Below are 56681 nucleotides of genomic sequence, written 5' to 3' on the forward strand. Positions count from 1 at the left end.
TCTGGTTCAGGGTTTCCATGATGTCCTCCCACAGCCCTGCCAGTGTCCAGCGCCGGAACTGCCGGTAGACGCTGGACCATTTACCGAACTCTTCGGGAAGATCGCGCCACGGCGCTCCCGTGCGGGCGATCCAGAAAATCCCATCAAGAACAAGGCGGTGATTGGTCGGTTTGCGCCCGTTAGGCGCACGGACTGCCAGAATGAACCGTTCAAAGAACGCCCATTCTTCGTCCGACATAAGATTTCGTGCCAAGCTGGTCTCCATCGTAGACACCAGCTTGAATCATGCCTGTAGCACGATGTGAATCCCTTTTGTCAACACGGCCTATACGCATGAGCTGAAATCCGACAACCTTCGTCTGGAAGAATTGGCGACCAGACTTCGCACCACACAAAGGCTGCTGTCGACCGGAACATGGGATTACAGCATTCCTCGGGACCACATTCAGTGGTCCGACAGCGTCTATGACATGTACGATACGACGCCGGATAAATTCGGGCATGACTTCGAAGCCTATGCCGCGCTGATACATCCGGAAGACCGCGCAGAGTTGCGGGAAAAATTCACGGATTTCATGGCGTCTGAAGTTGCTCATCTTTCCTTTGTCCACCGCGTCCTGCATCCAGATGGAAAGATCGCGCATATCGCGGGTGACTCCGAAAAGGTGGAGACCCCGACGGGCGTCGTGCTTCGTGGAGTCGTTCGCGACGTCACCGAAAGTGTGGGAGCCGAAGCGGCCCTGTCCCAAGCCACCCGCATGCTGGAAATTGCTGGAAATCTGGCGAAATTCGGGGCGTGGCGTTATGATGTGAAGGCCGATCTTCTTGAATGGTCCCGTGAAACCGCCCGTATTCATGATGAAGCTGACGGGTTTTCACCATCTGTCATGGGAGCGATCTCCTATTTTACGCCGGAATATCGTGATCGTATCGCAGAACGTTTTCGAGCCTGTCTCGAACAGGGAGAGGCTTATGACGAAATCTGCGAAGTCATAGGCGCAAAAGAGCGCCATGTCTGGATCCGCACCACGGGCGAGGCTGAACGTGACGACAGCGGGCGCATTGTAGCGGTCCAAGGATCGTTTCAGGATGTCTCCGAACTCGTTCATACCCGCAAACGTGCCGAGAAATCAGAGAAGCTACTGGAAATCGCCGGGCAGGCGGTAAAACTCGGGGGATGGCGGATTTCCCTGCCGGATCAGGCCGTTTTCTGGACGGAGGGTGTTGCCGCCATTCTTGAACTTTCCGAGGACACAACACCAACGTTCACAGACTTCATTGGCTATTTCGCCCCGCATGATCGGGAAATGACCCGTGCCGCGTTTGACAGCTGCGCCCATGACGGCATTGCGTTCGATATCGTGCGTGATCTTGTGACAGTGCAAGGAAACCGCATCAGGGTTCGCTGCCTTGGCGAAGCAGTGCGGGACCAGTCCGGTAAGATCATTGCGCTGCAAGGCGCGATTCAGGACATCTCTGAACTGACTGCGGCGCAAAGACAGGTGGCAGAGCTGAGTTCCCGGCTTGCAGAGACTCTTGAAAATATCGGCGATGCCTTTTTCATGCTTGATGAGGAGTGGCGGTTTACCTACCTCAACAGCCGCGCGGAGATTTTTCTGAATAGGTCCCGTCAAGACCTGCTTGGGCAGTGCGTTTTTGATGAAATTCCTGATCTGATTAGACTTGATGCCAAACACCAATATGAGCACGCCTTCGACATTGGCGGCACCGTGCGGTTTGAACAGATCTTCCCGCCGCTAAACCGCACACTTCTTGTTACGGCGCATCCGACGCATAGCGGGCTGGCGGTCTACTTCACCGATATCACCGAAGAGCGACGTCGCAACGAGCAGCTCAGGCTGCTTGATGCCGCGGTTGCCCATATCAACGATATTGTCATCATCACAGGGACAGGCGACCCGGAGACTGGCGGTCAGCCCAAAATCGTCTACGTCAATGACGCGTTCGAGCGGATTACGGAATTCACACGTGAGGAGGCGATTGGCCAGACGCCCCAGATCCTGCATGGACCAAAGACCCAGGCCGCTGAGCTAAGCCGGATCCAGTCTGCGCTTGATACCTTTAGTCCTGTCCGAACGGAGCTTATCAACTACACCAAATCGGGCCGCGAATATTGGGCCGATATCGACATAATTCCAATCCCCGGCGAAAACGGCGTCTTCACTCATTTTGTCGCCATTGAGCGTGACGTCACCGAACGTCATCTGGCCGAAGAGGCGCTGCGGCTTTCCGAAGCACGGTTCCGCATGATTTCTCAGGCCAAGGGAAACGCGGTCTGGGAATGGAATCTGTCAGATGGCCATCAATGGTGGAGCCACGGCATGACCGAATTGTTTGGTCATCAGGTTTTGCCAGACGGCGCCCTGCTGGATGTCTGGGACGCCCATGTTCACCCGGAGGACAAGGCGCGCGTCACGCATTCTTTTGACCAGCTCATTTCGGGTCAATGTAATGAGATGCGGGATCGGTACCGTTTTCGCCGCGCGGACGGCAGCTGGGCGACGGTCGAAGACCGCGCCTTTGCGATCCGGAACGAAGACGGTCGGGCTGTCCGGATCCTTGGCAATATTTCTGATATTTCCGAACGGCTTGCCATGGAAGACCGCTTCCGGCAGTCGCAGAAGCTGGAGGCGGTCGGCCAGCTGACCGGGGGTATCGCCCATGATTTCAACAACCTTTTGACCATCATCATGGGCAATACGGAGCTTCTGCTTGAGAAGCTCGATGATGACAGCCCGCTGCGCCAATATGCTGACATGAGCGCAATGGCGGTTGACCGCGCGGTGGAATTGACCAGCCGCCTTCTGGCGTTTTCCCGGAAACAGGCGCTTCAGCCGAAGGTGTCCGATGTGAATGTCGTCATCGCGGGGCTGGAGGCGATGCTGCGCCGCACGCTTGGCGAAGACGTGGATATTCGGCTGATCCGCTCTGCGGATCTGTGGCAGACCGAGGTTGATCCGGCCCAGCTGGAAGGGGCGCTGCTGAACCTCGCCGTCAATGCCCGCTACGCGATGCCTGATGGCGGCTCTCTGCTGATCGAGACGAGCAATGTCTGTCTGGATGATGGCGACCCGATGCCGGACTCCGATCTGAACCCGGGCGACTATGTTGCAATTTCTGTGAGTGATAACGGCTGCGGCATTTGCAAGGATGATCTTGATCGGGTTTTTGAACCCTTTTTCACCACCAAACCTGTGGGGCAGGGCACCGGGCTTGGACTGAGCATGGTCTATGGCTTTGTCAAGCAGACGGGGGGCCATGTCCGCATCTATTCCGAGCCCGGCGAAGGCACCACGATCAGGATGTATTTCCCCATCTATTCCGGCAGCCGGGTGCAGGCGGCCCCTCGGGTCGCGTCGATGCCGACAGATCATGGCGATGAAACCATTCTGATCGTCGAGGATGATGATCTGATCCGACAGCAATTGTCGGTGCAGCTGTCGGATATGGGGTATGACGTTGTCGTGGCAACGGCAGGGGCTGCCGCGATGACGGCATTGCAGGAACGGCCCGATATTGATCTGCTGCTGACGGATGTTGTCCTGCCGGGCGGCATGAATGGGCGTCAGGTCGCGGATGCGGCGCAGCAGGTCAGGCCGGGGCTGCGGACTCTTTACACCTCCGGCTATCCGGAAAACGCGCTTGTCCATCATGGTCGGCTCGACCGGGGCGTGGAGCTGCTGAACAAGCCCTATCGGCGGTCGGATCTGTCCTCGAAAGTCCGCAAGGTGCTGGATGCCTGACGTGATCCGCCCTCATGTCTCTGATGTCCCTTTCTGCCGCCAACCTTCAGGGAGTGCGCTATGACCGCAGGCACTGAAATCCTTGTCGTCGAGGATGACGATTTTGTCCGAAGCTATATGGCGGAACTGCTGAGATCTGCCGGATATGGGATCACGCTGGCGGCAACCGGACAGGAGGCGATTTCCCGCCTTGAAGGCGGCGTCACCCCCCAGCTACTTGTCACGGATATCTGTCTGGCGGGGGGCATGGGGGGGATTGCGCTGGCAGAGACATCTCGCACGATCAGGCCGGATCTGAAGGTGCTGTATGTGTCGGGCTATACCGGGGATATCGACCTTCAGGGCCTTGGCGACGATACCGCTTTTCTGGCCAAGCCGTTCAGAAGGAAAGCCTGTCTTGATCTGGTGCAGAGCCTGCTGTCGGAATGACTGCGGGATATGGGATCAGCCCGGCGCCCGTGTCCTGCCCAAAAGCCTTGATCCAGATGTCGCCGCTTCCACCCGGTTGGAGGCGCGCAGGATGCGGAAGACCGCCGAAAGATGGAATTTGACCGTGCCCTCGCTCAGATCAAGCGCACGCGCGATCGCCTTGTTGGACATGCCATTGACCAGCATTTCCAGAACCTCGCGCTGGCGCGAGGTCAGATCATCCAGAGCCCCCATCGGCTCTGACGGCTGCGTCTCCGGTTCCGGGGGCGCAAACATCTCGTTTTCCGTAATCGGCAGGTCGGGCAGGAAGCTGGGAAGATAGACGGCACCGTCGCAGATGGCCTGCAATGCACGCGCAAGCTCCGAAACGCCAAGCCCCTTGCTGATATAGCCATGCAACCCGATGCTGAGCGCCATCAGGATATCGCTGCGCGCCTTTGATCCGGAAACGACCGCAACCCGCACCTCGGGGAAACAGTCCCGCACGGTGCGCAGATTCTGCCAGTTGTTCATGCCCGGCATATTCAGGTCGAACAGGGCAATCTCGACATCGCTGCGATTGGACAGCGCATCCACGGCGCCGTCAAAGGTTTCGGTTTCGATGACATCCGAAAAGCCCAGCCGGGCTGTCAGAAGGCTGCTGAGCGCGAGACGGAAAAACTCGTCATCGTCCGAAATCAGCGCAGCTTTCCTCAACCCCACATTCTTGACTTCCATGTTTGAGCCCACACTTTTTTGGCCAACAGAACCTGCCCATGTCGGACGCTGCGTGCCGCGGGTGCCTATTTTTTGGCTATCAGATGTAGCCCGGCAGGCAAATTGTTGCCAATCCCCGCAACGGCCTGTGTGTCCTTCTGAACACAGGTGCGGGATCTGTGCCCGGATCCGCAGGGACACTGCGCCGTCGACACTGGGCGCGAAGTCCTGTTTGCTGCGGGCCGGGGCGCGGCCAGACCGCCCCCTGACTTGCCGCGAAGGAACCGCCCATGCCACCCATGCCCACCGAACCCGAAATCCTCGACTTTATCGGGCAGGTCGCGCGGTTCTACCCCGATGATGCGGTTGCGGCACCCGTCACGCAGCAGCGGATCTGGTATGACGCGCTCTGCCGCGCCTTTGACCGGCCTTTGCCCGAAGGGCTGAACTGGCAAGACGGGACCGAGGCAGGCGTGCCCGTCCGGCGCTATCAGCCCGCGCAGATCCGGCATGACGCCACGGTGCTTTACCTGCATGGCGGCGGCTTCGTCGTGGGATCGCGCGACAGCCATCACGCGATCTGCGGCGAGATTGCCGCAGCGCTTGGCGTGGCGCTGATCGCGGTGGACTACCGGCTGGCGCCGGAGCATCGCTGGCCCGCCGCCTCGCAGGATGGTGCCGCTGTTCTGGACGCGCTGCTGCGGGCGGGGCGGCAGGTCGTGCTGGCGGGGGACAGCGCGGGTGGACAGCTGGCGGCGGGGCTGGCGCTGCAGCAGGATCCGGGGCGGCTGCGCGGTCTGGCGCTGGTCTATCCCGCGCTGGGGGGCGATCCGCACGGCGGCTCCTACAGCCAGATGGCAGAGGCGCCGGGCCTGAGCACGCAGGACGTGCTTTATTACCGCGACATCCTGCAGGCCCCGCCCGAGGATCCGGTGGCCCATCCGCTGCGGGCCAAGGATCTGTCCGGTCTGCCGCCCACATTTGTCTCGGCGGCGCGGTTCGATCCGCTGCGCGACGATGCTGCGGCCTTTGCGGCCCGGCTGATCGCGGCGGATGTCGCCTGCAGTTACCGCTGCGAGCCGCAGATGGTGCATGGCTGGCTGCGCGCCCGGCATATGAGCCCCGGCGCGAAGGCGGGTTTTGCCGCGCTGCTGCACGGGCTGGGCGGCCTGCTGGGCTGAGCCTGTCAGCGCGCGCCATTCCTGCGCCGCAGGGCCGAAGGCGCTTCGCCAAAACGGCTGCGAAAGGCGCGGCTGAGCGCGGATTGCGCGGCAAAGCCGCAGCGCAGCGCCACCTCTGACAGCGGCGCGCGGCTGTCGGCGACCAGCCGCCGCGCCGCCTGCAGCCGCAGTTCCAGCGCGTAATCCTTGGGGCTCATGCCGATTTCCCGCGCAAACAGCACCTGCAGGCGGCGCAGGGACAGGCCCACAGCGCATGCGGTGGCGCTGACCGGCTCCGGCATGTCCAGACGGTCTTCCATCCGGGCGATGGCGGCAGCCACGCGCGGATCGCCGCCGCTGGGGGCGCCTGCGGCGATGGCAAGGCGCTGGCTTTCGCTGGCGGGGCGGCGGCTGAGGATGAAGGTGCCCGCCACCTCCATTGCAAGCGCGGGACCGTGGCGCGCCTCGATCAGCGCCAGCATCAGATCCTGCGCCGGGCCCGCCCCCCCGGCAGAGGCCAGCCTGCCATCGATCACGTAGCGGTCGGCGACCAGATCGACCTCGGGATGGCGGGCGGCAAAATCCTCCAGATCCTCCCAGTGGGTGGTGGCGCGGCGGCCCTGCATCAGCCCCGCCGCCGCCAGAAGCCAGCTGCCGCTGTCCACCGCCACCAGCAGCCGTGCCCCCCGCGCCGCCCGGCGCAGTTCCGGCAGGATGCGCCCCCGCGCCATGTCGCGCGCGCCATAGCCCGCCAGCACGATCAGCACCTCGGGCGGGGGGCCGGACAGCGGATCGGCGCCAGCCGCCAGCGCCGCATCGACCGGCAGGCGCACCCCGCAGGTCAGCGGCACCGGCTGGCCGTCTTCGGACAGGATGCGCCAGCGATAGGCCTGCTGCCCCAGATGCCGGTTCGCCACCCGCATCGGATCCACCACCGATCCCAGCGTCAGCAGCGCGGCATTCGGCATGACCAGCAGCCCCACCTCCAGCGGGGCAGCGGACATGGGGGGCAGGGCGGCGTGGTTTGTCATGTATGCAGCGTATTGCGTCAAGCAAAGGCTGGCAAGCCACGTATCCTTCCGCGCTGAAGCCACCGAAACCCAAGGGAGATCCCGATGCCGCTTGCCCCGAACCGGGAGGTATTCATCACCTGTGCCGTCACAGGGTCCGGTGCGACGCAGGACCGCAGCCCGCATGTGCCCCGCTCGCCCGAGCAGATCGCGACCGCCGCGATCGAGGCGGCGCAGGCCGGGGCCGCCATCGTGCACTGCCATGTGCGCGACCCCGAAAGCGGTCGCCCCTCCCGCGATCCCGCGCTTTATCGCGAGGTGACGGAGCGCATCCGCGACAGCGCCACCGATGTGGTGCTGAACCTGACCGCAGGCATGGGCGGCGATCTGGTGCTGGGCGGCACCGAGACGCCGCTGCCGCTGCGGGCCGAAGGCACCGACATGGTCGGCGCCACCGAACGCATGGTGCATGTGGCCGACTGCCTGCCGGAGATCTGCACGCTGGACTGCGGCACGATGAACTTTGCCGAAGCCGATTACGTGATGACCAACACGCCCGGAATGCTGCGGGCGATGGGGGCGATGATGACCCGGCTGGGCGTCAAGCCAGAGATCGAGGCCTTTGACACCGGGCATCTGTGGTTCGCGCGCCAGCTTGTCGAGGAAGGCACGCTGGACGCGCCCGCTCTGGTGCAGCTGTGCATGGGGGTGCCGTGGGGGGCGCCCAATGACCTGAACACCTTTCTGGCCATGGTGAACAACGTGCCCGCCGACTGGCACTGGTCGGCCTTTTCGCTGGGGCGCAACCAGATGGATTACGTGGCAGCAGCGGTGCTGGCGGGCGGCAATGTCCGGGTGGGTCTGGAAGACAACCTGTGGCTGGCGCGCGGCCAGATGGCCACCAATGCCCAGCTGGTCGAACGGGCGGTGACCCTGATCGAAACGATGGGCGGCCATGTGGTAGGCCCCGCAGAGGTGCGCGCCCGGCTGGGCCTGACCAAACGCGCCCCCGCAGCAAGGTCCGCGGCATGACCGCGCCGCAGATCCAGAGCCCGCGCAAGGCGGCGATCATCGGCGGCGGCGTGATCGGCGGTGGCTGGGCCGCGCGCTTCCTGCTGAACGGCTGGGATGTGGCGGTTTTTGACCCCGATCCGCAGGCCGAACGCCGGGTGGGCGAGGTCATCGCCAATGCCCGCGCCGCCCTGCCTGCGCTCTCTGATACCGGCCTGCCGCCCGAAGGCAGGCTCAGCTTTGCCAGCACCCTCGCCGAGGCGGTGACCGGGGCCGACTATGTGCAGGAAAGCGTGTCGGAACGGCTCGACCTGAAACACCGGGTTCTGGCCGAGATTCAGGCGGCCAGCGACGCGCCCATCGGCTCCTCCACCTCCGGGTTCAAGCCGTCGGAACTGCAGCAGGGCGCACGCGCCCCGGGGCGGATCTTTGTCGCGCATCCGTTCAACCCGGTCTATCTGCTGCCGCTGGTGGAACTGGTGCCCTCTGCCGCGACCCCGCCCGATGAGGTGGCGCAGGTGCAGGCGCTGCTGCGGGACATCGGCATGTTCCCCCTGCTGGTCCGCAAGGAGATCGACGCCCATATCGGCGACCGTCTGCTGGAGGCGCTGTGGCGCGAGGCGCTGTGGCTGGTCCATGACGGCATCGCCACCACCGAAGAGATCGATGACGTGATCCGGTTCAGCTTCGGGCTCCGCTGGGCGCAGATGGGCCTGTTCGAGACCTACCGCATCGCCGGGGGCGAGGCCGGGATGCGGCATTTCATGGCCCAGTTCGGCCCGGCGCTGGCCTGGCCTTGGTCGAAGCTGACCGACACCCCGCCCTTCACCGAGGCGCTGGTGGACCGCATCGCCAGCCAGTCCGACGCGCAGTCGGGGCATCATTCGATCCGCGATCTGGAACGCATCCGCGATGACAACCTCGTGGCCTTCCTGCGCGCGCTGAAGGATCGCGACTGGGGCGCGGGGCGGATCCTGAACGCGCATGACCAGCTTCTGGCCGAAAGGGATGTGCAGAATGCGACACAACATGTCGCAAATGAGACAGAACTGGTGGTTCTTCCCAGCTGGATCGATTACAACGGCCACATGACGGAAAGCCGCTATCTTTTTGCCGGCTCGCAGACCGTGGACCAGTTTCTGGCCAGCATTGGCGCCGGGCTGGACTATGTGCGCGACGGGCACAGCTATTACACCGCCGAAACCCATCTGCGCCATCTGGCAGAGGCGCGGGCGGGCGACCGGATCACCGGGCGGGTGCAGGTGCTGGGCCATGACGACAAGCGGCTGCATCTGTGGATCTCGCTGGTCCGCCCCGGCCCGGACGGCGAGACAGAGATCGCGACGCTGGAACAGATGCTGCTGCATGTGGACATGGCGGCGGGCCGGACCTGTCCCGCCGGGGCGTCGGTGCTGGCGCAGCTGGCGGCCCGCGCCGCCTCCGATGCCGCCCGGCCCCGGCCAGCGGCGGCGGGCCGTCATGTGGGCGCGGGGCGCCCGCTGCCGCAGCCCGAGGGCGCCGCATGAAGACAGTGACGGAGTTTCCGCATCCGGTCGAAGACATCCCGCATCTGTGGATCCCGCTGCCCGACGGCACGCGGCTGGCCGCGCGGCTCTGGCGGCCCGAGGGTGCCGGGCCCGAGGCGCCAGTGCCCGCGATCCTTGAATACCTCCCCTATCGGCGCCGCGACGGCACGGCGGTGCGCGACCAGCTGACCCATCCCTATCTGGCGGGCCATGGCTATGCCTGCCTGCGGGTGGACATGCGCGGCAATGGCGACAGCGACGGCCTGATGACCGATGAATACACCCCGCAGGAACAGGCCGACGCGGTCGCGGTGATCGACTGGATCACCCGGCAGCCTTGGTGCAGCGGCGCCGTCGGCATGATGGGGATCAGCTGGGGCGGCTTCAACGCGCTGCAGGTGGCAGCCCTCGCCCCGCCCGCGCTGAAGGCCATCATCACGCTTTGTTCTACCGTCGACCGCTATGCCGATGACATCCATTACAAGGGCGGCTGCATGCTGGGGGAAAACCTTGGCTGGGCGGGAACGATGTGGTCCTTCTCCTCGCGCCCGCCCGATCCCGCGATCCGCGACGACTGGCGCGAGGTCTGGCTGCAGCGGCTGGAGCAGGAGCCCTTCCTTGCCCTGCCATGGATGCAGCACCAGCGCCGCGACGCCTACTGGAAACACGGCTCGGTTTGCGAGGATTTCAGCGCCATCCGCGCCGCCGTGCTGGCAGTGGGCGGCTGGGGCGACAGCTACAAGAACGCGGTGCCGCAGCTGGTCGCCAATATCGACGCGCCGGTGCGCGGCATCGTCGGGCCATGGATCCACAAATACCCGCATTTCGCCGCCCCCGAGCCGCGCATCGGCTTCCTGCAGGAGGCGCTGCGCTGGTGGGACCGGCATCTCAAGGGGCAGGATGCCGATGGCGCGGACGACCCCGCCTATGCCGCCTATCTGATCCATGGCGACCGTCCGGCGACATGGTATCGCCACCGCCCGGGGCACTGGATCACCGCCCCGGACTGGCCCGCGCCGGATCTGCGCCATGACCGGCTGGCGCTTGGCCTGACCCCGCAGGGCCATGGCACGCTGACCCCGGCGCAAGACGCCCCCGATGCCTTCGCCTGCCAGCTCAGCAGCCCCGAGGATTGCGGGCTCGACAGCGGCGAATTCTGCGCGATCTTCCTTGGCCCCGAAATGCCCGGCGACCAGCGCCGGGATGACGCGCTGTCGGCCTGTTTCGACACCGGACCGCTGCCGCAGACCGACATTTTCGGCGCCCCGGTGCTGCGGCTGCGGCTGAAAAGCGACCGCCCCGTCGCGCATGTGGCGGTGCGGCTCAACCACCTGCACCCCGATGGCGCCTCGACCCGGATCAGCTGGGGCGTGCTGAACCTCTGCCACCGCAACGGGCATGAGGCGCCCGAACCGCTGCTGCCCGGCGAGGAGGTGGAGGTGACGGTGCCGCTCGACCATATCGCGTGGCGCCTGCCCGAAGGGCACCGGCTGCGGGTCGCGGTCTCCAGCAGCTATTTCCCGATGATCTGGCCCTCGCCGGAACGGGTGACGCTGGTGCTGACCGGCGGCGAGCTTGACCTGCCATGCCATCCCGGCGGCGGCAGCGAAGACCAGATCACCTTCCCGGAGGCCGAAGCCGCAGAGCCCCTCGCGCTGGAGGTGCTGCGCCCCGAGGCGCATGTGCGCAGCACCGCCATCGACCGGCAGAGCGGGCTGGTCACGCTGGTGATCGAGGATGATTTTGGCGAGGCGCGCGACCCGGGGCATGGCCTGATTTCCGGATCGGTGCTGCGCGAACGCTGGCAGATCCATCCCGACGATCCGGGTTCTGCCCGCGCCGAAACGCACTGGACGCAGGTGGTGGCGCGGGACGGGCTGCGGCTGCGGACCGAGGCGCACACCGCGCTCTGGTCCGATGCCGGGCATTTTTACCTCAGCGGCCGTCTGGAAGCGTGGGAGAATGACCGCCTGATCCATGCCCGCGATGTCAGCCACAGCGTGCCGAGGGACCATCTGTGACAAAAACCGCGGCGCTGGCCATCAGCGGAGAAGGATCCGCGCTCCGGCAAGGACGCGGGCTCAAGCAGGAGATTGATTACGTCTGAAGACAATGCCTAACTGACCGCAATCAACAAGGTGTCCGGCCCATGAGCTGATGCACCACATATAACGGGGAAGCCGAAAATGAACAAAGAACTGAATTACCTCCTGTCGCGCACCGTGCAGGGCAGTCTCAGCCGCCGTCACTTTCTGGGCCGGGCGGCAGCGCTTGGCCTGACCTCCGCCGCCGCCAGCACCCTGCTGGCCACCGGCGTGCGCGCGCAGGGCCCGCAAAAGGGCGGCACGCTGAAGATCGGGATGCAGGGCGGCGGCTCCACCGACAGCCTTGATCCGGCGCTGGCCGCCAATCAGGTGACCTTCCAGCTGCTGCGGATGTTCGGCGAGCCGCTGGTAGAGCTTCACCCCTCCGGCGAAGGGCTGGAGATGCGTCTGGCCGAGGCGGTGGACAGCACCCCCGATGCCAAGGTCTGGACCTTCCGCATCCGCAAGGGCGTGACCTTCCATGACGGCACGCCGCTGACGCCGGAGGATGTGCTGGCCACGCTGCGCCGCCATTCCGACGAAAGCTCGCAATCCGGGGCGCTTGGCGTGATGACCGGGATCGAGGAGATGGCGGTGGATGGCGACAATGTCGTGGTCTCGCTGGCCACGCCCAATGCCGACCTGCCTTATCTGATGGCCGACTATCATCTGCTGATCCAGCCGAAGGGCGGCACCGAAGCGCCGGCGGCAGGGGTCGGCACCGGCGCCTATCGCGTCGTCAACTTCGAGCCGGGCGTGCGCGCCGTGTTCGAGAAGTTCCCCGATTACTGGGACGAAAGCCAAGGCCATTTCGATTCCGTCGAGATCCTCGTGGTCAACGACAACACCGCGCGCACCTCGGCGCTGCAGTCGGGGCAGGTGCATCTGATCAACCGCATCGACCCCAAGGTGGCAGGGCTGATGGGCCGCGCGCCCAATGTCCAGATCACCAACGTGTCGGGCCGCGGGCATTACGTGTTCATCATGCACTGCAACACCGCGCCCTTTGACAATGCCGATCTGCGCATGGCGCTGAAACTGGCGGTGGACCGGCAGGATCTGGTGGACAAGATCCTGATGGGCTACGGCTCTGTCGGCAACGATTTCCCGATCAACGCGGCCTATCCCTTCTTCGATGACAGCATTCCGCAGCGGGAATACGACCCCGAACAGGCGGCCTTCCATTACAAGAAGTCGGGTCATGACGGCTCTCCCATCATGATGAGCTGCTCTGACGTGGCCTTTGCCGGGGCCATGGATGCGGCGGCGCTGTTCCAGCAGTCGGCGCAGGCGGCGGGCATCCCGCTGCAGATCCAGCGCGAACCGGGCGATGGCTACTGGTCGGATGTCTGGAACGCCAAGCCGTTCTGCGCCTCTTACTGGGGCGGACGTCCGGTGCAGGACCAGATGTATTCCACCGCCTATTCCTCGACCGCGGACTGGAACGACACCCGCTTCGAGAATGCCGAATTCGACAGCCTGCTGGTCGAGGCGCGCGGCGAGCTGGACGAAACCCGCCGCCGCGAGATGTATTCGCGCATGGCCTATCTGGTGCGGGACGAAGGCGGGCTGATCCTGCCGATGTTCAACGACTTCATCTCGGCCAATGCCAGCGAACTGCAGGGCTGGATCGACGATCCGAACCAGGACCTGATGAACGGCTACGCCCCGCACAAGTGCTGGTTCGCCTGAGGCTGACCGGGTGCAGAACGGGTTTCTTCTGAAACTGGTGGTCCAGCGCATCGCGTTGGGCTGCCTGTTGTTGCTCGCGGCATCGGGGCTGATCTTTGTCGGCACCCAGATGCTGCCCGGCGACGTGGCGCAATCGATCCTGGGGCAGTCGGCGACGCCCCAGGCACTGGCCAACCTGCGGGCAGAGCTGGGGCTGGATCAGCCTCCGCTCACCCGCTATCTCGACTGGCTCGGAAACGCCCTGCAGGGCGATCTGGGCCACGCGCTCAGCAACGGGCAGGACATCGCGAGTTCCATCGCGGGCCGTCTGGGCAACACGCTGTTTCTGGCGGGAACCGCGGCGGCGATCGCCGTGCCGCTGGCGCTGGCCCTCGGGCTGCTGGCCGTGCGCTTTCAGGGGCGCTGGCCGGACCGGCTGATTTCCGGGGTGACGCTGGCCACCATTTCCGTGCCGGAATTCCTGCTGGGCTATCTCGCCATGTTCGCGCTGGCGGTGCAGTTCCGGGTGTTTCCCTCGGTCTCCTCCATCCATGACGGCATGAGCCTTGGCCAGCAGTTTCAGGCCATCGCCCTGCCGGTGCTGGTCATGGTTCTGGTGGTGCTGGGCCACATGATGCGGATGACGCGGGCCGCCATCCTCAACGTCATGCAATCCGCCTATATCGAGACGGCAGAGCTGAAGGGCCTGCGGCGCTTCACCATCATCGCGCGGCACGCGCTGCCGAATGCGGTGGCGCCCATCGTCAACGTCATCATGCTGAACCTCGCCTATCTCGTGGTGGGGGTCGTGGTGGTGGAAGTGGTGTTCGTCTATCCCGGCATGGGGCAGTATCTGGTCGATCACGTGGCCAAGCGCGACGTGCCGGTGGTGCAGGCCTGCGGGCTGATCTTTGCCGCCGTCTATATCGGGCTCAACATGATTGCCGATCTGGTGGCGATCCTTGCCAATCCGCGACTGAGGCACCCAAGATGAGCCGCATTCCTCTTTCGGCCCTGATCGGGCTTGTCATCACCGCGGCCTTTTTCGGCGCGGCGCTGCTGGCGCCGTGGATCGCCCCCTATGGCATGGCCGAGGTGGCGGGCGGCGTCTGGGATCCGTCCTCGCCCGAACACTGGCTGGGCACCGACAGCATCGGGCGCGACCTGCTGTCGCGCATGATCTGGGGCGGGCGCATCACGATCTTCGTGGCGCTGGCGGCAACGCTGGTGGCCTTTGCCACCGGGGTCTTCCTTGGCTTTCTGGCGGCGGTCTCGGGGGGCTGGGTGGATCAGGCGCTGTCGCGTCTGGTCGATCTGCTGATGTCCATTCCTGCGCTGATCATGGCGCTGGTCATCCTGTCGGTGATGCCGGTGACGCTGCCGGTGCTGATCGCGGTCATGGGCCTGATCGAGGCGACGCGGGTCTTCCGCCTGTCGCGGGCCGTGGCCGCCGATATCGAGGTCATGGATTACGTCGAGGCGGCGCGCCTGCGCGGCGAGGGCATGGTCTGGGTGATCTTCCGCGAAATCCTGCCCAATGCGCTGTCGCCGCTGGTGGCGGAGGCCGGGCTGCGGTTCATCTTCATGGTGCTCTTCATCTCTACGCTTTCGTTTCTCGGGCTTGGCGTGCAGCCGCCGCTGGCGGACTGGGGCGGCATCGTGCGCGAAAACAAGGACGGCATCGTCTATGGCGTGCCTGCCGCGCTGTTTCCCGCCGTGGCGGTCGCGGCGCTGGCCATCTCGGTCAATCTGGTCGCCGACTGGATCCTGACCCGAACCTCCAGCCTGAAGGGGGGCCGCGGATGAGCGCGCTTCTGGAAATCGACGATCTGCGGATCGAGGCCACCTCCTACCCGCCCGGGGAAAAGCCGCGCGACGTGACCATCGTCGACGGCGTGTCGCTGCGGCTGGAACGGGGCCGGGTCATGGGGCTGATCGGGGAATCCGGCGCGGGCAAGTCCACCATCGGCCTGTCGGCCATGGCCTACGGGCGCGGCGGCGTGCGGATCACCGGCGGGGCAGTGCGCCTCAACGGCACCGACATCCTGTCCGGCGGCGCGCGCGGGCTGCGGCGGCTGCGCGGCAAGGCGGTGACCTATGTGGCGCAGTCGGCGGCGGCGGCCTTCAACCCCGCGCGGCGGCTGATGGAGCAGGTGATCGAGACGACGCTGGCGCAGGGCATCCCCCGCAGCGAGGCCGAGGCCCGCGCCGTCACGCTGTTTGCCCGGCTGGGTCTGCCCGATCCCGACACCATCGGCAGCCGCTATCCGCATCAGGTGTCCGGCGGACAGCTGCAGCGGGTGATGACCGCCATGGCGCTGTGCCCCGGGCCGGAACTGGTGATCTTCGACGAACCCACCACCGCGCTGGACGTCACCACCCAGATCGAGGTTCTGGCCGCCATCAAGGAGGCGATCCGCGATACCGGGGTTGCGGCGCTTTACATCACCCATGATCTTGCGGTGGTGGCGCAGGTGGCCGATGACATCATGGTGCTGCGCCATGGCAAGATGGTGGAATGCGGCGCCACGGCGCAGATCATCGGCGCCCCGCGCGAAGACTACACCCGCGCGCTGGTTTCCGTCCGGCAGGTGACCCATCCCGAAAAATCCGCGGCGGCGGATCCGCTGCTGCGGATCGAGGCGGTGACAGCGCGCTATCGCGGGCTTGCCCTCGACGTGCTGAAGGACATCACGCTGGATCTGGCACCGGGGCGCACGCTGGCCGTGGTGGGGGAAAGCGGCTCTGGCAAGTCCACGCTGGCACGGGTGATCACCGGGCTGCTGCCGCCCGCCGCAGGCAGCGTCCGCTTTGACGGGCGCGACCTGTCACCCGCGCTGTCCGGGCGCAGCAAGAATGACCTGCGCGAATTGCAGATGATCTACCAGATGGCCGACACCGCGATGAACCCGCGCCAGACCGTCGCCACCATCATCGGGCGCCCGCTGGAATTCTATTTCGGCCTGCGCGGCGCCGAGCGGGACCGCCGCGTGGCGGAGCTGCTGGACGAGATCGAGCTGGGCAAGGGTTTTTCCGACCGCTACCCGGCGGAGCTGTCGGGCGGGCAGAAACAGCGCGTCTGCATCGCCCGGGCGCTGGCCGCCCGGCCCCGGCTGATCATCTGCGACGAGGTCACCTCGGCGCTGGATCCGCTGGTGGCGGATGGCATCCTGCGGCTGCTGCAGCGGCTGCAGCAGGAAGAGGGTGTGGCCTATCTGTTCATCACCCATGACATCGCCACGGTCCGCGCCATCGCCGACGAGATCGCGGTGATGCATCGCGGCAGGGTGGTGCGGCAGGGGCCCAAGGCGCAGGTGCTGTCGCCGCCCTTCGATGACTATACCGAGCTTCTGCTCGCCTCGGTGCCCGAGATGCGCGAGGGCTGGCTGGAAGAGGTCATCGCCACCCGCAAGGCGGCCACGCCAGAGGGCACGCGCGCCTGACGGGGCCCCCGGCGGCGCGCCGGGGGCTCCGATGCCCTAAGACCTGCTTAAGGTTTGCCCCGCATTCGGCGCAGCATGATGATGCTTCGCTCCTTCCGTGCCGCCATGGCGGCCCTTCTGATGCTCGGGGCCGCTTCGGCTTCGGCACAGGTCTCCTCCGATCCGCTTCCCGCCGAGGAAGCCTTCGCGCTGTCCGCCGACAGGGGGGAGGGGGGCCTTACGCTCTCATGGCAGATCGCGGAGGGATATTACCTTTATCGCGACCGTCTCGGCGCCACGGCGCCCGACGGCACCAGCCTGCCGCTGCAGACCCCGCCGGGCGAGATGAAGGACGATCCCAATTTCGGCGCGGTGGAGGTCTATCACGACGCGGTCACCGCCCGGATCCCCGCGCCGCAGGGGCCGGTCACCGTGACATGGCAGGGCTGCAAGGAGGACAGCATCTGCTACCCCCCGCAGACCCGCGTGATCGAGGTTGACGGCGCGGCGGCGGCCCCGCAGGCGCCCGGCAGCGGCGGCATCGCCGGGTTCCAGCCGGCAGAACGCGCGGCCCCGGCCAGCGGCACCCCCGCGCTGACGCTCGCCGACGAACCCGGCCTGCTGGACGGGCTGTCGGCGCGCGGCGGGGCGGCGCTTGTGGTGGCGGGGTTTCTTGGCCTTGGTCTGCTGCTGGCCTTTACCCCCTGCGTCTTTCCGATGTTTCCCATCGTCGCGGGCATGGTCATGGGGCAGCAGCAGGCCCCGACGCTGCGCCGGGGCCTGCTGCTGTCGGGCAGCTATGTGCTGGCCATGGCCACGGCCTTTGCCGGGCTTGGCGTCGTGGCGGCATGGTCGGGGCAGAACCTGCAGGTCGCGCTGCAATCCCCGGCAGCCATCGCGGTGGCGGCCTCGGTCTTCGTGCTGCTGGCCCTTTCGATGTTCGGCGTCTTCACCCTGCAAATGCCCCGCGCGCTGGCCGCACGGCTGGAACGGGTGGAGGGGCGGCGCGGCTCCGTCGGGGGTGCGGCACTGCTGGGATTCACCTCCGCGCTCATCGTCGGGCCCTGTGTCACGGCACCGCTGGCGGGCGCGCTGCTTTATATCGCGCAGACCGGGGATGTGGTGCTTGGCGCGGCGGCGCTCTTTGCGCTGGGTCTGGGGCAGGGCCTGCCGCTTCTGGCCATCGGCGCCTTCGGCCCGCGCGTGCTGCCCCGGTCCGGCCCGTGGATGGACGGCGCAAAATGGCTCTTTGGCGTGCTGTTCCTTGGTTTCGCGATCTGGCTCGCCGGGCGGGTGCTGCCCGGGCCGGTGACGCTGGCGCTGTGGTCGGCGCTGCTGATCGGCGCGGGCGTCATTCTGGCTCAGGCCCCGCGCGACGGCAGGGCGGCCCGGCTGGGCAGTGCCGCAGGCGTGATCCTGATCTTTGCCGGGGCGCTGCAGGGCGTGGGCGCGGCCATGGGCGGCGATGATCCGGCCCGCCCGCTTGCGCGTCTTGCCGGGGGTGTCCATGCTCCTGCCGAGGACGCCACCTTCGCCACGGTGCGCACGCAGGCCGCACTGGAGGCGGCCTTGACCGGAAGCGACGGCCCGGCGCTGGCCTATGTGACCGCCGACTGGTGCACCACCTGCCGCAGCATCGAACGCGGCCCGCTGGCCGATCCGCAGGTTCAGGCCGCGCTTGGCGGTCTTGCGCGGATCAAGGTCGACGTGACCGAGTTTGGCCCCGAAAGCCAGAGCCTGCTTGATCTTCTGGGCGCCGCCGGGCCGCCGACCATGGTGTTTCTGGACGCGACCGCAACAGAGGCGCCGGGCAGCCGGATCGTGGGTGATACCGACAGCGCCGCGATGCTGCGCTCGCTCCGGCTGGTGGCGCGATGACCGGGCTGCAGATCGGGCCCTTCGCCTTTGCCACAGACCGGCTTGCCTTCCTTGCAGGGGCGATGGTGTTCTTCCTTGTGATCCACCTGCTCGGCCGTCGTCAGTCCCGCCGCGCGCAGATCCGGGACTGGGCCCTGCCTGCCGCCGGGACATGGCTGCTGACGGCCCGGGCCGGATATGTGATCCAGCACTGGGAGGTGTTTTCGGCGCATCCCTTGGACATGCTGAAGCTGTGGCAGGGCGGCATCTCGGCAGGGGCCGGGTTTGCGGGGCTTGCCGCGATCGCGGCTCTGGCCGTGCTCCGGCAGCCGCGGGCCGTGGCACCGCTGCTCGGCGCGGCGCTTGCCGGGGGGCTGGCCAGCCAGATGGTGCTGCAGATGCCCCGCGACGATGACCGCCCCCGCCTGCCCTCCACCGCCTATGCCACGCTGCAGGGCGCGCCGGTCCGGCTGGACGACCGCAGCGGCCAGCCGCTTGTGCTCAACCTCTGGGCCAGCTGGTGCCCGCCCTGCCGCCGCGAGATGCCGATGATGATGGAGGTCGCGGAAACGCTGGAAGGGGCCGAGATGATCTTTGCCAATCAGGGCGAGACGCAGGCGCAGGTCGCCGGGTTCCTTGATACGCTGAACCTCGGCGCCGGGCCTGTCTCGCTTGACCCCACCTCCAGCCTGATGCGCCGTTTCAAGGCGCTTGGCCTGCCCGCAACGCTGTTTTTCGACGGCTCCGGCACCCTCACGGACATGCATTTCGGCGAGATTTCCCGCGCCGAACTGATGTCGCAGATCGCGACGCTTCGCGACACCGCCCCGTGACCCCATGGCGCGGGGCCCTTCCAGACTTCCAGACTTCCAGACTTCCAGACAGGAGAGTTACCATGACACTGACACGACGCAGCCTTCTCGCCAGCGGCGGCAGCCTGATCCTTGGCACCGGGGCGCTGGCGCTCTGGCCCGGGGCGGGGCAGGCGCAGGGCCTGACCGTCGATGCCGTGCTTTATGATCCCGATGCCCCGGTGCAGGGCAATCCCGAAGGGGACGTGACCGTGGTCGAATATTTCGACTACCAGTGCCCGTTCTGCAAACGCATGCATCCGATCCTCGAAGAGGTGGTGGCGGCAGACGGCAACGTGCGGCTGGTGATGAAGGACTGGCCGATCTTCGGCGCGCCCTCGGTTCTGGCCAGCCAGCTGGCGCTTGGCGCGGTGTCGCTTGGCGCCTATGAGGCGGTGAGCGCGGCGCTGATGGCGACGGAGGCCCGGCTGAGCCATGCCGAGGTCGAGGCCCGCGTGGCCGAGGCCGTCCCCGTGGCGGAGGCGATGCAGGCCTATCGCGCCGACCGCGACCGCTGGGATGCGCTGCTCGCGCGCAACGATGCGCAGGCCGTGGCGCTTGGCTTTCGCGGCACCCCCGCCTTTGCCATCGAGACCACGCTGTTCAGCGGCGCGCTGGACCGGCAGACGCTGGAGGAGGCCATCGCCGAGGCCCGCGCCAAGGCCTGATCGCCGCCGGGGCGGCCGCGTATCCTGCACAGGGCGCGCGGCCCGCCTGACCTAGTCCAGCAGCCGCGAGAGCAGGTCGCGCGGGCTCGTGCCCCGGGCCGGGCGTTCGGGGTCAAGCAGCTCGTTCTCGCTCAGCACCTCTTCTTCCACCTGCGTCAGTTCCGGCGGGGTGAACGGCACCAGCGTCCGCCCCGCACCGCGCAGCGCCTCGACCGCCGCGATCAGGCCGCCCTCGCGCTCCAGCGCCGCCGCAACCTCCTCCGCCGTCACGTCCAGATGTTCGGCCAGAAGATCGTTGCGCAGCCGGGTGATGCGGGATCGCAGCCCGGCATCTTCCGGCGCGTCCGCCCGCGCCTCCACGCTCATGTCGCATTCGGTGTCCATGCCCATCGAGCGGTTGTTGAGGTTCGACGACCCCACCCGCAGCAGCCGGTCATCCATCACCACGATCTTGGCATGCACATAGATCGGCGTGCCCTCCTGCGCGACCGGCGTGTAAAGCCGGAAGCGGCCATGCGCATCCGCCTTGCGGATCATATCCAGCAGCCGGGCGCGCGACGATCCCATGACCTCTTCTTCCAGCCAGCCATCCGATGTCTCGGGGTTGACGATGACAAATTCCGGGCCCTCCGGCTCGCGCAGCCGCGCCGCCATCGCCTCGGCGATCCGGCGGGAGGCGAAATACTGGCTTTCGATATAGACGCAGCGCTCTGCCGCCGCGATGACCGCCAGATACAGCGCCTCGATCTCATGCACCGCCGGGCGCCCGTCATAGGCGGGTGCTGTCCGCGAGATCGCGATCCTGACATCTTCGAATGTCGCGGGCAGACCGTCTGGCCAGCAGGAGGGCAGATCCGGCGGCGGCGGCTCCAGATCGTCGCCGGTGGCGCGCTTCCAGCGCTCGCGCGCCAGATCCCCCAGCGCGCGGGCCGCCTCGCCCTCCACCGCCATGGTGGCGTCGTGCCATGGGTCATAGGGCTTTCCGGTGGTCGGGGCCTTGCGCAGCGGATGCGCGTCCAGATGATCGCGCGTGTCCCACCGGCCGGTCGTGGTATCGATCCCGCCGCAGAAGGCCAGCCGGTCGTCGATCACCACGATCTTCTGGTGATGGGTCGCCCCCACCGGATGGGCGTGATCCAGCTTCAGGTTGATGCGGCGGCCCGCGATCCAATGCGCGATCCGGAACATCGTCGTGCCCCGCCCCAGCGCCTGAACCATGCCCATATCCCATTCAAGCATATAGATGTTCAGGTCGGGAGTCTGCCGCACCGTCCAGTTGAGGAAGGATCCAAGCCGCGTCGGCACGCGCTCTCCGTCCGCCTCGGGCAGCAGGGAAATCCGGGTGTCGAACTCCCAGCCGATCATGATGACGCTGTGACGCGCCTGCTGCAGCGCCGTATGCAGCGCCGCAAAATAGGGTTCCGCATCAACGATGACCGCCAGCCGGTCCGCCTGCGCGAACCGCCAGCAGGTTTCGCCCGGGCGCAGCACGGCGCGCTCCTCGGGCGGGGAAGCGGGATCAGTCTGATCCATCAGTCCGCACTGTCCAAAATATCTGCTCCAGAATATGCGCTTCTTCTTGGGAAAAATATCCCGGGGGAAGCCGCCGCAGGCGGCTGGGGGCAGAGCCCCCTTCCGGTCGTGCCAGCTTCCGCCGATCCCGTTGCCGGGCGATCCATTCTCGACCTCACGTCTTTTGCCGCCGCGCCTGACGTCAGATCGCCAGCGCCGTCCTGCCACGAACCTAGCATGACTTGCGCAAAATCCAGAGCCGCAGATCACCCGCCTGCACGGCAGGCCCTGCCGCCACGCGGATGGCCCGCCGTGGCGGCAAAGTTACAGGTTCGCGCTCAGAAGATCAGCGCGAACAGCCCGATCACCACGAGCAGGCCGATGATGAAGATGATGCCGACGGCACCGCCAAGAAACTTGAACATGTCACTTCTTCCCGCTTACCGCGTCTTTGGCCTTGCCAAAGGCCTGCTGCGCCTTGCCTTCGGCCTGATCGGCCTTGCCGCTCCGTTCGGTGTCCTTGTCGCCGGTGGCCTTGCCCAATGTCTCCTTCGCGGAGCCCTTGAGATCCTTGGCCTTGCCTTTGTCCTGATCGTTGCTCATGGGGTGGTCCTTTCGGTTGCCTTCCCCATACAACCGCCCGGACCGCGATCTGTTCCAGGACGCGGCCCTGACCAGAGGTCACGCCCGCCCGGGCAGATCCGGGAGACGGGGCAGGGGCGCGGGGGCCGGTCTCACCAACCGCCGAAACGCGGCCAGACGCGCAGCGCCTCCGGTCCCTCCGCCAGAACGTGATAGCACGGGTGCTGGGCCGCCGTCGCGCAGGCATGGTTGGGCAGGATGCGCAGCCGCGTGCCCAAGGCAAGATCGGGCATCACCCCCGCCGCGCCCGGGCGCAGCGCCACGATGCCATGCTCCTGATTGGTGCTGGCCACGATCAGATCCGGCAGCACCCGCCCTTCGGCATCGCAGACCAGCCCATAGCCCTGATCGACCGCCTGCGCCGCAGTGCCCCGGTCGCGCGACAGCGCCATCCAGCCCGCGTCGATCATCACCCAGCCCTTGGCCTTCTGATGGCCGATCACCGTGGTCAGCACGCTGAGCGCGATATCCTCCACCGCGCAGACCTCGATCCCCGCCATCACCAGATCGAAGAACATATAGACGCCCGCGCGCATTTCGGTGACCCCCGCAAGATCGCGCGCGGCATGGGCGGTGGGGGTGGACCCGACACTGACCACCGGGCAGGGCAGGCCCGCCCCGCGCAGCACGCCTGCGGCGGCAACGGCGGCGGCACGCTCGGTTTCGGCAAAGGCGCTGTGCGCCGCCTCTCCGCGCACGCCGTAGCTTTCGCCCGCATGGGTCATCACCCCGCGCAGCCGGGTGCCCAGCAGATGCCCGACCTCCAGCAAGGCCGGATCCCCCGGCGCAAGCCCGCCGCGATGGCCGTCGCTGTCGATCTCGATCAGCGCGGGCACGCCCGCCGCGGCCACGGCCCGCGCCTGTCCGGCACTGTCGAGGATCACCGTCACGTCGCAGCCCTTGGCCGCAAGCGCCTGCACGCGCGGCAGCTTGTCCGGGGCGATGCCCACAGCATAAAGGATGTCGCGATAGCCCGCGCCGTGAAACGCCTCCGCCTCGGCAAGGGTGGAGACGGTGATCGGGCCGAAGGCGCCGCCGGTCACCCGATGCGCGATCTCAAAGGATTTGGCGGTCTTCATATGCGGGCGCAGGGCAACGCCAAGCCCGTCCATGCGCCCCGCAAGCCGCGCGATGTTGCGCATCATGCGCCCCTCGTCAAGCAGCAGGGCCGGGGTGGTCAGGTCACGCAAGGTGGCGTCGGTCATGGGGTCTCTCCTCGTGGCACGCGCCCGGTCTAGCACGGCCCCGCCTTCAGTGCCCATTCACCCTTGGGCAATCCTGGATTAAGCTCAGGCTTAATGTTCGACCTCGCCGATCTGCGCTTTCTTGTCAGCCTTGCCGGCGCGTCCAGCCTTGCCGGGGCGGCGCGCGGGCTGAACGTGTCCCCGCCCGCCGTGTCGCAGCGTCTGGCCCAGATCGAGGCGCGGCTGCATCTGCGGCTGGTCGATCGCGGGCGCGGCCCGCTGCGCCTGACGGCGGAGGGCGCGCATCTGGTGGCGCGCGCCCGCGAGATCCTCGCCGAGCTCGAGACGCTGTCAGACGAGATGACCGCGCGCGCGGGCCGGATCGAAGGGCCGCTCAACGTCATCGCGCCCTTCGGCTACGGGCGCCTGCATGTCGCGCCGGTGCTGATGCGCTTTGCGGCGGAACATCCCGCCCTGCGCTGCGACCTGAGGCTCAGCGAGGATCCCTTGGGCGCGATGCGGACCGGTCTCTGGGACGTGCTGGTGCATGTCGGACGGCTGCCCGATCTGGGGATCATCCAGCGGGTGCTGGCGCCGAACCGGCGCTTTCTGGTGGCGGCCCCCGGCTATCTGGACCGGCACGGCAGGCCGGAGCAGCCGGAGGAGATCGCGGCGCATCGGGTTGGCGTGATCCGCGAGGACCGCGCGGATGCAAGCCTGTGGCGGCTGACACGCAGCGACGGGCGCGAAACCCGGCTGCGCCTCCGCCCCGCCTTTGCCTGCAACGATGGCGAGGTGCTGCGGATCTGGGCGCTGGAGGGGCATGGCGTCATCGAACGCTCGGAATGGAGCGTGGCACCCGATCTTCAGGCGGGCCGCCTGATCCGCCTGCTGCCGGACTGGGCGCTGCCCGATGCCGATGTCGTGGCGCTGCTCAATCCCCGCGCCGTCCGCGCCACCCGCATCGACGCCTTTCTTGACCGGCTGGCCCGCGACTGCGGGCCGGGCGCCTAGCGGCGGATCGGGGTCAGAGCGGCGGGCTGGCCGGACCCTGCGGGCGGCGATGCGCCAGCTGTTCGCGATGGATGAGATAAAGCCCCGAAGCCACGATCAGCGCGATCCCCGCCCAGACCATGGGGGCCGGGAAATCCCCGAAGACCAGCCAGCCCAGCAGGGTGGCCGAGGCAAGCTCCACATATCCCAGCGGCGCGATCAGGGCCGAAGGCGCCAGCCGCAGCGCATAGGTCAGGAAGATATGCGCCAGAGTCGCCGCCATCCCCATGCCGCCCAGATAAAGCCATGCCGCACCTTCCGGCCAGACCGCGCCACCGCCCAGACTGTCGGGCAGGATCCACAGGAAGGGCAGGCCGATCACCACGGCGGCCATGGCCGTGGTGGCCTGCTGCGCCACCGGAGCAAGGCTGCGCAGCTGGCGCGTGACCAGCATGTATCCGGCAAAGGACACCGCCGTGACCAGCGGCAGCACGGCGGCGATGCCATAGGTGGCAAGGCCGGGCTGCACCACCAGCAGCGCCCCGGCAAACCCCACGACAGAGGCAAGGATGCGCCGCGGCCCCACGCTTTCCGACAGCAGCGCCCAGCCCAGAAACATCAGGATGAAGGGCTCGATCTGCGCGATGGCCAGCGCATCGGCGATCGGCATGCGCACCATGGCGCCGACAAAGCCGATGGTGGCGATCAGCGACAGCGCCGCGCGGGCCACGGTCAGCAGCAGTTCGCGCCGCGTCAGGCGCAGGCGGATGCGCAGCACCAGCGCCAGAGCCAGCATCAGCACGCCCTGCACCACAAAGCGCGCCACGGTGATTTCCGCCACGGGCAGGCTGCGCGTCGCAAGCTTGGAGCCGACGTCGATCAGCGGCGCCGTGGCGCAGAAGCCCAGCATCAGCAGCGCCCCCAGCAGGGGGCGGTCAGGCTGGGGCGCGGCCAAAGGCGCCGCGAGAGGAGCGGTTTGCGGTTTCATGCCCAGCCCATGCGAGGCGCGGAGCGATTTGGCAAGAGGGCTCCGCGCGGGACAGCGCCGCAGGCCGCGATTTTCCTGACCGTCCCACGGCGGAGCCGCGCGGGGCGGTCAGGCGGCGGTCCAGTAGGCGGCGGAGACGAACTCCGCCTTGCCCAGACCCTGCCGGGGCAGCCATGCCCGGGCCTGAACGGCCTGCGCCTGTTCTCCGGCAAAGACCACGTAGCGGTCGGCATCGGGCCATGCCAGCGTGGCAAGCCGGTCAAGCGGGCTGTCCCCGCTCTGGCCCCGCAGCACCCAGTCCAGCCTGACCCCCGGCGGATGGGGGATGTCCTGCCGGTCGGCAGGCTCTGGCACGAACAGCACCGCATGGCCGCGCGTGGCCGGGGGCAGGGCGGCAAGGATCCGCGCCATCACCGGCAGGGCGGTTTCGTCCCCCACCAGCCCGACCCAGCCGCGCGCGGGCGGCAGGCCGCCACCGCCGGGGCCGGTCAGCGCCACCTCCGCGCCGGGGGTCAGGCGGTCGCACCATGCGGTGATCCGCCCGCCGTCATGGCGGAACACGTCAAAGCTCAGCTCTGCCCCGGCTCCGGTTTCGGTCCCGGTGAGGCTGCGGCAGGTATAGACCGGGCGGTGCCACGCCTTGGCGCCGCCCGGCCAGTGCAGCGCACCGCCCGCCCCGGCCTGCGGCCAGCCCGCACCTTCGGGGCCGAGCAGCAGGCGGAAATGCAGCCCGCCGCTGGCGAAGCGCGCCAGATCCGGCCCTGCCACCGTCACGCGGCTGTAGCTGGGCGACAGGCGCGTGACCGAGACCACCCGCGCGCGCGACAGGTTGCCCGGGCACGGCGCGGTCAGATCCTGCGGCGGCACGGGGGCGGCTTCGGGAAAGGTGGCGCGGAACATGGATCCTCCCGGCGCTGGGTCAGAACTGCTTGGTGACGGCGACGGAGATCTCGCGCCCGCTGCCATAGGAGCAGACGTAAAGATCCTTGCAGCCGGTGACATGGCGTTTGTCGCCGACATTGGTGACGCCCAGCCGGGCCTCGTAGCCATCGCCGAATTCATAGGCGGCGGTCATGTCCACCAGCAGGAAATCATCCACCTTCCGCGAGTTGTCCGCGTTGGCGTAGCTTTCCCCGGTATAGCGCAGCCCGGCGCCAAGGCTCAGCCCGTTGCCGAAATCATAGGTGCCCGCCAAGGCCGCCTGAAAATCCGGGGTCAGCGTCGGGGACTTGCCGACCAGATCTTCGTTGCTGTCCTCGCGGATCTCCAGATCGGTCCATGTCGCCTGACCGCGCAGGCTGAAGCCGTTGTCGAAGGCATAGCCGCCCTCGATCTCCACCCCGGTGGAGCGCACCTCGCCCAGCTGGTCGTAATTCGGGTACGTGCCGGTCTGGTAGTTGTTGCGGTCGATCTGGAATGCGGCGGCAGCAAGGTGGAAGCGCCCGCCTTCGGGGGCCCATTTCACGCCCACCTCCCACTGGTCGCCGCTTTCCGGTTCGGTGATGCCGTCGGCGGGGGCGACGATGATCGGATTGAAGAAGGTCGAATAGATCAGATAGGGCGTCACGCCATTGGCAAACTCATAGGCGAGGGCGGCGCGGCCCGAGGTTTCGGCATCGTCCCGGTCAAAGGCGCCGGTGCCGGAGCGTTCGGTGCGCACCCAGTCGCGGCGCAGGTTCAGCGTGCCGATGAACCCGCCGCCGAAGCGGATCTGGTCCTGCACATAAATCCCGATCTGGTTCTGCGTGGAAATCCCGTCCTCATAGGGTGTGCCCAGCACCGGCGTGTCGCCGGGTTCGGTGGGATTGACCACGGTGTTGCTGCCGCTGCCGGACTGCTGGATCTCGTCGATGACATAGCGCCGCGCGTCCATGCCGAAGAGCAGGTCATGGGTGGCCCCGCCCGCCACGACCGAGCCATAATAGCGCGCGTCGAACTGCGCGGTCTTGGTCAGGGTCTCGTGGTGGAACGGGATCAGCGCCAGCGTGCCCTGATCGTCCTGCGGCTCTGTCGCGAAGCCCGCATAGCCATAGGGATAATAGTAGCTTTCCTCCAGATCGGCATAGCCCAGCCGACCGATGCCGGTGAAGGTGAAGCCATTGGCGAATTCATGCTCCGCGATGGCGGACACGGTGGCCTGCTTGCGTTCGTAGCTGTCCCAGTCGCCGTCCGAGAAATTGGCATCGGGGTCGATATAGCCGAATTCGTCGGTCTTCTCTACCGTGCCGAAATAGGGCAGGAAGGTCGACCCATTGTGCTTTTCGCTGGCGCGGTGGAAATTGCCAAGGAAGGTGATCTCGGTGCCGCCCTGCGTGGTGAACTTGAACGAGGGCGCCAGCGTGCCGCGGATGCCTTCGTTCAGGTCATCATACTTGTCGCCCGCCTCCAGCCGTCCGGTCAGACGCCACGCGCGGCCCTCTGCCAGATCCTCGCCGCGGTCGAATTCGATCCAGCCCGCGCCCGCGTCATTGGCGCCCAGCGTGACCTCGCCCACATGCCCGCCGGGCCGCTTGGAGACATAGTTGACGAGCCCGCCGGGATTGGAGCCGCCATAAAGCGCCGAAGAGGCGCCGCGCAGCACCTCGATCCGCTGCAGCGTATAGGGATCGATGTAGAAGGAGCCGAAGGCAAAAGACAGGTTCTGCGCGTTGTCGATATAGGTGCCGGTCTGGTCCGCCGCAAAGCCGCGGATCTGCAGCCAGTCGTAATCGTTGTCATCGCCAAAGACATCGGTCTGCACGCCAGCGGTATAGCGCAGCGCCTCCGAGGCGCGGTTGGCGCCAAAGGCCTCGATCTCGTCACGGCCCAGCACGGCCACGGCCTGCGGCACCTCGGTCAGCCGCACCGGAACCTTGGTGCCGGTGGCGGTGCCGGGATTGGTGTCCTCGGCGGTGACTTCGGTATTGCCATCCTCGAACGTGTCCAGCACCAGCGTGCCAAGATCCATCCCCTGCGCCAGCACGGGCTGGGCGGTGCCGCACAGCAGCAGCGCCGTGGCGGTCAGCGTGAGGCATTTCATACTTTGCGAAGCCATCGGCGTCCCTTTATTATTCTGGTGGTCGGTCGCGAGTCATCAGCCCCGAGGGCCGCCCGTCATAGCACCTGATAAAAACTATCAGGATATGCTGTCTTGGATATTCGACCCGCGCGCCCCGGCCTCTGGTCCGATCATCCAAAGGTTGGGGGTCTGGCCCGTCACCGATTTGAAGACGCGGTTGAAATGCGCCTGATCGGAAAACCCGCACAGATCCGCGACCTCGGCCAGCGACAGGCCCTTGGTCATCAGCCGCTGCGCCTGCGCGCAGCGCATTTCCAGCACCCACTGATAGGGCGCCTTGCCCAGAACCTCGCGGAAGCGGCGGTTGAAGCTGGTGCGCGACATGCCCGCCACCTGCGCCAGCCGGTCCACCGACAGCTTTTCGCGCAGATGGTTCAGCACATGCGCCTCGACCCCCGCGACCCAGCCCTGCCGCTCTGGCGCGGGATCCGGCGCGCGCGGGGCGGCGTGGTGCAGAAGCTCCAGCAGGATCAGCTGGGCCAGCCGTTCCACATGGCCCGGATCGCGATGCGGATCGCGGCATTCGCGCGCCAGCAGATCCGCCAGCGGCGCCAGCGGCCCCAGATCCGGTAGCAGGATCGGCTCGGGCAGGGCCACGGCCCGGTCGGACAGGCCCCGCAGCGCGCGGCGGTCAAGGTGGATGTCCACATGCGCCATCTCGCCGGGCGCCTCCACCCGGCCCCAAAGCTCGACCCCGGCGGGGATGAAACAGGCGGCGGCGCGGCGTTCCGGCCCGTCCTTCTGGCGCAGGCACAGAGTCGCCCCCTGCAGCAGCAGCACGATGCGCGGATGCATGGACACATAGCGGCCCCGCGCCCCCTCCTGCGCGACCACCCGCCACAGATCGACCGTCATCTGGTCAAAGACCAGATTGCACAGCGGATCGACAAGATCGAAGCCCCGCACGGAGGCATACATATGCGGATGGAACCCCATGCAGAGATCACCTTGAAGCAGGTTTGGACGATCGGACCAGCTGGGTTGGCGGCTTCTTGACCCGCCTGCCTTGAAGTGACACCACGACCGTAGTGTTTCACTCAGGAATAGCCTCCGCAACGATGGGTGTCGAGATTCTGCGCGTCTTTCTCTGTGTCTGTGCGGCGCTTTTGTCGCCCCTGACCGCCTCCGCGCAGGTGGAGATCGCCCATCGCTGGGGCACGACCCGCATCGACGGCACGCCGCAGCGAATTGTCTCGCTGTCCTATAACGGCGCGGACAGCTGGCTGGCGCTGGGGGTGCAGCCGGTCGCCTACCGGGTCTGGTATGGCGGCGATGACCGCGGCCTGTGGCCTTGGGCGGCGCCGCTGGCCACCGGCGGCACGCCCCTGCGCGGCGAGATCGACATGGAGGCCATCGTGCGGCTTCAGCCCGATCTGATCGAGGCGATGTATTCCGGCCTGACCGAGGCGCAGTATCGCACCCTGTCGCGCTTTGCCCCGGTGCTGCCGCCGCAGGCGGGGGTGGCGGATTTTGGCCATGACTGGCGCAGCATGATCGAGGTTTTCGGCCGGGCCAGCGGGCGCGAGGCGCGCGCGACAGAGGTGATCGCCGGGCTTGACGCCCGTCTGGCCGAGGTGGCGCGCCCGGACTGGCAGGGGCGGACGGCGGCCATGGCGATGCCCGACGGACCCATGCTGCTGTTCCCGCGCGATCCGCGGATGCGGCTGCTGTCGCGACTTGGCTTCGAGGTGCCGCAGGCGGCGCGGCGCATCGACCATGGCAGCTTTTACGCCGAGCTTGACCCCGAGGTGACGGTCCCGCTTGACGCGGATCTGCTGATCTGGCTCGATCTGGGCGGCGGCGTGGGGGCTGTGCGCGACCATCCGCTGCGCGGGGCGCTGCGCGCGGCGGCAGAGGGGCGCGAACTCGTCGCCCCGCCCGAGATCAGCGCCGCGCTCAGCTATGGATCGGCGCTGTCGCTGGGTCATGCGCTGGACTGGCTTGCACAGGAAATTCCGCCCGCGCTGGATGGCGACCCCGCCACACCCGTGCCATCGGCCCGCGCGGCGGGGCTGGCGCCGTGATCCGCACCGGCCTTCCGCTGGTGGCACTGCTGTGCCTTGGCCTCGTCTCGCTGCTGGTGGGGGCGGGCGGCGTGCTGCCGCCCGGCGCGCTGGCCACGCTGGGGCAGGTCGATCCCGCCGACAGCCAGACCATCCTGCTGACGCAGATGCGCCTGCCGCGCACGCTGGCGGCGCTGCTGGCCGGGGGCGCGCTGGGGGCGGCGGGGGCGGTGATCCAGAGCCTGACGCGCAATCCGCTCGCCGAACCCGGCCTGCTGGGGGTGAATGCGGGCGCGGCGCTGGGGATCATCGGCACGCTCTGGCTGGGCGGGGCGGTGTCGGGGCTGGGGCTGATCGCGCCTGCGGCGGCGGGGGCGGCGGTGGTGTCCGGGCTGATCCTTGCGCTGGGGCTGCGGCTCGACACCGGGATCGGCCTGATCCTTGGCGGCGCGGCGCTGGCGGGCATGGCCACGGCGGTGCTGCGCGGCATGATCCTGCTTGATCCCTTCGCCTTTGACGCATGGCGCGGCTGGATCGTGGGATCGGTGGCCGCCGTGGACGCACCGACGCTGGCGGCGGGGGCGCTGCTGGTGCTGCCGGGCGCGGCGCTGGCCGCCGCCGCAGCCCAGAAGCTGGATGCCATGGCCATGGGTGACGAGGCCGCCCGCGCGCTTGGCACCTCCATTCTGCTGGCGCGCGCGCTGTCGCTGGGGGCGGGGGCGCTTCTGTCGGCGGGGGCTGTGATCCTTGCCGGGCCGCTGGTCTTTGTCGGGCTGATCGCGCCGCAGCTGGCCCGCGGGCGCGGCGAGGCGCGCACCGGCCTGCTGACCTTCCGCGCCGCCCTGCTGGGTGCGGCGCTGGTGCTGGCCGCCGATGTGGGGGGGCGGGTGGCGATCCCGGGCCTGTCGATCCCCATCGGGCTTAGCGCCGCGCTGATCGGCGGGCCGCTGGTGATCTGGCAGATGACGCGGCGGCTGCAGGCATGAGCCGCGCGCGCACCGTCACCATGGCCCTTGCGCTGGGGGGGCTGCTGCTGGCCGCGCTGCTGCTGCTGGCGGGCGGCGCGCCGGGGCGCGACGCCACTGGCGCCGCGATCCTGCTGCATATCCGCCTGCCGCGCGTGCTGCTGGCCGCACTGGTGGGGGCGATGCTGGGCCTGTCCGGCACGCTGCTGCAGACGGTGCTGCGCAATCCGCTCGCCACGCCGGATGTGGTGGGCTTTGGCGGCGGGGCGGCGGCGGCGGTGGCGGCCAGCATCGCGGTCACCGGCGGGCTGGGGCTGGTGCTGCCTGCAGCGCTCGCGGGCGGGCTGGCAAGCGCCGCGCTGATCCTCGGGCTTGCGGCGCGCGGCGGGTTGCCGCCGCAGGCGCTGGTGATGATCGGCGTGGCGGTGAACCTGACCCTGCTGGCGCTGACCGACGTGCTGCTGTCGCTGGCGCCCGGACTGCAGGCCGGAGAGACGGCGCGGTTCCTGACCGGCAGCTTTGCCAGCGCGCATTGGGGCGCCGTGGCGATGGCGGCGCTGGTGGTCATGGCGGGCGGCGCGCTGGCGGGCGGGCTGTCCTTCGGGCTGGCGCGCATGGACATGGGCGATGACATGGCGCGGGCGCAGGGGCTGGCCCCGGGCGGGCTGCGGCTGGGGGCGGCGGGTCTGGCGGCGATGCTGGTCTCTTTCGCCGTGGCGCTGACCGGGCCCCTGCCTTTCGTGGCGCTGCTGGCGGGGCCGCTGGCGCGGGCGCTGCTGCGCCAAGGCGGGCCGGTGCTGCCGCAGGCGGCCCTGCTGGGGGCGCTGCTGGCGCTGGCGGCGGATCTGGCCGCGCGCGCCACGGTCTTTGGCGGCAGCCTGCCTGCCGGGCTTTACACCGCACTGGTCGGCGGCCCGGCGATGCTGGTTCTGATCCTCACGACACGGGAGCGTGGCTGATGGCCCTGATCCTTTCCGACCTGCGGCTTGACCTTTCCGGGCGGGCGATCCTTGACGGCATCGCGCTCGACATCGCGCCCGGGCGGGTCACCGCGCTGATCGGGCCGAACGGATCGGGCAAATCCACGACGCTGCGCGCCATGGCGGGGCTGGTGAGCCCCGACAGCGGCGGCGTCAGCCTGAACGGCACGCCCCTGCCGCAGATGTCGCGGCGCGAGATTGCCCGCGCGCTGGCTTTTCTGCCGCAAAGCCCGATCCTGCCCGAAGGCATCACCGTGCGCGGGCTGGTGGAGCGTGGGCGCACCCCCCATCTGGGCAGCTTCCGTCCGATGACCGCCACCGACCGCGCCGTGGTCGACCGCGCGCTGGACCGCACCGGGCTGACCGCGCTTGCCGCGCGCCGCGCCGCCACCCTGTCTGGCGGGCAGCGGCAGCGCGCCTTCATCGCCATGACGCTGGCGCAGGACACGCCGGTGCTGCTGCTGGACGAGCCCACCACCTTTCTGGACCTGCCCTATCAGATCGAGGTGCTGCGGCTGGTGCGCGCGCTTAATCAGGACAGCGGGCAGACCGTGGTCATGGTCCTGCATGACATCAACCTTGCCTGCCGCTTTGCCGACCGGGTGGTGGGGATCCGCGCGGGGCAGGTGCTGTTCGACGGCACGCCAGAAGAGGTGGTGACCGGGACCAGCCTGGAGGCGCTTTATGGCTGCCCGCTCACCGTCATTCCGCTGCCGGACGGGCGCGGCCCGATGGTGCTGCCGGAATGAGGCGGCTCTGCTCTGACCGGATGGTGCTGGGGGCGGGACTGGCGAGCCTGTCCTTCGGCAATGCGGTGCTGCTGCCGGTGCTGGTGCCGGTCGCGCTGGATGTGGGCCTGACCGAGGCCAAGGCCGGGCTGGTCCTGTCGCTGGGGGCGCTGATGGTGCCGCTGACGGCGCCGGTCTGGGGCGCGCGGGCCGACCGCATCGGCGCCGCCCGCGTCTTCCGCATTGGCGTGGCGGGGGGCGCGCTGTCCTTTCTGCTGCTGGCGCTGCTGCTCTGGGCGGCGCAGGCCGGGCATGTCATGGGCGTGGCGCTGTTTCTGGCGCTGGCGGCGGCGCGGATGCTCTATGGCGGCGTGGCCAGCGCCGCGCTGCCCGCGGCGGTAAGCCATCTTGCGGCAGACACCGATCCCGCCACCCGCACCCGCGCCATGTCGCTGCCGGGCACCGCCTTTACGCTGGGATCGCTGGCGGGGGCGGCACTGGCGCTGCCGCTGATCCCGCTGGCCGGACCCATCGCGCCGCTTTTTGTGGTGGCGGCACTGGGCGGGCTCTGCGTGCTGCTGGCCCCGCACCCGCGCCACGCGGCCCCCCCGCCAACTACGGTGCCAGCGCGGACGCTGCGGGCGGCGCCCTCCGGTCTGGTGATCTGCGCGGCGCTGGCGATGACGGGTCTGGCCATGGCCCATGCGCTGCTGCCGGTCCTGCTGCAGGCACGCGGTGCCCTGTCGGTCAGCGAGACGGTGCGCAGCGGCGCCTTTGCCGGGCTGGTGGCCACCATCGCAACGCTGGGCGGCATCCGTCTGGCGGCGCGGGCCGGGCTGGGGCCTGCAACAACCGCGCTGGCGGGCACGCTGGTGGCGGGGGCGGGGATGCTGGCACTGGCCTTGGCGCCGGGGGTGGCGGGCACCATCGCGGCGGTCAGCACCCTGTCTTTCGGGCTGGGGCTGCTGACCCCCAGCCTGCAGGCGCAGGTGTCGCTGGAGGCACGGGCGCAGGGACAGGCCGCAGGCCAGCTTTCCGCCGCGACCGGGCTTGCATGGATCGTGGGGCCTGCCGCCGGGCTGACGCTGCACGGGGTTTTCGGCGCGGCGATCCTGCCCGCCGCCGCCGCATTGCTGCTGCCCTTCGCCGCAGCGCTTGCCGGGCGCATCGCCGGGCAAGCGCGCTAGGCCAGTCTAGGCCCGGGGCGACCTGCACGGCGTTCTTATCCGGCGGGGGCGGTCAGACCGCGTAGCGCTTTTCCAGCGTGTCAAAAAGATCCTTGCCGACCAGACGCTGGCGTTCGGCAAAGCTCGCCACCGGGCCGCCTTCGTCCATGCGGCCCTCGGCCCTGAGCTGCCCCAGCGCCGCCTGCATGCCATAGACCGCCGACTGCAGCGCGACATTGGCGTAAAGCACCAGCGAGAAACCCATCTCGCCCAGCTCGTCCAGCCCGAGGATCGGGGTCCGCCCCCCGACCACAAGGTTGACCAGCTGCGGCGTGCCCTTCAGCGCGGCGGGAATGCCGCGCAGTTCTTCCACCGACTGCGGCGCCTCTACAAAGGTGATGTCGGCGCCTTCCTCGACAAAGGCGGCGGCGCGGTCCAGCGCCTCGGTATAGCCGTCGGTGGCGCGGGCATCGGTGCGCGCCACGATCAGCGTGTTCTCGTCCTGCCGCGCGTCGACGGCGGCGCGGATGCGGGTCCGCGCCTCGGCCAGCGGCACCACCTCCTTGCCGGAGAAATGCCCGCAGCGCTTGGGGGTCTTCTGGTCCTCCAGCTGCACGGCGCTGGCCCCGGCGCGTTCCAGCGTGCGGATGGTGTGGCGCACGTTCAGCGCGTTGCCGAAGCCATTGTCCGCATCCACCACGATGGGAAGCTCGGTCGCGTCGCGGATCGTCGCGGTGTGCTGCGCGATCTCGTTCAGGCCGACAAAGCCCAGATCGGGCAGGCCAAGATAGGTGTTGGTCAGCCCCGCGCCCGACAGATAGACCGCCTCGAAGCCCTGGTCCTCGATGATCCGGGCCGCCAGCGCGTTGGCGGCACCCGGCATAAGCACGGGCCTGCCGCTGAGGATGCGGTGCTTGAAGGCGCGGTTGATCTCGTGGTTCAGCATGAAGGGTCTCTTTCGTCAGGCAGTTTCAGTGGGGGAAAGGGTCGCAGGGGCGGGCACAAGCACCCGGCCTTCCATCAGGCGCCGCTGGGTGCGCAGGATGCGCGCGGCGGTGATCGTGCCAGAGGCCGGATCGCGCAGCGCACCGGTGCCGACGATGCCGCTTGGCGTGCCGATGCGGAGCGCCAGCGGATCGGCCCCGGGGGCCAGACAGGCCGCCACCACCGAGCCCTCGACGACCGCAGCGCAGGACAGCGCCAGCGCGCCGGTGACCGGCACCGCGCGATGCGCCTGCCCCGCAGAGATCATGCGGATCTGCAGATCCTGCGCCTCTGCCGCATGGGTCGCCCCGGTCAGGTCGGCATAGGCGGCGGGCGGGCCGACCATGGCCACCTTGGGCGTGGCGATGCGTTTCGCCGCCGCCTGCGGGCTGTCGGTCAGCCCCATCCGCACCGAGGCAAGCTGCCGGATCTCTTCCAGACGGGCCATCAGCGCGGCATCGGCATCAATCGCGGCGGGATGCGCGCCGGTATCGCCGCCCACATCGGCGGCGCTGACAAAGACGGCAGGCACGGCGGCATCGATCATCGTGACCTGAACCTGCCGCCCGTCCGCCAGCACCAGCACATCCGAGCCTGCGCCACTGGGCAGGGTGCCGCGCCCGAACGTGTTGCCGGGATCAAGGAAATCCAGCGCCACCGGGGCGCCGGTTCCGGTGACGCCGGGGATCTCGACCTCGCCCGTCACCGCCGCCTCGCCCTGCGCCACCGGGAAGCGGGCGACGATGACCTTGCCGGAATTGGTGTTGTGGATGCGCACCACCGCCTCGCCGTCGCGCGGGCCGTCCACCAGCCCCTCGTCATAGGCAAAGGGGCCCATGGCGGAACTCATGTTGCCGCAATTGCCGCTGAAATCGACGGTGTCATCGACCACGCCGACCTGCGCGAAGGTGTAGTCGATATCGGCATCGTCGCGGGTGGCGGGACCGATGACGCAGATCTTGCTGAGCGAGGAGATGCCGCCGCCCATGCCGTTGAGCTGGCGCAGGTTGGGATCGGGGCTGCCCAGCATGGCGGCAAAGATCTGCGGCCAGAGCGTTTCATCCTTGGGCAGGTCCGCGCGCTTGAGCACCAGCGCCTTGGAGGTGCCGCCACGCATGAACACGGCGGGAATGCGGGTCTGGGTCATTCGGTATCCTTCTCTGCCTCGGAAAGCTGCGCCTCGAGCGCGATCCAGCTGTTGCGGATGTGGCGGCGCATCAGCAGCCCCGCCACTTCGGAATCCCCGTCGGCGATGGCGGCGGCGATGCGTTCATGCTCGCGCAGCGCCTTGGCGCCGCGCCCGGTCACGTTGCGATGCTTGACCCGCAGCAGCGACAGCTGCGGATAAAGCTCGCGGGTCAGATAGCGCAGGATGATCGGGTTCGCGGCCATCTGCGCGGTCACCATATGGAAATCGCGATCCCCGGCCCCCTGCAGATAGGCGCCCTGCGGATGCGCGCCGACCTCCTGCGCGTGCTGGTCCAGCAGCACGCGAAAGCGCCGCGCGGTGCCGGCCTCCGCCTTGGCGGCGGCGAGCATGGCGGCTTCGCTTTCCAGCGCCGCGCGCACCTCATAAAGCGCGCGGGCATCGGCGCGGCTCATGACGCGGACGCGGGCGCCGCTATTGGGGACAATCGTCACAAGGCCGGTTTCGCTGAGCAGGTTCAGCGCGGCGCGCACCGGGCCACGGCTGACCTCGAACCGCTCCGCCAAAGCCACCTCTCCCAGCCGGGCGCCGGGCTGCAGCCGCCCGCCCAGAATGTCCCCCCGCAGTTCGGTGGCGAGGCGCTCGGGCACCGGCCCCCGCGATTCTTCGGATTTTGTTGACAATTTACCACCCATACAGACAGTGATTTTGTGGCAGACTCTACCAGATTGGCGAAAAAATCAATTATATCCGTTAGTTTGTCAAGTAGTAGCGGAGGGTTGACAGAAAAACAGGCAAAGCGTTAACACTGAGGACCATCAGATTGCACTACAATCAATCGGCTTGATCACTTGGGAGGAACCATGACCATGCAAAGACGCCACTTCACCACCGCCGCACTGGGCCTGACGCTGGCCACAGCGCTGACGCCGCTGGCCGCCACCGCACAGACCGACTGGCCGCCGCAGAAGCTGACCTTCGTCGTGGCGCTTGGGCCGGGCGGGTCCGCCGACCGCACCGCCCGCGCGCTGGCGCAGCGCATGCAGGAAGAGCTGGGCGTGCCGATTTCGGTCATCAATCAGGAAGGCGGCGGCGGGCATGTGGGGCATACCTACTTCACCCAGATGCCCAGCGATGGCAGCTACTTCCTTGCCACCTCCATCCACCCCTACATCGCCAACGCGATGCTGCGGTTCGATGCCGATTACACGCTGGAGGATTTTGCCTTCATCAACGGCCAGTGGAACGACTACGACCTTTTCGCCGTGAATGCCGAAACGCCCTATACCACGCTGGCGGAATTCATGGCGGCGGCCAAGGAAAACCCGGGCGCGCTGCGCGTCTCGGTGGTGCCCGGCTCCACCGGCGCGATCAACCTTGAACTCGCGCTCGAAGCCTATGGGCTCGACCCTTCGGCGGTCAGCGTCGTGACCTATGAATCGGGGGGTGCGGCGCGCACCGCCGTGGCGGGCGGGCAGGTCGACATGACCGTGCTGGCCGCCGATGGCACGCTGTCGATCGCCGAATACATCCGGCCTCTGGCGCTGGCCGCAGACAACGCGAGCAAGGACTGGGACGCGCCCACGCTGAACGCCGCACTGGAACAGGACGGACACGAAGCCGTGCCGGTTCTGGCCGGATCCATGCGCGGGCTGGCCGCCCATGCCGCCTTCAAGGAAGAGAACCCGGAAGGCTTCCAGAAGATGGTCGACGCCTATCAGGCCGTGCTGGAGGATCCGGAATTTGTCGCCTCGCTGGAGGCGCAGGACATCGGCGCAGAATGGCTTGGCCCTGAGCGCACGTCCGAGATCATCACCTCGAACTTCGACATCCTGAAGCGCTACGAAGGCGACGAGTGATGCCACGGCGGGAGCTTCGGCTCCCGCCTTTCCAGCCAAACCCACGGGAGGAGACCGCGATGAGCGCGAGGTTACCCGCCACCCATGCCGCCCTGCTCGGCATCATTCTGGCTCTTTCCGGCTATATCGGCTGGAGCGCGGTTCAGGCGTCGGCCAAGCTGAACAACCTTGTGGTGATCGCCCCCGTCGGGGCCGCGATGCTGCTGCTGGCGGTGGCGCTGATCGTCAATGCCCTGCGCCGTCCCGCCCCCGAACCGGGCGAGACCACCTCGGTCTGGGGCGATCTGCTGCTGCTCGCCGGGTTTGCGGTGTTCTGCTACGCGCTGACCCATGTGGGCTTTGACGTGGCGACCTTTGCCTTCGTCTGGGCGGGCGTGGTGATGAGCGGGGGCAAGGGGCTCTGGCAGCCGCCGCTTTTTGCCGCGCTCTTCACGCTGCTGCTGGTCAAGACCTTCGGCGCGCTTTTCCCCTATCCGATGCTGACGCTGGTTCTGTGACATGATCGACACCTTCGCGTTTTCGCAGGCCATGGGCCTGCTGTTCAGCAGCATCGACCCGTGGCTCTGGGTCATTCCCGGCCTGCTGATCGGCCTGATCTTCGGCTCCATCCCGGGCCTGCAGATCTCCATGGCCATGGCGGTGTTCCTGCCGGTGACCTTCGGCATGGATTTCCTGCAGGCCATGCTGTTCCTGACCTCGATCTTCACCGGCGGCGCCTATGGCGGCGGGGTCACGGCGATCCTGATGAACATCCCTGGATCCTCCTCCTCCATCGCCACCGCCTTTGACGGCTATCCCATGGCGCGGCAGGGCAAGCATAACGAGGCGCTGGGGCTGGGGCTCGCCGCCTCGGTGGTCGGTGCCTTTGTCGGCTACATCCTGCTGCTGCTGCTGATCGGCCCGCTGGCCGCCTTCGTGCTGAAGATCGGCCCGATGGAAATGGTGGTCGTGGTGCTGTGGGGTCTGACGCTGATCGCCACGCTGAACGACAGCAGCCTGCCCAAGGGCCTGATGGCGGGCGCGTTCGGGCTGATGCTCAGCCAGATCGGCATGTCGACCACCGGCGTCATGCGCACCACGGTGGGCAATCCGCATCTGCTGGACGGGATTTCGGTGGTCCCCGCCATGATCGGCATCTTCGCCGCCTCCGAACTGCTGCGCCTGCGCGGCGGCAGCTATCTGGTGCAGGACGAAACCCAGCGCGACATCTCGCTGCCCAAGATCCTGCGCGGGGTCGCCGAGACCTTCCGCCATCCCGGCGTGCTGATCCGGGGCAGCCTGATCGGCGCGGTGATCGGCGCGATCCCGGGCGTGGGATCCTCGGTGGCCAATCTCGTCTCTTATGGCGAGGCCAAGCGCACCTCCAAGACGCCCGAGATCTTTGGCAAGGGCGCCCCGGACGGGGTGATCGCGGCGGAATCCGCCAATAGCAGCTCCGAAGGCGGGTCGATGACGGCGCTGCTGGCGCTGGGGATCCCGGGGGGCGCCGCCACGGCGGTGCTGCTGGCGGCGTTCTCGTTCCACAACATCATCGGCGGGCCGTCCTTCATCCGCAACCAGACCGACATCGTCTATTCGATCATCCTCGGCAATCTGGGGCAGGTCGTGCTGCTGGCGGTGATCGGGCTGCTGATGCTGCGGGTGCTGGGGATGGTGGTGCGCGTGCCGCTCGCCTATCTGGTGCCCAGCGTTCTGGCCATGTGCGCATGGGGCGGCTATGGCATCACCGGCACCATCGCCGGGCCGCTCACCGTGGCGGCCTTTGCGGGGCTGGGCTGGCTGATGCGGCGCAATGACTATCCGGTGGCGGCCACGGTGATCGGCCTGCTGCTGGGACGGATGATGGAAGGGGAACTGGTGCGGACCTTGCAGATCTCGGGGGGCAGGCCCTTCGCCTATCTGATGGAGCGGCCGATCGCGATGGGGCTTTTTGTGGTGATGATCCTCGTGCTGGTCGGGGCGCCGCTGCTGAAATCGCTGCGGCGGCACCGGCAGCGCCGGACGGGCGCATGAGCCTGCTGCCCCCGGGCGTCCTGCGGGGGCTTGCCACCATCGCCATGGGTGCCAGCGGCGGCGCGGTCTTCTTTGCGCTGAACCTGCCGCTGCCATGGGTGCTGGGCAGCCTTGCCGCCTCGGCGCTGGTCACGCAGGCCACCCGGTTCCGGCCCAAGCTGCCGCCCTCGTGGCGCAGCTTCGCCATGGTCGCCATCGGCACCATGCTTGGCACCGGCTTCACGCAGGACGTGGTGGCGCGGTCGGGCAGCTGGGTGCTGAGCCTGATCGCCATGTCGCTGCTGTCGCTTGGCTTTTTCCTGCTGGCCTATGGCGTGTTCCGCCGCTGGGGCAACATGTCCCGGCAGACGGCCCTGTTCGCCGCGATCCCCGGCGGGCTGTCGGTGGTCACCATGCTTGCCGAGGAGGCCGGGGCGGAAACCAACCGCGTGGTGCTCTGCCATACCGCGCGGCTGGTGGTGCTGCTGGTCTCGGCGCCGCTGGTCATCCAAGGCCTGTCCGGGATCGACCTTGCCGATGCCAACAGCACGATGTTCCACGGCGCCGAACAGCTGGACCCGCTGCGGCACGGGCTGCTGGCGCTGGCGGCCCTCGCCAGCTGGTTTGCGGCGAAACACCTGCGCTTTCCCTCCGGCATGCTGATGCTGCCGCTGCTGGCCTCGGCGCTTCTGCATGCCACCGGGCTGGTGACGGTGCATGTGCCGCCGCTGCTGTCGGTGCTGGCGCAGGTGGTGATCGGGTCGGGCGTGGGCGCGCGGTTCGCGCAATATACCCCGCGCCAGATCGCCCGCGATGGCGGGCTGGCAGCGCTGGTGGGCGCAGCCCTTGCGGTCGGATCGCTGGCAGGCGCCATGCTGCTGGTGCCGCTGACCGGCGAGGAGGTGGCGCCGCTGTTTCTGGCCTATCTGCCCGGCGGGGCGCCGGAACTGGGCGTGGTGGCGCTGGCGCTGATGATCGATCCCGCCATGGTCGCGGCCCATCACGTGCTGCGGGTGTTCCTGATCGTCGCCGCCCTGCCTGCCGCCGCGCGGCGCTTCGGCAGGGACGAGCCCTGAGGCGGCGCAGGGCGGTCCGCCCTGCGCCCGGCCTTACCGCAGGGCGGCGCCGCCCCGGATCAGCGCGCTGGCGCGTTCGGCCACCATCATGACCGGCGCGTTGATATTGCCGGAGGTGATGTTGGGAAAGACCGAGGCATCAACCACCCGCAGCCCGCGCAGGCCATGCACGCGCAGTTCGGCATCCACCACCGAGTCCGCCGCATCCGGTCCCATCCGGCAGGTGCCGCACAGGTGATAGATCGACCCGCCCTGCTCGCGCAGATGCGACAGCAGTTGCGCGTCGCTCTCGCAGCCGGGGCCGGGCGTCACCTCCTCCACCGTGACTGCCCGCAGCGCCGGGGCCTGCATGAACCGGCGGATCAGGCGGCTCGCCTCGATCACCTCGCGCCGGTCGCGCTCCGTCGCCAGATAGTTGGGGCGGATCAGCGGCGCGGCAGCCGGATCGGCAGAGGCCAGCGTCACCCGCCCCCGGCTGTCCGGACGGCAGGAATTGAAGGCCAGCAGGAAGCCCGGATAGGGCTCCGGCTCCAGCCGCGCCTTGGGATTGGCCGGAATGCGATAGGACATCGGATTGAAATAAAGCTGGATGTTCGGCACTCCCTCGGCGGAGTCGGTGCGGAAAAAGCCCCCCGCCTGATTGACGCTCAGCGCCAGCGGCCCGCTGCGGGTCAGGACATAGCGCATCCCGGCCCAGAGCTTGCCCCACCACGGGCGCAATTCGTCATTCAGCGTCGGCACGCTGGAGCGGTAATAGAAGCTGGCACAAAGATGGTCCTGCAGATTGGCGCCGGCCGCAGGCAGCGCCGCGCGCACCGCAATGCCCTGCGCGGCCAGATCATCCGGATCGCCAATGCCCGACAGCATCAGGATCTTGGGCGACCCGATGGCCCCCGCCGACAGGATCACCTCGCGCCGCGCCGTAAGGGTTTCGACCCCGTCAGACGAGCGGAGTTCCACGCCAGTCACCTGTCCGCTGTCGTCGATCACCAGCCGGGTGACCTCGACCTTCAGGCGCAGGGTCAGATTGGCGCGGGACAAAGCCGGGGTCAGATAGGTCTTGGAGCTGGACTGCCGCTTGCCCGCCGCGATATTGGTCTCGTATATCCCGGCACCTTCGAACTGCGCGCCGTTGAAATCATCGAAGACCGGCAGCTGCAATTCGCGCGCGGCGGCCAGAAACCGGTCGCAGATCGGATGGGTCTTGCCCTTCATCGGGGTGATGCCGACCGGGCCCTCCGCCGAATGCCAGTCGGTATTGCCCGCCGGGTGGTGTTCCAGCCTGCGGAACCATGGCAGCACGTCGTCAAAGCCCCAGCCCGGATTGCCCGCCGCCGCCCAGTCGTCAAAATCGCGGCGCTGTCCGCGCACCCAGATCATCGCATTGATGGACCCGGACCCGCCCTGCACCTTGCCGCGCGGCGCGTATATGCGCCGCCCCGCCATTTCCGGCTCCGGTTCAGAGGAATACATCCAGTTGGTTTCGGGGTTGAAGTAATTGCGCGCATAGCCTGCGGGCATGTCGAACCAGAAAGACCGGTCCGATCCGCCCGCTTCCAGCAGCAGGACGCGGGTTGCCGGATCCTCGCTCAGCCGCGCGGCAAGCAGGGATCCGGCGGATCCGGCCCCGACGATGATGTAGTCGTAATCCATGCTCAGGCCTTTTCGGGCGGCTCTTTCCACGAGGTATCGGACTGCGCCTTGAAATCATGCGGCGTGTCCCACATCGCAAGATGCAGCTTTTTGTCGGTATAGGGCGAATGGGCCGCGATCACCTCCTTGTTCAGGGTGATGCCAAGCCCGGGTCGGTCAGAGGGAATGATCCAGCCATCCTGCCATGTCAGCCCCTCCTCCAGCACCTCGGCATGGAAGCCGTCCCAGCGGCGGATGCTTTCCTGAATCAGGAAATTCGGCGTGGCGGTGGCCAGTTGCACGCTGGCCGCAGCACCGACCGGCCCGTTGTAAAGATGCGGCGCGATCTGCGCATAATGCACCTCTGCCAGCGCCGCGACCTTCTTGCCCTCCAGAATGCCGCCGACGCGGCCCAGATTCATCTGCAGGATCGACGCGCCATTGTGGCGCAGCAGATCGTGGAATTCATATTTCGTGGTCAGCCGTTCCCCCGCCGCAATCGGAATCGTGGTGTGATCGGCAACGCGGCCCATGGCCTCGCTCTGGCCCGGCGGCACCGGCTCTTCGAACCAGAGCGGGTCATAGGCTTCAAGCCGCCGCGCCAGCCGGATCGCCCCCGACACGGTCATCTGGCCATGGGTGCCGAACAGCAGATCGCAGCGGTTGCCCACCGCCTCGCGGATCCGCCGGCAGAAGGTTTCGGACCGCTCCATATCCTCCAGCGACAGCTGGTGCCCGGAATAAGCCGTATAGGGCCCGGCGGGGTCGAATTTCAGCGCGGTGAAGCCCTGTTCCATGTAGTCCAGCGCGCAGTCGATGCTGAGGTCGAGATTGTTGTAATCATGCTCGCCGCGGGCGTTCTTGGGATAAAGATAGCTGTAGCACCGCAGCCGGTCATGCACCTTGCCGCCGATCAGCTCATAGACCGGCTTGCCCGCCGCCTTGCCGATGATGTCCCAGCAGGCCATTTCCAGCCCCGACACGATTCCCATCATGGTCAGATCCGGGCGCTGGGTGAATCCGCTGGAATAGGCGCGGCGGAAGAATTTCTCGACGTGGTGCGGATCCTCGCCCTTCAGCAGACGCTCGAACACGTCCTCGATCGCGGGCACCATGACTTTCGGGTGGAAGGTCGCGGCATAGACCTCGCCCACGCCCTCGATTCCGTCTTCGGTGCGCAGGCTGACAAAAATCCAGTACATGCCGCCGATATGGGGCGGCGGCACCGCGACGATATAGGTTTCGCAGGATACGAGTTTCATGCTGATCTCCCTCTCACCAGCTCTGGATCACAAGGCGGGTCTGGGTGAAATCCAGCATGCCATGCTTGCCGTCATCCCCCCCCAGCCCCGAGCGTTTCCAGCCCGCGTGATATCCCTGATAGGGATCTGCGGGCGTGCGGTTGACATAGACTTCGCCCGCTTCGATGTTGTTGGCCACCTGCATCGCGGTGCGGTAATTTTCGGTATAGATCACCGAGGACAGGCCGAACTGATGGTCATTCGCCATCTCCAGCGCATCGGCGGTGGTGGCATAGCCAAGCACCGGCAGGACCGGGCCGAACACTTCTTCCTGAACGATTTCCATATCCTGACGGCACTGCGTCAGCAGGGTCGCCGGATAGAACCAGCCCGGGCCTTCGGGAATGAACCCGCCGGTTTCCAGCTTGGCGCCGTCATCAATGGCGCGCTGCACCATCTGGTGAATGTTCAGCCGGGAATTGGCGTTGATCAGCGGCCCCATGGCCGAAGGCTGGCGCATCCGGTCGCCAAAATCCCGCGCCGCCATATGCCCGCGCAGCAGATCCACAAAGCGGTCATGCACGCTCTCCTGCACATAGACCCGTTCCACCGCCGTGCAGAGCTGGCCGCAATGCGTGGTGCGCGAGGCGACAATGGCGGCGGCAGCTTTTTCCAGATCGGCATCGGCCTCGATGATCGCGGGGGTCTTGCCGCCCAGTTCCAGCGAGGATTTGGCGATGTTCACCTGACTGTATTCCAGCACCTTGCGGCCCGCGCCAACGCTGCCGGTCAGCGTGATCATCCCGACTTTCGGATGGGTGCAGACGGTCTGCGCAATCTGGTGGGTCATGGCGAGGATATTGATGGCGCCTTCCGGAAAGCCGCAGTCACGCACCGCACGCGCCAGTTCCAGCGCCGATCCGGGGGTATTGTTCGAAGGCCGCGCCACCACCGTATTGCCGGTAATCAGCGCGGGCGCGATTTTCCGCATCAGCGTATAGATCGGGAAATTGAACGGGATCAGCGCCACGACCACGCCAATCGGTTCGCGCTGCAGAAGCAGCGTCTCGTCCGGGCTGTCGGAGGGCAGGATTTCGCCTTCGATCCGGCGCGCCCATTCGGCGTGATAGCGGGTCAGTTCGGCGGCATAGAAGACTTCGGCGGTGGCATCTTCAAGACTTTTGCCCGATTCCAGCGCCAGAACCTCGCCGATCCTGGCGCGTCGTGCCTCCAGCATGTCGGCGAGGGCGCGCAGATGGCCCGCGCGTTCGATGCTGGTCAGCCTGCGCCAGCCGCGCTGCGCATGGGCGGCGGCATCGACCCCGGCGCGGGCTTCGGCGGCGGTGGCGGCGGTGACATGGGCGATCTGCGCCCCCGTCGCCGGATTGACCACCGAGATCAGTTCCTCGCCATCCGAGGTCAGAAACTGGTTGTTGATGAAGTTGCGATCGATCCGCATCACGGCCCCTCCGGCAGGTTTCGGGCTGGACCTGAGGGCGGAGGCGGTAAACTGTCAACGAATTTCCATAACAGGAATTATTATTCCAAATATGGAAATCTTATACGATAGACAGCGTGGATCAGCGACAGGATCAGCCCATGACAGAGCAGGACAAAACCGCCGCCCCGGCCATCGACGCCTCCGTCGCCATCCTCGAGGTGCTGTCAGCCGCGTCATGGCCGCTGCAGCTGTCCGAGATCTGCGACCGCACCGGCCTTGCTCAGGCCAGCGCGCACCGGATCGTCAATGCGATGCTGCATCACCGGCTGATCGCGCTCGCCCCCGGGCGGCGCAAGACCTATGTGCTGGGCTCGCGGCTGTTCCAGCTGTCCTCGGCGATCTATGCGCGCCAGCCTTTCGTGCCGCATTTCTACCCCATCGCCGAAATCCTGAAGAACGAGATTCACCGCTCGATCTTCCTCAGCCTGCCGGTGGGCAATCAGGTGGTGATCCTTGCCCGGCTCGACGCCCCGGCCAGCCAGACCTTCAGCGCCTATGTGGGGCGCACAATGCCCATGCACCTGTCGGCCTCGGGCAAGGCCATTCTGGCGGCCCGCCCGCTGGAGGACCAGCTGAGCTATCTGCGCGACGAGGGGCTGGCCGCCCCCGGTGTCGCCGCCGAACTGCCCGCGCTGGCCAGCGACCTGCAGCGGTCCGCCCGGCTTGGCTATGCGATCAGCCTCAACGAGATCCAACAGGATGTCGGCTGCGTCGCGGCCCCGGTGGTGAACGGGCGGGGCGAGCCGGTGGCGGCGATCAGCGCCTGCTTCACCGGCGAGGCGCTGACGGTGCAGAGCGCGCGGGTCTATTCCAAGAATGTGGTGCAGGCGGCGCGGCAGCTTTCCTCGCATATCCTCTGACACAAAATCCGGGCTTGGGCCGGGGTCATTCCTTTTTCGAATGACCTTTGCACAATAGTCGTTTGTCCCGCAGGCTCAAATCGCCTTTTCTGCGGGCATCGAGGGGGGAGCCCGATTCATGACACCGCACGAGACGGCAACGCGCGAGGAGCGCGACACCATCGGCATGCTTGCCGTTCCGGCAGAGGCCGTGTTCGGCATCCAGACCCAGCGTGCCGTCCAGCTTTATCCGCTGGCGGGGCAGGGCCGGTTTTCCGACTATCCGGCGCTGCTGACCGCCATGCTGCATGTCAAGGCGGCGGCGGCGCAGGTCAATGTGGAAACCGGCGCGCTTGATCCTGCCATGGGCGCGGCGCTGCAGGCCGCCGCGCAGGATCTGCTGGCGGCACCCCGCCCCGAGGCCTTTCCGGTGCATGCCGTCCATGGCGGCGGCGGCATCTCGTTCAACATGAACCTGAACGAGGTTCTGGCCAATCTGGCGAACCGCGCGGGGTTTGGCGCGGCCTATGGCAGCTATGCCCCGATCCATCCCAATGACCACCCGAACCTGAACCATTCGACCGCCGACTGCCTGTCCACCGCCTGCCACATCGCGGCGCGCCACGCCTTTGCCGGGCTTGCCACCGAGGTGGAGGGGCTTGCCGCCGATCTGGACCGGCTGGGCGCCGAATGGGCGCCGCTGCGCAAGCTGGCGCGGACCTGCCTGCAGGACGCGGTGGATATCGGCTTTGCGGAGTATCTCGGCGGGGTCTCTGCCACGCTGCGCTTCCATCTGGATCGGGCACGGCGGGATGCCGACGCGCTGCGCGAGGTGTCGATGGGCGGCACGATCATTGGCCGGGCCGAAGACTGCGACCCCGCCTTTTTTGCCCGCATCCTGCCGGTGCTGAACGACCATCTGGCCGCGGCGGGCCTGCCTGCGGATCTGGTCCGCACCGGCAACCTGTTTGCCGCCAGTCAGGCGCATGACCGGCTGCTGGCGCTTGGCGCCACGCTCGACCAGCTGGCGCGCATGCTGATCCGCTTTGCCAAGGATCTGCGGCTGATGGCCTCTGGCCCTCATGGCGGGCTGTCGGAACTTCGCCTGCCCGCGATGCAGCCCGGATCCTCCGCCATTCCCGGCAAGGTCAACCCGACCCTGCCCGAATTCATGGTGCAGTGCGGCATGATCGCGGTGGGGCACGGGGCAGCGATGGCCATGACGCAGGACCATGGCGAGATGGATTACAATCCGTGGGAAGCGGTGGTGATCGTCAGCCTGCTGGACATGATCGCGGTTCTGGACAGCGGCATCGCCACGCTCCGGCGCAACTGCGTGCAGGGCATGCGGCCCGACATCGCGCGCAACCAAGACAACGCCACCAGCCTGCTGCCCTCGCTGATCCGGCTCAAGCAGCTGAAAGGCTACAGCTATTCCGCGCAGGTGGCCAAAGACGCCGCCGGTGACCTTGACCTCGTGCGCCGCAAACTCGCCGAGGCCGAAGGCCGCTGACCCCCGAAACATTCTCTCCATTCCCGAAGGCGACCATGAAAGACATGCTGCAGGACACCGATCTTGACTGGGCCACGCGCTGGCTCGCATCAGCCAAGACACAGTATATCAACGGCGACTGGGTGCCGGGGGCAGGGGCCGCGTGGCAGGTGAAAAACCCCGCCACCGGCCAGACCCTGTGCCAGATCGCGCTGGCCGATGCCGACCAGATCGAGACGGCGGCCCAAGCCGCGCATCGCTGCCACCAGAGCGGGGTCTGGAGCCGCAAGACCTCGCGCAAGGCCCGCGCCGACCAGCTGCTGGCCATCGCCCGGCTGATCCGCGACCACGCCCCCCGGCTGGCGCTGCTGGAGAGCCTTGCCAATGGCAAGACCTATCTTGAGGCGCTGAATGACGACATCTTCACCTGCGCCGAGATTTTTGAATATTACGCGGGCTGGACCGACAAGTTCTATGGCGAGGTCTCGCCGGTCGAGGATGGCTTCCTGAATTTCACCACCAAGGATCCGGTGGGGGTCTGCGCGCTGATCGCGCCGTGGAATTATCCGCTCTATCAGGCCAGCCTGAAAATCGCCCCCGCCCTCGCCATGGGCAATACCGTGGTGATGAAGCCTTCGGAATATACCCCGCTGGCCACGCTGCATCTGTTTGAACTGATCGACCGCGACCTGGATCTGCCCAAGGGCCTGCTGAATCTCGTGCTCTGCGATGGCGAGGCCGCCAACCAGCTGACGCTGAGCCGCAATGTCCACAAGGTGTCCTTCACCGGCTCCACCGGGGTCGGGCGGCGCATCGTGCAGAATTCCGGCCAGTCGAACCTGAAAGCCGTGACGCTGGAACTGGGGGGCAAGTCGCCCTGCATCTTTTTCGAGGACACCCCCGATCTCGACGCCGCGATCGACCGCGCCTTTTATGTGATGTTTTCGCAGAAGGGCGAAAAATGCTCCGAACCGACGCGGTTCCTGATCCAGAAGGGCATCTATGACCATGTTCTGGAAAAGCTGATTGCCAAAGCCGACGCGGTGCGCTGCGGCGATCCGCTGCTGGCCAGCACCGAACAGGGCGCGCAGTGCAACGAGGCGCAGTTCCGGCGCATTCTGGACTATATCGAGATCGGCAAGACCGAGGCCGAACTCGTGGCGGGCGGCATGGCCGATACCAGCGGCGACAATGCCAAGGGCCTGTTCATCCGCCCCACGATCTTTTCCAACGTGCCGAATTCCGCGCGCATCGCGCAGGAAGAGATCTTTGGCCCGGTGCTGTCCTGCACGCCCTTCGCCACCGCCGACGAAGCGGTATCGCTGGCCAATGACACCGCCTATGGCCTCGCCGCCGGGGTCTATACCGGCAATGTCAGCCTCGCGCACCGGATGGCCGAACGGCTTGAGGCCGGGATGGTCTTTGTCAACCGCTATGGCTGTTACGGGCTGTCCGCGCCGTTCGGCGGTTTCAAGGAAAGCGGCTGGGGCAAGGAAATGGCGATCCATTCGCTGTCATCCTACACCAAGACCAAAGGCGTCTGGGTGCATTACGGCGACTGACCGCAGCGCGCATCACCCCGGGGGCTGACCTCTCCGGCGATCATGTGAACCACATCTTCGAGAGACTGAACAAATGCAATATACCCGTCTTGGCCGCTCCGGCCTCAAGGTCTCGCGGCTTTGCCTCGGCACGATGAACATGGGGTCGAAATCCTGGAAACCGTGGATTTTCGACGAGGCCGAAGCCGAGCCGATCATCGGCCATGCGCTGGACCATGGTGTCAACTTCATCGACCTTGCCGATTTCTATTCCGCCGGTGCCGGGGAAGAGATCGTCTGCAACGTGCTGCGCCGTCTGGCCCGGCGCGACGAGCTGGTGCTGACCACCAAGCTTGGCTATCCGATCGGCGGGGGCGTGAACAACAGCGGCCATAGCCGCAAACATGTGTTCGACGCGCTGGAAGGGTCGCTGACCCGGATGAAGAGCGATTATGTCGACATCTACATGCTGCATTATTTCGACACGGAAACCCCGATCGAAGAAACCATGGACGCGCTGAACGATGTCGTGCGGCAGGGCAAGGCGCGCTATGTCGGCGTGTCGACCATGTATACATGGCAGTTCGCCAAGATCCTCGCCGCCTGTGACCGCAACGGCTGGGCGCGTCCGATCAACATGCAGCTGCAGCTCAACGCCGCCTATCGCGAGGAAGAGCGCGAGATGATCCCGTTCTGCATGGATCAGGGCATCGGCGTGTCGGTGTTCAGCCCGCTGGCGCGCGGCATCCTGACCAGCGACATGTCCTCGATCCGCAACAAGACCGATTTCTTCACCGCCGAGATGTACAATGACGCGGCCTCGCGCGATGTGGCGATGTCGGTGGCCCGCGTGGCGGAGGCGCGCGGCCTCACGCCCGCGCAGGTCGCGCAGGCCTGGGTGCTGCGCAAGCCGGAGATTTCCGCGATGCTGGTCGGGGCCGATACCCGCGCGCAGGTCGACAGCGCGCTGGCCGCGCTGACCACCGATCTGGATGCCGAAGAGGTTTTCGAGATCGAGCGGAATTACACCCCCTGCGATCCGATCAACGACTACACCGCCGGAAAGCGCATTCCGCGCGCGCCGCGTCTGGCGGCGGGCCGCTTTGCCACCGGGCTCGACGCCGTGGCCTGACCAGACCGCAGGCGCGGCGGGGGAGGTCCGCCGCGCCCGCACGGACGGCATCACATGAACGACAGACCAAGGGAGATGAGGATGGATGAGTTCAAGACACTGAGCGGCACGCCGCTGCACCCGCAGGCAAAAGCCCTGCAGCAGCGCTTTGCCACGGGCGGGATCGACCGCCGCGGCTTTCTGCGCGGCATGGCATGGCTGGGGGTCGCCGTCGGCGCCGCAGGCGCGGCCCCGGGACTGCTGCACGCGCAGGAAACGCCGAAATCCGGCGGCAGGCTGCGGTTTGCCTGCCAGATTCAGGAAATCACCGATCCGATGATGGCGACATGGATCGAATCCTCCAACCTCTTCCGCAACTGTCTGGAATTCCTGACCTTCGTCGACGAGAACAACATCACCCATCCCTATCTGGCGAAAAGCTGGACGGCCTCGGATGATCTGACCGTCTGGGATTTTGACCTCGACGAGCGCGCCACATGGTCGAATGGCGATGCTTTCCTGCCGGAAGACGTGATCTTCAACATCGAACGCTGGATCGCGCCGGACTCGCAATCCTCCAACAAGAGCGCGTTCGAGGCGATCACCAAGGTGGAAAAAACCGGCGATCATGCCGTCCGCATCACCCTGTCGCGGCCCGTGGCCTCGCTGCCCGAACAGCTTTATTCCCACACCTGCGCCATCGCGCATCGCGGCTTTGCCGGCAACTGGGCGGAAAACCCGGTGGGCACGGGCCCGTTCTCGCTGGTCAATCACGAGGTGGGCCGTCAGGCCATCTTCCGCAAGCGCGAGGATTACTGGGGCCAGCCCGCCTATCTGGACGAGCTGCAGTATATCGACCTTGGCGCCGACATCACCACCCATCTTGCCGCGCTGTCGAGCGGGCAGGTGGACGTGCTGTATCGCGCGACCATTGCCGAATATGACCTGATGCAGTCGCTGCCCAATATCCAGATCCTGACCGGCAAGGCCGCGCATACGCTGGCGATCCGCATGCAGGTGGATCAGGCGCCGTTTGATGACATCCGGGTGCGCAAGGCGGTGCAGCTGGCCGCCGACAATGCGCAGATGCTGGCCATCGCCTATCGCGGCGAGGGGGATCTGGGCGCGAATTACCACGTGTCGCAGGTGCAGGCCGATTACGCGCCGGTGGAGGCGATTGGCCGCGATGTCGCCGCCGCCAAGGCGCTTCTGGCCGAGGCGGGTTATCCCGACGGGCTCGATCTGGAGCTGACGCTGGGCAACACCCAAGGCAAATGGGAACAGGACACCGCACAGGTGCTGCAGCAGAATCTGGCCGAAGCCGGAATCCGGCTGAAGCTGAACGTGCTGCCCGCGTCGCAATACTGGCCGATCTGGGACAAGGTGCCCTTTGGCGTCACCTACTGGGCGCACCGCCCCTTGGGCACGATGACGCTGGATCTGGCCTATCGCTCCGGCGGGGCATGGAATGAAAGCCATTACGCCAATCCCGCCTTCGACGCCGCGCTGAACAAGGCCATGGCGCTGGTCGATCCCGAGCAGCGCCGCGCCGCCATGACCGAGGTAGAGACCATCCTGCGCGACGATGCCGTGCTGGTGCAGCCCTACTGGCCGAACCGCTTTTCGGCGGCAGCGCCGAACGTGCGCGGCTTCGTGCTGCATCCGTCGGATTTCTTCCGCATGGATGGCGTCTGGCTCGCGTAAGGGCAGCCATCACAGGGGCCGGGCCTGCGCGCCCGGCCCCCGCAGACGCGCAGGGGGGCGCGTCCGGACCAACAAGAGGGGGAGTTCCAGTGTCACTGGGCAGTTTTCTGATGCGAAAGACCGCGATCGCGGTCGCCACGATGGTGGCGGTCTCGTTCCTGATCTTTCTGGCACTCGAAGTGAACATCGAGGAGGTCGCGGTCAAGGTTCTGGGCCAGTATTCCACCGCCGAGCAGCGCGCGGCATGGCTGACCCAGAACGGCTATGACGATCCGTTCCTCATCCGCTATCTGCGCTGGCTCATGAATTTTGTCACCGGCGACTGGGGGCAGTCCACCTATTTCCGCGCCCCGGTGATGGAGATGATCCTGCCGCGCCTTGCCGCCTCGGCGGTGCTGGCGGGGGGCGCGCTGCTGGTCATCGTGGTCTTTGGCCTCAGCCTTGGCGTGCTGGCCGGGATGCGCCCCGGCTCGCTGCTGGACCGCGTGATCTCTGTCATCTCGGTCGTGACCACCTCCATCCCCGATTTTGCCTCTGCCGTGTTCCTGTCGGGGATTTTCGTGTTCTGGCTGGGGCTGCTGCCCGGCGCCAGCACCATGATCTCGGGCTTTTCGCTGCGCGAACTGATCCTGCCGGTCTCGGTGCTCGGGCTTTATTCCATGGGCTATCTGGCGCGGGTCACCCGGGCCTCGATGGTGGACGTGATGGGCACCCATTACGTCCGCACCGCCCGGCTCAAGGGCGCCAGCCTGTCGCGCATCGTGCTGCGCCACGCGCTGCGCAACGCGCTGATCACCCCGGTGACCGTCATCATGCTGCAGCTGCCATGGCTGCTGTCGGGCGTGATCGTGGTCGAGGTGTTCTATGCCTACAAGGGCTTCGGCACGCTGCTTTATGACGCCGCGCTCAATCAGGACATCTATCTGATCGAGGCCTGCGCCATGATCTCCGTCCTTGTCGTCGTGGTCAGCCAGATCCTGTCCGATCTGATCTATGGCTGGCTCAACCCCCGCATCGACCTGGGAGCCAAGGCATGAAGGCGCTGTCCCGCTATCTTGCAACGCCGCTGGTCCTGATCGGTGGTCTGCTGTCCTTTGGCTGGCTGCTGGTCGCCATCCTTGCGCCGCTCATCGCCCCCTATGATCCGCTGCAGACGATCCAGCCGCTGATGCGCCCGCTCAACAGCGGACCCAATGGCGAATTCTTCCTGCTGGGCACCGACATGCTGGGCCGCGACATCTTCTCCCGGCTGATCTGGGGCGCGCAGACCGTGGTGATCTATTCCACGCTGGCCACGCTGACCGCCTATGTCTTCGGGCTCAGCCTCGGGCTGGTCGCGGGCTATGCGGGCGGGCGCACCGATGCCGTGCTGTGCTATCTGGCCAATGTCGTGCTCAGCTTTCCGGTGCTGGTGCTTTACATCGTCATCATCGTGGTGATCGGCGCCTCGCCGCTGAACATCGTGATCGCGGTCACCTTCTCTTCGGCGCCCGCCATCTTCCGGATCGTGCGCGCCATCACCATCGACGTGGCCAGCCGCGATTTCGTCAATGCGGCAATCACGCAGGGCGAAAGCACGCTGCGCATCCTTTTTGTCGACATCCTGCCCAACACCACCGGGCCGCTTGCCGTCGATTTCTGCCTGCGGCTGGGATATACCGCCATCACCATCGGCACCTTGGGCTTTCTGGGGCTGGGCCTGCCGCCGCCGACGCCGGACTGGGGCGGCATGGTCAACGAAGGCCGGGGCATGGCCATCGCCTTCCCGCATCTGGTGATCTTCCCCTGTATCGCGATTTCCTCGCTGACGCTGGGCCTGAGCCTGCTGGCGGACGGGTTGCGCGAAGTCAACGACGCCAAGGAGCGCCAGGCATGAGTGATCCCATGACCCACCCCCTGCTTGAGATCCGCAACCTGTCGGTCTCCCTGCCAAAAGGCGCTGACCGGCCCTTTGCGGTTCGCGACGTGACGCTGGAGGTCAAACCGGCCGAAATCCTCTGCATCGTCGGGGAATCCGGTTCCGGCAAGTCGGTGCTGACCGCCACGCTGATGGGCGCCGCCCCCAAGGGCCTGAAGGTGGCATCGGGCCACGCGATGATGGGCGGGCGGGATCTGCTGCAGCTGTCGGAACGGCAGTGGCAGAAGATCCGGGGCCGCGAGATCGGCATGATCTTTCAGGAGCCCATGGCCTCGCTCAACCCGGCGCTGACCGTGACCCAGCAGATCGAGGAGGTGTTCGAACTGCATTCCGACCTGTCAAAGACCGACCGCGCCCGCGAGGCGCGGCGGCTGGCGGACGAGATGCACCTGCCCGAACCCGACCGCATCCTGCACGCCTATCCGCACCAGCTGTCCGGCGGCCAGTGCCAGCGGGTGGTGATCGCCATGGCGCTGGCGATGAGCCCCAAGCTGCTGATCGCCGACGAACCCACCACCGCGCTGGATGTGACCACGCAGGCGCAGGTGCTGAAGCTGATCCGCGACCTGCGCGACAGTCACGGCCATGGCATCATCTTCATCACCCATGATCTGGGTGTGGTGGCCGACATCGCCGACCGGATCGCGGTGATGCGGCATGGCGAGATCGTCGAACTGGGCAGCGCCGAACAGGTGCTGAAATCGCCCCGGCACGCCTATACCAAGGCGCTGATCGCGGCGGTGCCCAGCCTTGTGCCGCATGACCGCCCCGCGCCCGACACCGTGGCCCCCGCGCTGGAGGTCAGCCATCTGAACCACAGTTACGGCGCGGTGCAGGTGCTGCATGACATCAACCTGTCGGTGGCGCCGGGGCAGGTTCTGTCCATCGTCGGCGAAAGCGGATCGGGCAAATCCACCATCGCCAAGACCCTGATCCGGCTCATCGATCCCAGCTCCGGGCGCATCGCCGTCGCCGGAGAGGACATTCTGGCGGCGGAAGGACAGGCCCTGCGCGGCATGCGGCGCCGGGTGCAGATGATCTTTCAGGATCCGTTCGGCTCGCTCAACCCGCGCCGCCGGGTCGGACCGATGATCGCCCGCGCCGCCGTCCTGTCGGGCGCCAGCCGCAGCGAGGCGGTGGCCCGCGCCAAGGAGCTTCTGGAACTGGTCGGGCTTGATCGCAGCGCCTATGATCGCCGCCCCGCCGCGTTTTCCGGCGGCCAGCGCCAGCGCATCGGCATTGCCCGGGCGCTGGCCATGCGGCCCGACGTGCTGATCGCCGATGAAAGCGTGTCGGCGCTGGATGTCTCGGTGCAGGCGCAGGTGCTGGATCTGCTGGCGGATCTGCGCAAGCGGCTGTCGCTTGCGGTGGTCTTCATCGCCCATGACCTGCGCGTGGCCGCCCAGATCAGCGACGAGATCGTGGTGCTGAGCAAGGGGCATGTGGTGGAACGCGGCCCGGCGAGCGAGGTGCTGGCGCGGCCCCGCCACCCCTATACCCGCGATCTGATCGACGCGGCCCCCGGTCGCGACGCGTTCTAGCCGCGGGCGCCCCGGGCCTTGACGGCGGACCGGCGCAGGCACAAGGTTCCGGGGTCTTCCGCAGGGAAGGCCCCGCGTTCCCGTGCAAAGGCTGCTGCCTCTCTCATGCCCTCCTCCCCGACCCTGACCTCGCTGCGGGCCTTTGCCACGGTCGGCCAGTGCCTGAGCTTTACCGAAGGGGCGCACCGGCTGGGCGTGACGCAGAGCGCGGTCAGCCGCCAGATCCGGCAGCTGGAAAGCACGCTCGATCTGCCGCTGTTCCGCCGCATCGGCAATTCCATCGAACTGACCGAGGCCGGGGCCGTGCTGCATGAACGCCTCGCCGAGGCGTTCGACATCATGGACGAGGCGGTGATGGAGGCGCGGGCCACCGTGCCGCGCCAGAAGCTGACGCTGCTGGCCCCGCCGACCTTTTCCGCCCGCTGGCTGTCGCGGCATCTGGTGTCGTTCCGGCAGCGCTTTCCCGATCTGGATCTGTCCCTGCATCTGAGTGCCGATGACAACGTGCGGGTGGATTGCGTGATCCGCTTCGGGGCCGATCCGCGCGACCGTCATGTGTCGACGCGGCTGATGGTCGAACAGCATATCGCGGTCTGCGCCCCCGATCTCTGGGCCGATCCCGACCGGCTGCGGCAGAGCTGCCTTCTGTATGTGCTGGACCGCGCGCTGCGGCTGCCGACATGGGACAACTGGTTCGCCTCCACCCAGCATGACCGCCGCGACCTGCCGGAAAAC

49 protein-coding genes (1 of these 49 running past the window's edge) are annotated in these 56681 nt (G+C 67.2%); 32 read left to right on the forward strand and 17 right to left on the reverse strand.

Annotated elements, in window-relative coordinates; translation table 11 throughout:
* Positions 1-265: transposase (locus tag BLR51_RS17700; protein ID WP_131821841.1), on the reverse strand; the 265-nt coding region annotated here is incomplete at its 3' end.
* 103 nt (positions 266-368) lie between these two features.
* Here BLR51_RS17700 and BLR51_RS17705 point away from each other — a divergent pair.
* Entirely contained in the window at positions 369-3764 is a 3396-nt protein-coding gene (locus tag BLR51_RS17705) for a hybrid sensor histidine kinase/response regulator (RefSeq protein WP_165616870.1), read from the forward strand.
* Positions 3765-3824: 60 nt separating this feature from the next.
* Positions 3825-4193 (forward strand): response regulator, encoded by a 369-nt coding sequence (locus BLR51_RS17710; RefSeq protein WP_089849483.1) that lies wholly within the window; start codon positions 3825-3827, stop codon positions 4191-4193.
* A 15-nt stretch (positions 4194-4208) separates the two neighbouring features.
* On the opposite strand, the gene BLR51_RS17715 is transcribed toward BLR51_RS17710, so the two are convergent.
* Positions 4209-4910, reverse strand: coding sequence for a LuxR C-terminal-related transcriptional regulator (locus BLR51_RS17715; protein ID WP_089849485.1), 702 nt, complete (start codon positions 4908-4910; stop codon positions 4209-4211).
* A 269-nt stretch (positions 4911-5179) separates the two neighbouring features.
* Here BLR51_RS17715 and BLR51_RS17720 point away from each other — a divergent pair, with 269 nt between their 5' ends.
* Positions 5180-6070: an alpha/beta hydrolase gene (locus BLR51_RS17720; RefSeq protein WP_089849487.1), complete on the forward strand. Its 891-nt coding sequence runs from the start codon at positions 5180-5182 to the stop codon at positions 6068-6070.
* Positions 6071-6075: 5 nt separating this feature from the next.
* Here the strand turns inward: BLR51_RS17720 and BLR51_RS17725 are convergent, their stop codons facing one another.
* Positions 6076-7080 (reverse strand): GlxA family transcriptional regulator, encoded by a 1005-nt coding sequence (locus BLR51_RS17725; protein ID WP_089849660.1) that lies wholly within the window; start codon positions 7078-7080, stop codon positions 6076-6078.
* Positions 7081-7164: 84 nt separating this feature from the next.
* Here BLR51_RS17725 and bcoG point away from each other — a divergent pair, with 84 nt between their 5' ends.
* The 10 genes from bcoG to BLR51_RS17775 all read left to right on the forward strand — a co-directional run bounded on the left by bcoG (position 7165) and on the right by BLR51_RS17775 (position 20149).
* Positions 7165-8091 (forward strand): 3-dehydrocarnitine:acetyl-CoA trimethylamine transferase BcoG, encoded by a 927-nt coding sequence (gene bcoG / locus BLR51_RS17730; protein ID WP_089849489.1) that lies wholly within the window; start codon positions 7165-7167, stop codon positions 8089-8091.
* Positions 8088-9596, forward strand: a complete 1509-nt coding sequence (locus BLR51_RS17735) for a carnitine 3-dehydrogenase (RefSeq protein ID WP_089849491.1) — start codon at positions 8088-8090, stop codon at positions 9594-9596. The genes bcoG and BLR51_RS17735 overlap by 4 nt, the downstream gene beginning before the upstream one ends.
* Positions 9593-11617, forward strand: a complete 2025-nt coding sequence (locus tag BLR51_RS17740) for a CocE/NonD family hydrolase (protein ID WP_089849493.1) — start codon at positions 9593-9595, stop codon at positions 11615-11617. The genes BLR51_RS17735 and BLR51_RS17740 overlap by 4 nt, the downstream gene beginning before the upstream one ends.
* Before the next feature lie 165 nt (positions 11618-11782).
* Positions 11783-13372: an ABC transporter substrate-binding protein gene (locus BLR51_RS17745; RefSeq protein WP_089849495.1), complete on the forward strand. Its 1590-nt coding sequence runs from the start codon at positions 11783-11785 to the stop codon at positions 13370-13372.
* A 10-nt stretch (positions 13373-13382) separates the two neighbouring features.
* Positions 13383-14345 (forward strand): ABC transporter permease, encoded by a 963-nt coding sequence (locus tag BLR51_RS17750; protein ID WP_089849497.1) that lies wholly within the window; start codon positions 13383-13385, stop codon positions 14343-14345.
* Entirely contained in the window at positions 14342-15157 is an 816-nt protein-coding gene (locus BLR51_RS17755) for an ABC transporter permease (protein WP_089849499.1), read from the forward strand. The genes BLR51_RS17750 and BLR51_RS17755 overlap by 4 nt, the downstream gene beginning before the upstream one ends.
* A complete protein-coding gene (locus BLR51_RS17760; RefSeq protein WP_089849501.1) occupies positions 15154-16794 on the forward strand; it encodes an ABC transporter ATP-binding protein in 1641 nt (546 codons plus the stop codon). The genes BLR51_RS17755 and BLR51_RS17760 overlap by 4 nt, the downstream gene beginning before the upstream one ends.
* 75 nt (positions 16795-16869) lie before the next feature.
* Complete coding sequence (gene dsbD, locus BLR51_RS17765) at positions 16870-18651, forward strand: protein-disulfide reductase DsbD (RefSeq protein WP_242656771.1); 1782 nt, start codon at positions 16870-16872, stop codon at positions 18649-18651.
* Positions 18648-19463, forward strand: a complete 816-nt coding sequence (locus BLR51_RS17770) for a TlpA disulfide reductase family protein (protein WP_089849503.1) — start codon at positions 18648-18650, stop codon at positions 19461-19463. Before dsbD ends, BLR51_RS17770 begins: the two co-directional genes overlap by 4 nt.
* Positions 19464-19525: 62 nt before the next feature.
* Positions 19526-20149, forward strand: a complete 624-nt coding sequence (locus BLR51_RS17775; RefSeq protein ID WP_089849505.1) for a DsbA family protein — start codon at positions 19526-19528, stop codon at positions 20147-20149.
* A 51-nt stretch (positions 20150-20200) separates the two neighbouring features.
* Here BLR51_RS17775 and BLR51_RS17780 read toward each other — a convergent pair whose 3' ends face one another.
* The 4 genes from BLR51_RS17780 to BLR51_RS17790 all read right to left on the reverse strand — a co-directional run bounded on the left by BLR51_RS17780 (position 20201) and on the right by BLR51_RS17790 (position 23508).
* A complete protein-coding gene (locus BLR51_RS17780) occupies positions 20201-21682 on the reverse strand; it encodes a phospholipase D-like domain-containing protein (RefSeq protein ID WP_089849507.1) in 1482 nt (493 codons plus the stop codon).
* A 317-nt stretch (positions 21683-21999) separates the two neighbouring features.
* Positions 22000-22086: a small membrane protein YohP gene (locus BLR51_RS28655; RefSeq protein ID WP_446000284.1), complete on the reverse strand. Its 87-nt coding sequence runs from the start codon at positions 22084-22086 to the stop codon at positions 22000-22002.
* A 1-nt stretch (position 22087) separates the two neighbouring features.
* Positions 22088-22264 carry a CsbD family protein gene (locus BLR51_RS17785; RefSeq protein WP_089849509.1) on the reverse strand — a complete coding sequence of 59 codons (177 nt, stop codon included), beginning with the start codon at positions 22262-22264 and terminating at the stop codon, positions 22088-22090.
* A gap of 131 nt (positions 22265-22395) precedes the next feature.
* Positions 22396-23508, reverse strand: a complete 1113-nt coding sequence (locus tag BLR51_RS17790; protein ID WP_089849511.1) for an alanine racemase — start codon at positions 23506-23508, stop codon at positions 22396-22398.
* A gap of 93 nt (positions 23509-23601) precedes the next feature.
* Between BLR51_RS17790 and BLR51_RS17795 the strand changes: the two genes are divergently transcribed.
* Positions 23602-24501, forward strand: coding sequence for a LysR family transcriptional regulator (locus BLR51_RS17795; protein ID WP_089849513.1), 900 nt, complete (start codon positions 23602-23604; stop codon positions 24499-24501).
* A 13-nt stretch (positions 24502-24514) separates the two neighbouring features.
* Here BLR51_RS17795 and BLR51_RS17800 read toward each other — a convergent pair whose 3' ends face one another.
* The 4 genes from BLR51_RS17800 to BLR51_RS17815 form a co-directional block, all read right to left on the reverse strand.
* Positions 24515-25468, reverse strand: a complete 954-nt coding sequence (locus BLR51_RS17800; protein ID WP_089849515.1) for a DMT family transporter — start codon at positions 25466-25468, stop codon at positions 24515-24517.
* 108 nt (positions 25469-25576) lie between these two features.
* Positions 25577-26368, reverse strand: coding sequence for a siderophore-interacting protein (locus BLR51_RS17805; RefSeq protein ID WP_242656772.1), 792 nt, complete (start codon positions 26366-26368; stop codon positions 25577-25579).
* A gap of 19 nt (positions 26369-26387) precedes the next feature.
* Positions 26388-28502, reverse strand: a complete 2115-nt coding sequence (locus BLR51_RS17810) for a TonB-dependent siderophore receptor (protein WP_089849519.1) — start codon at positions 28500-28502, stop codon at positions 26388-26390.
* 81 nt (positions 28503-28583) lie between these two features.
* Positions 28584-29462: a helix-turn-helix domain-containing protein gene (locus tag BLR51_RS17815; protein WP_089849521.1), complete on the reverse strand. Its 879-nt coding sequence runs from the start codon at positions 29460-29462 to the stop codon at positions 28584-28586.
* A gap of 122 nt (positions 29463-29584) precedes the next feature.
* On the opposite strand from BLR51_RS17815, the gene BLR51_RS17820 reads away from it, so the two are divergent.
* From BLR51_RS17820 to BLR51_RS17840, 5 genes are read left to right on the forward strand one after another with little or no spacing between them, the layout of a single operon-like run.
* Positions 29585-30550 carry an ABC transporter substrate-binding protein gene (locus BLR51_RS17820; RefSeq protein ID WP_089849523.1) on the forward strand — a complete coding sequence of 322 codons (966 nt, stop codon included), beginning with the start codon at positions 29585-29587 and terminating at the stop codon, positions 30548-30550.
* Positions 30547-31515: a FecCD family ABC transporter permease gene (locus tag BLR51_RS17825; RefSeq protein ID WP_165616871.1), complete on the forward strand. Its 969-nt coding sequence runs from the start codon at positions 30547-30549 to the stop codon at positions 31513-31515. The genes BLR51_RS17820 and BLR51_RS17825 overlap by 4 nt, the downstream gene beginning before the upstream one ends.
* Positions 31512-32453, forward strand: a complete 942-nt coding sequence (locus BLR51_RS17830) for an iron chelate uptake ABC transporter family permease subunit (RefSeq protein WP_089849527.1) — start codon at positions 31512-31514, stop codon at positions 32451-32453. Before BLR51_RS17825 ends, BLR51_RS17830 begins: the two co-directional genes overlap by 4 nt.
* Positions 32453-33223, forward strand: a complete 771-nt coding sequence (locus tag BLR51_RS17835) for an ABC transporter ATP-binding protein (RefSeq protein WP_089849529.1) — start codon at positions 32453-32455, stop codon at positions 33221-33223. The genes BLR51_RS17830 and BLR51_RS17835 overlap by 1 nt, the downstream gene beginning before the upstream one ends.
* The gene (locus BLR51_RS17840) at positions 33220-34389 is read left to right on the forward strand and encodes an MFS transporter (protein WP_089849530.1); all 1170 of its coding nucleotides are present in this window, start codon (positions 33220-33222) and stop codon (positions 34387-34389) included. The genes BLR51_RS17835 and BLR51_RS17840 overlap by 4 nt, the downstream gene beginning before the upstream one ends.
* Positions 34390-34441: 52 nt before the next feature.
* Here BLR51_RS17840 and BLR51_RS17845 read toward each other — a convergent pair whose 3' ends face one another.
* Genes BLR51_RS17845 through BLR51_RS17855 form a run of 3 tightly spaced genes read right to left on the reverse strand, consistent with a single transcriptional unit; the run spans position 34442 to position 37149 of the window.
* Positions 34442-35314 (reverse strand): isocitrate lyase/PEP mutase family protein, encoded by an 873-nt coding sequence (locus BLR51_RS17845; protein ID WP_089849532.1) that lies wholly within the window; start codon positions 35312-35314, stop codon positions 34442-34444.
* 15 nt (positions 35315-35329) lie between these two features.
* Complete coding sequence (locus tag BLR51_RS17850) at positions 35330-36499, reverse strand: 2-methylaconitate cis-trans isomerase PrpF family protein (protein ID WP_089849534.1); 1170 nt, start codon at positions 36497-36499, stop codon at positions 35330-35332.
* On the reverse strand, positions 36496-37149 hold the full coding sequence (locus BLR51_RS17855; protein ID WP_242656773.1) for a GntR family transcriptional regulator: 654 nt from the start codon (positions 37147-37149) through the stop codon (positions 36496-36498). The genes BLR51_RS17850 and BLR51_RS17855 overlap by 4 nt, the downstream gene beginning before the upstream one ends.
* Positions 37150-37362: 213 nt before the next feature.
* On the opposite strand from BLR51_RS17855, the gene BLR51_RS17860 reads away from it, so the two are divergent.
* The 4 genes from BLR51_RS17860 to BLR51_RS17875 are packed head-to-tail and all read left to right on the forward strand — an operon-like array spanning position 37363 to position 41426.
* Positions 37363-38358, forward strand: a complete 996-nt coding sequence (locus tag BLR51_RS17860; protein ID WP_089849538.1) for a Bug family tripartite tricarboxylate transporter substrate binding protein — start codon at positions 37363-37365, stop codon at positions 38356-38358.
* Positions 38359-38417: 59 nt separating this feature from the next.
* Positions 38418-38855: a tripartite tricarboxylate transporter TctB family protein gene (locus tag BLR51_RS17865; RefSeq protein WP_089849540.1), complete on the forward strand. Its 438-nt coding sequence runs from the start codon at positions 38418-38420 to the stop codon at positions 38853-38855.
* 1 nt (position 38856) lies between these two features.
* Positions 38857-40371 (forward strand): tripartite tricarboxylate transporter permease, encoded by a 1515-nt coding sequence (locus BLR51_RS17870; protein ID WP_089849542.1) that lies wholly within the window; start codon positions 38857-38859, stop codon positions 40369-40371.
* Positions 40368-41426, forward strand: a complete 1059-nt coding sequence (locus BLR51_RS17875; RefSeq protein WP_089849544.1) for an AbrB family protein — start codon at positions 40368-40370, stop codon at positions 41424-41426. The genes BLR51_RS17870 and BLR51_RS17875 overlap by 4 nt, the downstream gene beginning before the upstream one ends.
* Positions 41427-41459: 33 nt before the next feature.
* Here the strand turns inward: BLR51_RS17875 and BLR51_RS17880 are convergent, their stop codons facing one another.
* The 3 genes from BLR51_RS17880 to aldA are packed head-to-tail and all read right to left on the reverse strand — an operon-like array spanning position 41460 to position 45758.
* Positions 41460-43079 (reverse strand): GMC family oxidoreductase, encoded by a 1620-nt coding sequence (locus BLR51_RS17880; protein ID WP_089849546.1) that lies wholly within the window; start codon positions 43077-43079, stop codon positions 41460-41462.
* A gap of 2 nt (positions 43080-43081) precedes the next feature.
* Positions 43082-44320 (reverse strand): mandelate racemase/muconate lactonizing enzyme family protein, encoded by a 1239-nt coding sequence (locus BLR51_RS17885; RefSeq protein ID WP_089849548.1) that lies wholly within the window; start codon positions 44318-44320, stop codon positions 43082-43084.
* A 13-nt stretch (positions 44321-44333) separates the two neighbouring features.
* A complete protein-coding gene (gene aldA, locus BLR51_RS17890; protein WP_089849550.1) occupies positions 44334-45758 on the reverse strand; it encodes an aldehyde dehydrogenase in 1425 nt (474 codons plus the stop codon).
* Positions 45759-45898: 140 nt separating this feature from the next.
* Between aldA and BLR51_RS17895 the strand changes: the two genes are divergently transcribed.
* The 9 genes from BLR51_RS17895 to BLR51_RS17935 form a co-directional block, all read left to right on the forward strand.
* The gene (locus BLR51_RS17895) at positions 45899-46660 is read left to right on the forward strand and encodes an IclR family transcriptional regulator (RefSeq protein WP_089849552.1); all 762 of its coding nucleotides are present in this window, start codon (positions 45899-45901) and stop codon (positions 46658-46660) included.
* A 118-nt stretch (positions 46661-46778) separates the two neighbouring features.
* Positions 46779-48152, forward strand: coding sequence for a lyase family protein (locus BLR51_RS17900; protein ID WP_089849554.1), 1374 nt, complete (start codon positions 46779-46781; stop codon positions 48150-48152).
* Positions 48153-48187: 35 nt separating this feature from the next.
* Entirely contained in the window at positions 48188-49693 is a 1506-nt protein-coding gene (locus BLR51_RS17905) for an aldehyde dehydrogenase family protein (RefSeq protein ID WP_089849555.1), read from the forward strand.
* A gap of 73 nt (positions 49694-49766) precedes the next feature.
* Positions 49767-50804 (forward strand): aldo/keto reductase, encoded by a 1038-nt coding sequence (locus BLR51_RS17910; RefSeq protein WP_089849557.1) that lies wholly within the window; start codon positions 49767-49769, stop codon positions 50802-50804.
* Positions 50805-50885: 81 nt separating this feature from the next.
* On the forward strand, positions 50886-52487 hold the full coding sequence (locus BLR51_RS17915; protein ID WP_089849559.1) for an ABC transporter substrate-binding protein: 1602 nt from the start codon (positions 50886-50888) through the stop codon (positions 52485-52487).
* Positions 52488-52597: 110 nt separating this feature from the next.
* Positions 52598-53524, forward strand: a complete 927-nt coding sequence (locus tag BLR51_RS17920; protein WP_207543659.1) for an ABC transporter permease — start codon at positions 52598-52600, stop codon at positions 53522-53524.
* Positions 53521-54363: an ABC transporter permease gene (locus BLR51_RS17925; protein WP_089849561.1), complete on the forward strand. Its 843-nt coding sequence runs from the start codon at positions 53521-53523 to the stop codon at positions 54361-54363. The genes BLR51_RS17920 and BLR51_RS17925 overlap by 4 nt, the downstream gene beginning before the upstream one ends.
* A complete protein-coding gene (locus BLR51_RS17930; protein ID WP_089849563.1) occupies positions 54360-55946 on the forward strand; it encodes a dipeptide ABC transporter ATP-binding protein in 1587 nt (528 codons plus the stop codon). The genes BLR51_RS17925 and BLR51_RS17930 overlap by 4 nt, the downstream gene beginning before the upstream one ends.
* A 105-nt stretch (positions 55947-56051) precedes the next feature.
* Positions 56052-56681, forward strand: partial view of a LysR substrate-binding domain-containing protein gene (locus BLR51_RS17935; protein ID WP_089849564.1) — the 5' portion only. Its footprint extends 270 nt past the window's final position; 630 of the gene's 900 nt are visible here — the first part of the coding sequence; its start codon is at positions 56052-56054; its stop codon lies beyond the right edge, outside the window.

The organism is Salipiger marinus (genome assembly GCF_900100085.1).
Classification (GTDB): Bacteria; Pseudomonadota; Alphaproteobacteria; order Rhodobacterales; family Rhodobacteraceae; genus Salipiger; species Salipiger marinus.

What these genes read in the sequence shown, in the direction of transcription:
- BLR51_RS17720 (WP_089849487.1), top strand. Translation starts at nt 5,180, where the DNA reads ATGCCACCCATGCCCACCGAACCCGAAATCCTCGACTTTATCGGGCAG.
- BLR51_RS17775 (WP_089849505.1), top strand. Translation starts at nt 19,526, where the DNA reads ATGACACTGACACGACGCAGCCTTCTCGCCAGCGGCGGCAGCCTGATC.
- BLR51_RS17800 (WP_089849515.1), bottom strand. Translation starts at nt 25,468, where the DNA reads ATGAAACCGCAAACCGCTCCTCTCGCGGCGCCTTTGGCCGCGCCCCAG.
- BLR51_RS17815 (WP_089849521.1), bottom strand. Translation starts at nt 29,462, where the DNA reads ATGGGGTTCCATCCGCATATGTATGCCTCCGTGCGGGGCTTCGATCTT.
- BLR51_RS17925 (WP_089849561.1), top strand. Translation starts at nt 53,521, where the DNA reads ATGAAGGCGCTGTCCCGCTATCTTGCAACGCCGCTGGTCCTGATCGGT.
- dsbD (WP_242656771.1), top strand. Translation starts at nt 16,870, where the DNA reads ATGATGATGCTTCGCTCCTTCCGTGCCGCCATGGCGGCCCTTCTGATG.
- bcoG (WP_089849489.1), top strand. Translation starts at nt 7,165, where the DNA reads ATGCCGCTTGCCCCGAACCGGGAGGTATTCATCACCTGTGCCGTCACA.
- BLR51_RS17875 (WP_089849544.1), top strand. Translation starts at nt 40,368, where the DNA reads ATGAGCCTGCTGCCCCCGGGCGTCCTGCGGGGGCTTGCCACCATCGCC.
- BLR51_RS17840 (WP_089849530.1), top strand. Translation starts at nt 33,220, where the DNA reads ATGAGGCGGCTCTGCTCTGACCGGATGGTGCTGGGGGCGGGACTGGCG.
- BLR51_RS17740 (WP_089849493.1), top strand. Translation starts at nt 9,593, where the DNA reads ATGAAGACAGTGACGGAGTTTCCGCATCCGGTCGAAGACATCCCGCAT.
- BLR51_RS17820 (WP_089849523.1), top strand. Translation starts at nt 29,585, where the DNA reads ATGGGTGTCGAGATTCTGCGCGTCTTTCTCTGTGTCTGTGCGGCGCTT.
- BLR51_RS17795 (WP_089849513.1), top strand. Translation starts at nt 23,602, where the DNA reads ATGTTCGACCTCGCCGATCTGCGCTTTCTTGTCAGCCTTGCCGGCGCG.
- BLR51_RS17790 (WP_089849511.1), bottom strand. Translation starts at nt 23,508, where the DNA reads ATGACCGACGCCACCTTGCGTGACCTGACCACCCCGGCCCTGCTGCTT.
- BLR51_RS17915 (WP_089849559.1), top strand. Translation starts at nt 50,886, where the DNA reads ATGGATGAGTTCAAGACACTGAGCGGCACGCCGCTGCACCCGCAGGCA.
- BLR51_RS17920 (WP_207543659.1), top strand. Translation starts at nt 52,598, where the DNA reads ATGCGAAAGACCGCGATCGCGGTCGCCACGATGGTGGCGGTCTCGTTC.
- BLR51_RS17735 (WP_089849491.1), top strand. Translation starts at nt 8,088, where the DNA reads ATGACCGCGCCGCAGATCCAGAGCCCGCGCAAGGCGGCGATCATCGGC.
- BLR51_RS17930 (WP_089849563.1), top strand. Translation starts at nt 54,360, where the DNA reads ATGAGTGATCCCATGACCCACCCCCTGCTTGAGATCCGCAACCTGTCG.
- BLR51_RS17910 (WP_089849557.1), top strand. Translation starts at nt 49,767, where the DNA reads ATGCAATATACCCGTCTTGGCCGCTCCGGCCTCAAGGTCTCGCGGCTT.
- BLR51_RS17785 (WP_089849509.1), bottom strand. Translation starts at nt 22,264, where the DNA reads ATGAGCAACGATCAGGACAAAGGCAAGGCCAAGGATCTCAAGGGCTCC.
- BLR51_RS17850 (WP_089849534.1), bottom strand. Translation starts at nt 36,499, where the DNA reads ATGACCCAGACCCGCATTCCCGCCGTGTTCATGCGTGGCGGCACCTCC.
- BLR51_RS17900 (WP_089849554.1), top strand. Translation starts at nt 46,779, where the DNA reads ATGACACCGCACGAGACGGCAACGCGCGAGGAGCGCGACACCATCGGC.
- BLR51_RS17880 (WP_089849546.1), bottom strand. Translation starts at nt 43,079, where the DNA reads ATGGATTACGACTACATCATCGTCGGGGCCGGATCCGCCGGATCCCTG.
- BLR51_RS17715 (WP_089849485.1), bottom strand. Translation starts at nt 4,910, where the DNA reads ATGGAAGTCAAGAATGTGGGGTTGAGGAAAGCTGCGCTGATTTCGGAC.
- BLR51_RS17745 (WP_089849495.1), top strand. Translation starts at nt 11,783, where the DNA reads ATGAACAAAGAACTGAATTACCTCCTGTCGCGCACCGTGCAGGGCAGT.
- BLR51_RS17805 (WP_242656772.1), bottom strand. Translation starts at nt 26,368, where the DNA reads ATGTTCCGCGCCACCTTTCCCGAAGCCGCCCCCGTGCCGCCGCAGGAT.
- BLR51_RS17835 (WP_089849529.1), top strand. Translation starts at nt 32,453, where the DNA reads ATGGCCCTGATCCTTTCCGACCTGCGGCTTGACCTTTCCGGGCGGGCG.
- BLR51_RS17895 (WP_089849552.1), top strand. Translation starts at nt 45,899, where the DNA reads ATGACAGAGCAGGACAAAACCGCCGCCCCGGCCATCGACGCCTCCGTC.
- BLR51_RS28655 (WP_446000284.1), bottom strand. Translation starts at nt 22,086, where the DNA reads ATGTTCAAGTTTCTTGGCGGTGCCGTCGGCATCATCTTCATCATCGGC.
- BLR51_RS17770 (WP_089849503.1), top strand. Translation starts at nt 18,648, where the DNA reads ATGACCGGGCTGCAGATCGGGCCCTTCGCCTTTGCCACAGACCGGCTT.
- BLR51_RS17710 (WP_089849483.1), top strand. Translation starts at nt 3,825, where the DNA reads ATGACCGCAGGCACTGAAATCCTTGTCGTCGAGGATGACGATTTTGTC.
- BLR51_RS17780 (WP_089849507.1), bottom strand. Translation starts at nt 21,682, where the DNA reads ATGGATCAGACTGATCCCGCTTCCCCGCCCGAGGAGCGCGCCGTGCTG.
- BLR51_RS17725 (WP_089849660.1), bottom strand. Translation starts at nt 7,080, where the DNA reads ATGACAAACCACGCCGCCCTGCCCCCCATGTCCGCTGCCCCGCTGGAG.
- BLR51_RS17870 (WP_089849542.1), top strand. Translation starts at nt 38,857, where the DNA reads ATGATCGACACCTTCGCGTTTTCGCAGGCCATGGGCCTGCTGTTCAGC.
- BLR51_RS17755 (WP_089849499.1), top strand. Translation starts at nt 14,342, where the DNA reads ATGAGCCGCATTCCTCTTTCGGCCCTGATCGGGCTTGTCATCACCGCG.
- BLR51_RS17845 (WP_089849532.1), bottom strand. Translation starts at nt 35,314, where the DNA reads ATGCTGAACCACGAGATCAACCGCGCCTTCAAGCACCGCATCCTCAGC.
- BLR51_RS17865 (WP_089849540.1), top strand. Translation starts at nt 38,418, where the DNA reads ATGAGCGCGAGGTTACCCGCCACCCATGCCGCCCTGCTCGGCATCATT.
- BLR51_RS17905 (WP_089849555.1), top strand. Translation starts at nt 48,188, where the DNA reads ATGAAAGACATGCTGCAGGACACCGATCTTGACTGGGCCACGCGCTGG.
- BLR51_RS17830 (WP_089849527.1), top strand. Translation starts at nt 31,512, where the DNA reads ATGAGCCGCGCGCGCACCGTCACCATGGCCCTTGCGCTGGGGGGGCTG.
- BLR51_RS17885 (WP_089849548.1), bottom strand. Translation starts at nt 44,320, where the DNA reads ATGAAACTCGTATCCTGCGAAACCTATATCGTCGCGGTGCCGCCGCCC.
- BLR51_RS17860 (WP_089849538.1), top strand. Translation starts at nt 37,363, where the DNA reads ATGACCATGCAAAGACGCCACTTCACCACCGCCGCACTGGGCCTGACG.
- BLR51_RS17760 (WP_089849501.1), top strand. Translation starts at nt 15,154, where the DNA reads ATGAGCGCGCTTCTGGAAATCGACGATCTGCGGATCGAGGCCACCTCC.
- aldA (WP_089849550.1), bottom strand. Translation starts at nt 45,758, where the DNA reads ATGCGGATCGATCGCAACTTCATCAACAACCAGTTTCTGACCTCGGAT.
- BLR51_RS17810 (WP_089849519.1), bottom strand. Translation starts at nt 28,502, where the DNA reads ATGGCTTCGCAAAGTATGAAATGCCTCACGCTGACCGCCACGGCGCTG.